This window comes from Aeromonas sp. S18(2024) (assembly GCF_041402525.1).
Lineage (GTDB): Bacteria > Pseudomonadota > Gammaproteobacteria > Enterobacterales > Aeromonadaceae > Aeromonas > Aeromonas enteropelogenes.
This window is the reverse complement of sequence record NZ_JBGLQV010000002.1, coordinates 55,825-112,795: the sequence shown is the minus strand read 5'-3', so window position 1 is coordinate 112,795 and position 56,971 is coordinate 55,825. Positions and strand designations below refer to the sequence as shown.

Here is a 56,971-nt window from a genome sequence, read left to right as displayed (position 1 = left end):
TGCCAGAAAGTCCCGTCGATCCCGACTTCTTCCTGCACGGCGATGGCTGGTTGCGACAGTGGCAACCGGTGGCATTGAGTGGCAGCGCCGTGACGCTGCAGCTCATCAGCGACAACGGCCCTTTTCACTACCAGGCAGAGCTCGACTATCGGCTGGAAGGGGCCAGCCTGGTGGCGCGCATCACGTTGACTCATCTGGGGGAGAGCCCCTGCCTCTATGGCGCCGGTTTCCACCCCTTCTTCTGGCGAGATGCCCTGACCCAGGTACGTTTTCTGGCGAGCGGTGTCTGGCAGGAGGGGGCGGATCATCTGCCGACAAGCTGGAGCGGCACGCTGGCTCCCCACCTCGATTTTCGCCGTTGGCGACGCCCGCAGGGGTGGCTAAACCACTGTTATGGCGGCTGGTGTGGCCGGGCCGAGCTGGCACATCCCGCTCGCAGGCTGCGGCTGACATTGACCAGCGACAGTGCCTTCCTGATGCTCTATCAGCCCGACGAGGTGAGCGGATTCGTCTGTCTGGAGCCCCAGAGCCATGCCGCCAATGCCCACCACATGGCGGGCCATCCCGGTTTGCGGTTGCTGGCACCAGGTGATCGGCTGGCGCTCGTCATGACGTTGACGGTGACCGACGGGGCTTGATGCCCCCGTGGCCTCTAGGGGGCGTCAGCCGGTACCAGCAGCACGTCGATCCCGGCATGGCGCAAGCCGTTGAGCAGTTCGGCGGGCAGGGCGTCATCCGTGATCAGGGTGTGGATGCGATGAGTGTCGATGATCCTGTGCAGGCTCAGGCGCCGGAACTTGCTGGAGTCGGTGACCACTATGATCCGTTCGGCCACCTGGCACATGCAGCGGTTGAGGCGGGCCTCATCCTCGTGGTGGGTGCTGATGCCCCGTTCCAGATCGATGCCATCCACCCCGAGAAACAGCAGGTCGAAGTGATAGTTCTGCAGGGACTGCTCGGCCTGGGCGCCATAAAACGAGAGCGATTTGCGGCGCAGATGCCCCCCCGTCATCAGTAATTCGACCCCTTCGGCCTCCAGCAGGGCATTGGCCACGTTCATGCCGTTGGTCATCACCAGAATGTCGTGATGGGCGCGCAGATGGCGTGCCACCTCGAGGGTAGTGGTACCCGAGTCGAGCACGAGACGACAGCCGGGGTGGACGAGCGTCGCGGCCAGCGCCCCAATGCGCTGCTTGACCGGTGTGTTGAGTACGCTCTTGTCGGCGATGGTGCGTTCGGGCACCGCCTGCGCCTGATTGGGCTCGCAGAGCAGGGCGCCGCCATAGGCGCGCACCGCCACTCCCTGGCGTTCCAGAAAGGCCAGATCGTTGCGAATGGTGACGGTAGACACCTGGTAGTGATTGGCCAGATCGTTGACCTGTACGCTGCCATTGGCGCGCAGTTGCTGAATGATTTTTTCCCGCCGCTCGCTGGTACCGAGCACGCTCTTTTCGGTTGTCTGCATAAGCTCTTCTGCCGGAGTGTCGTGGTGAGCCCACCACTTTCGTTATTTTTCGTTTTTCATATTAATGCCCAGCGGCCATTGCAAAGCAAGCTTTCGCTCATCGCACCTAGCCTGGTCGCGCTCCTTTCCCCTCTCTTAGTCTTTCAATACCTTTCCATTTGTGATCCTATTCATGATTTGAACAAGCTTTCATTTCGTTAAATGCGTCTGAAGTCTATGGTTTGGAAAGAAATCGAAAGTAATCTTGATGATTAAATAGTCAATGGTGGTGCAATGAAATCGGTGCAGGGGTTGATCGAAAGACATAAGCAGGGGGAGCCGGTCGGCATCTATGCCGTCTGCTCCGCCCACCCGCTGGTGCTGGAGGCGGCCATGCGCCTGGCCGCCACAGGGAATGAGTTGTTGCTGATAGAGGCGACCTCCAACCAGGTCGACCAATACGGCGGTTACACCGGCATGACGCCCGCCGATTTTCGTGACCATCTGTATCGGCTGGCCAAGGTGTGCGATTTCCCGGTGCACCGCCTCATGTTGGGGGGCGATCATCTGGGGCCCAATCGCTGGCAAGGGGAACCGGCCGACCAGGCCATGGCTCATGCCGATGACTTGATCGCCAGCTATGTCGCCGCCGGTTTCAAGAAAATTCATCTCGATTGCAGCATGCCCTGCCAGGGAGATGCCGTGCCCCTGAGCGATGAGCTGGTCGCCGAGCGGGCCGCTCGTCTGGCACGGGTGGCCGAAGATACCTGCCAGGCCCGGTTCGGGCGCAGCGATCTGGTCTACGTGATCGGTACCGAAGTGCCGGTGCCGGGGGGCGCCCATGACGATCTGGTTGAGCTGGCCGTCACCACGCCACAGGCGGCTCGTCACACCCTGGAGGCACACCGCCAGGCGTTTGCCCACGCTGGGCTGAATACGGTCTGGCCACGGGTCATTGGCCTGGTGGTGCAGCCCGGTGTCGAGTTCGATCACACCCGTGTCATCGATTATCGGCCCGAGCAGGCGGCGCCCCTCAGCCGGATGATCGAAACCTATCCCGACATGGTGTTCGAGGCCCACTCCACCGATTACCAGACCCCGACGGCTTGTCGCCAGCTGGTGCGCGACCACTTTGCCATTCTCAAGGTCGGCCCGGCCCTGACCTTTGCCCTGCGCGAGGCGTTGTTTGCCCTTGTTGCCATTGAAGAGGAGCTGGTCCCCACCTATGCCTGCTCGGGCCTGCGTCAGGTGATGGAAGAGGCGATGCTGGATCACCCCGATTACTGGCGCCATCACTACCATGGCAGTGCCAGGGAGTGCCGTCTGGCTCGTGGTTACAGCTATTCGGATCGCATTCGCTACTACTGGCCGGACAGCCGGGTCGACGCCAGCTACGCCAGACTGCTCGCCAATCTGGCCGCCGAGCCCATCCCCTTGCCCCTGCTCAGCCAGCATATGCCCCTGCAGTATCGCAAGGTGCGCCAGGGCACGCTGTCGGCCAATCCCCACGACCTCATTCTCGATCAGGTGCAAGAGGTGTTGCGGCACTACGAGTTCGCCTGTCATCCCCGATTAGACCCAGTTGTATAAGGAGTTGCAGAGATGATCCTTGGTTATTCAGCTGAGACATTGCGTCTCGCCAATGGCCTGGCCACCGCCAGCGAGATCCACCAGCAGCCCGCCACCTGGCGGGAGACCCTCACCATGGTCGAGGCGTGTCGCCATCTGCTGGATCCTTTTCTCGCCCCCTTGCTCTGCCATGACCATCTGAGGGTGATCCTGACCGGTGCCGGTACCTCCGCCTTTGCCGGGCGCGCCCTGGCCCCTTATCTCGCGGCTCGCCTGAATAAGCGGGTCGAGGCGATAGCAACCACCGACATAGTCACCGATCCGGCTGAATATCTGGCGCAGGATTGTCCGACCCTGCTCATCTCCTTCGCCCGTTCAGGGGACAGTCCGGAGAGCGTGGCCGCAGTCGAGCTGGCCAGCCAGTTGCTCAGTGACTGCCATCACCTGGTGCTCACCTGCAATAGCGAGGGGGAGCTCTATCGACGCTGCCAGCAGGAGGCCAACTCCCTGGCACTGTTGATGCCGCCCCAGACCCATGACCGCAGTTTTGCCATGACCAGCAGTCTGACCTGCATGATGCTGAGCTGCCTGGCCGTCTTCCTGCCAGCACAATTCAACCCGAGGGGCTGTGTCGAGCTGGTGTGCGCCAGCGAGGCTATCCTGGCCCAGGCGGCACAGCGCCTCCCCGATTGGAATGACCCCATGGCCGAGCGCGTCATCTATCTTGGCAGCGGCAGCCTGCAGGGGGTTGCCCAGGAGGCCGCCCTTAAGCTGCTGGAGCTGACCGGCGGCCTCTTGATCGGCATGCATGACTCGCCCACCGGATTTCGTCACGGTCCCAAGTCCGTGGTCAACGAGCAAACCCTGGTCGTGTTGTTTGTCTCCAACGACCCCTATACCCGTCAATACGATCTCGATCTGTTGCGCGAGCTGCGCGCCGATGGCAAGGCGGCCCGGGTCGTCGCCATCGCCGATCGGCCCGACTCCCGTATCGAGGAGGGGGAGCATATCTACCTGCCTCGTACCCTGGCGCAGGACGATGCCCAGCTGGCCTTCTGTTACCTGCTCTATGCCCAGTTCTATGCCTTTCATACCGCCTTGTGCCTGGGCATCAGCCCGGACAATCCCTGCCCGACGGGGCAGGTCAACCGGGTGGTGCAAGGGGTCAACATCTATCCGTACAAACGCCTGGATGAGAGGGCGATGTTCGCAAGAGGCGAGGAGGGGGGCCTGTTATGCCTGTGAGCCTGTTTTGCACTCGAAATTGCAAACGTTTGCAACCGGTTCGGGCCCTGTGTCCGTCATCACCAGAACAGGAGTGAGTCCCATGTTGGGCATCATCATCAGCGGTCACGGCGGGTTCGCCAGCGGTTTGGCAGAGGCGATGGAGCAGATCCTGGGGGAACAACCCTGCGTGGTGGCTATCGATTTTCCCGAATCCTCCACCACCGCCCGGCTGGAGCGGCAATTTGCCCAAGCCATCCCGACGGTGGATCAGGGGGACGGGGTCGTGTTTCTCACCGACTTGCTGGGGGGAACCCCCTTTCGGGTGGCCTCCTTGCTGGCCATGAGGGTGCCCGGGCGAGAGGTGATCACCGGCACCAACCTGCAGTTGCTGCTGGAGATGCTGCTGGAGCGCGATGACCTGAGTGCCAGCGAGTTTCGCATCGAGGCCCTTGCCTGCGGTCATCGGGGACTCACCTCCCTGGCCGACGAGATGAACAAGGAGCGGCAAGCACAGGCTGGTTTAGTGGAGGGGGGGATTTAAATGGCTTCACGGATCCGTGCCCGTTACCTGCTGACCGAGCAGGGGTGGCTGGCACATCAGCAACTGACTTTCGAGGCGGGGTGCATCACCGCCATCGACCCCTTCACGGGAGGCGAGCCGGAATGGGATGTCGAGCTGTTGGTGCCCGCCCTTATCGATGGCCATGTTCACGGCGGCGCCGGGGTGGACGTGATGGATGAGGAGGCCGGCGCCCTGGCCCATCTCTCCCTTGCCAAGGCGGCCGAAGGGGTCGGCGCCTTTCTGGCCACCACTGTGACCGCTCCATTGCAGCAGATCGAGCAGACCCTGACTAGGATCGCCGACGGCGTGGCCAGCGGGATGCCGGGGGCACAGCTGCTTGGCAGCTATCTGGAAGGGCCCTACTTCACCCCCGAGCACAAGGGGGCCCACGATCAGGCCCTGTTCCGCGAGCTGGATATCCCGGAGCTGGAGAGGCTGCAACAGCTTGCTCGCGGCACCCTGCGGGTGGTCGCCCTGGCGCCGGAGAAACCCCGGGCGCTGGAGGCCATCCGCCACCTTGTTGCCAACGATGTGCGGGTCATGCTGGGTCACTCGGCCGCCGACCATGACACCACCATGACTGCGCTCTCGGCCGGCGCCACCGGGTTGGTGCACTGCTTCAACGGCATGCGCGGCCTGCACCACAGGGAACCCGGCATGGTTGGCGCAGGCCTGATCCATCCCCATGCCTGGCTGGAGCTCATCGCTGACGGCCACCATCTGCATTCCGGCGTGCTCAGGCTCTGTCACTGCTGCGCCGGCGAGCGCCTGCTGCTCATCACGGATGCCATGCGCGCCGCCGGCATGCCGGATGGTCACTACCTGCTGGGCAACCACAGGGTGGAGATGAAAGGGGGAGTGGTACGTACTGAAGCCGGCGGCCTGGCCGGCAGCACCCTGACCCTGCTTGGTGCGGTACGCAACATGGTACAGCTTGCGGACGTACCGCTTGCCGATGCCATCCACATGGCCTCGCTAGCGCCGGCCCGCATGCTGGGGATTGCGGATCGCCTCGGTTCCCTCTCGGTCGGCAAGCAGGCCAACCTGCTCGCCCTTGGCAATGAGCTCGCTCAACAACACATCTGGGTGGCGGGCAGGGAGATAGATCCAGCCTGTTTCAGCCCCCTCTTCTCTGAGTCTCGCGTCAGCCATGGCGCACAGGAGTCACCATGTATCTGATCTCTTCCCATGAAATGCTCAAGGATGCCCAGCGCCGGGGTTATGCCGTTCCCGCCTTCAATATCCATAACCTGGAAACCGTGCAGGTCGTGGCCCGCACGGCGGCGCGCATGGGCTCCCCTGTCATCCTGGCGGGTACGCCGGGCACCTGTCGTCACGCCGGCGTGGAGTACCTCGTCTCCATCTGCCAGGCCGCGGCGCAGCAGTACCGCATTCCGCTGGTATTGCACCTGGATCACCATGAGGACGAGCAGGACATTCGCCGCAAGGTCGAGGCGGGCATTCACTCGGCGATGATCGATGCCTCTCACTGCCCGTTCGAGGAGAACATCGCCAAAGTGCGCAGCGTGGTGACCTTCTGTCACCGGATGGGGGCCAGTGTCGAGGCCGAACTGGGCCAGCTTGGCGGCCAGGAGGATGACCTCGTGGTCGATGCCGGCCACGCCCACCTGACCGACCCGCTGAAGGCGGCCGAATTTGTCCTGCGTACCGGCATCGACTCGCTGGCCGTCGCCATCGGGACTGCCCATGGTCTCTACAAGGAGGAGCCTCGTCTTGATTTCGCCCGCCTCGCCGCCATTCGCCAGCAGGTGGATATCCCTTTGGTGCTGCACGGCGCCTCCGGCGTGCCGGAGGCCGATGTGAGGCGCTGCATCGGACTTGGGATCTGCAAGGTCAATGTCGCGACCGAACTCAAGATCGCCTTTGCCGATGCCATGAAGGCCTTTCTCGGCAGTCACCCCGATGCCAGTGATCCACGCCAGTATCTGGTGCCAGCGATGGCTGCCATGGAAGAGGTTGTCGCCGCGAAGATATGCATGTGCATGAGCGACGGCAAATTATAAAAACAACTCATCTCAATTACGTGAAGGGAGGAAATGCCACTATGCCAAATATTGTCTACACCCGAATTGATGAACGAGGATTGCACGGCCAGGTGACCGTGGGCCATGGGCCACACTCGGGCTGCAATTTAATTCTGTTTGCCAATGATGCGGTGGCCAATGATCCGGCACAGCAAGCACTGGCAAATATGTCGGCAGGTGAATTTGATACCCGTTTCTTTACTTTGCAAAAAACCATTGACGTTATTCATAAGGCCGCCGGCCACCAGAAGATATTTATTCTGGTGCGTACCCCTCAGGATGCATTGACGCTGGTGAAGGGGGGTGTACCCATTACCAAAATCAATATAGGAAATATGCACTACAAGGAGGGAAAGGAGCAGGTTCATGCCACTGTGTCGTTGGATGATGATGACAAACATGCATTTCGGGAGCTGCTTGAATTAGGGATCCCCTGCACGATTCAGCGTAATCCATCAGACACTCCAATCGATATTGGACAATATGTGAAGGTGTAGATATGGATATGATAACTGTATTGGCCATCGCCATCTGGTGCGGTTTGGCGGGCCTTGATTACTATGGTTCCGGACTGATGATTGGGCGGCCCATTGTCACAGGGTCCGTGGTCGGCCTCTTGATGGGCGATCTCAAAACCGGTCTCGAGATCGGCGCCACGCTGGAATTGGCCTGGCTTGGGCTGGTGCCGCTGGCCGGCGCCCAGCCGCCCAATGTCACCATCGGCTCGGCGGTCGGGGTCGTGTTTGGTGTCCAGTCAGGATTGTCTTCCAGTGCGGTCGTCGGGGTGGTGATCCCCTTTGCCATCTTGATGCAGCAGTTGACCGTCATTCAATTCACAACCTTTGCGACCTTGATGGCCAGGGTCGATAAAATGGCCGCAGAGTGCGATATAAAAGGGATCGAGCGAATAAATTATCTGGGAATGGCGGCCTATTTCTTTACCTTCTTCATCTGCGCATTCATTCCAACCTATTATGGGGACGTTGTTGCCAAAACGATCGTCGAGCAGGTTCCCAAGGGTATTATCGAAGGATTAAGCATTGCCGGTGCCATGATGCCTGCGCTCGGTTTTGCCATGCTGTTGAAAATGATGTTGAAAGAAAAGAGATATATTCCATTTTTCATCATCGGTTTTATTTGCGTCACCTTCCTGGAACTGCCGGTGATTGCCATTGCGCTGCTCGGTTTGTCGGTTGCCATTATCGATTATTTCAACCAGGCCGAACGCAAACAAAGCATGACCCGACCTGAGGATAAACAGATGGATGAGGGAATTTGACATGTCACAGCAAGCCAATGAAATCAAAAACGATGATGAATATCTCGAACAGGGCAATGAAATCGTTCTGGATAAAAAATTGATGCGGCAATCCTGGCTGCGGATGCTGTGGGTGCAGGCTTCATTCAATTATCAACGCATGCAATCATCCGGATTTCTTTATGCCATGTTGCCGGCATTGCAGCGGATCCATAAAAACAAACATGATCTGTCATTATCACTCCGGTTGCACAATGAATTTTTCAATACTTCCCCCTGGCTGGTTAGTTTTATGCAAGGGGTTATTCTGGCCATGGAAAAAGGCAAGCAACCCATAGAAACCATTCGAACCTTCAAAGTGGCCGCCATGGGGCCATTGGGCGGTATTGGTGATGCCATGTGCCAGTTGACCATGTTGCCTATTACGGCCTCCATCGCAGCATCATTGGCCCTGGATAAAGTCTATATAGCACCGCTTATTTTTCTGGTGCTGTTCAATATGGTGAGATTCTCGATATGGGTGCCTCTTTTCAATTATGGCTATAAGTTGGGGCTCAATGCATTGAGCACCTTGAAACAACAGAGTGAAGCCTTTAGTCGCGGTGCCACCATTCTTGGCCTGATGGTGGTGGGGGCGCTGACGGCCTCATTCGTCCGGGTTCAACTGGACGTCAAGATCCCGCTGGGCGAGACGGCGTTGAGTCTTCAGGAAGGACTGTTAGACAAGATAATGCCCAATATCTTGCCGCTCGTTGTCGTCGCCTGCTGTTACCAGTTGATTATGCGTGGCTTGTCGCCTGTGAAAATCATGCTTGGCATGATCGCCGGTTCGATCATTTTTCATTACGCCGGAATACTTTGAGCCAGTGAGGGAAAGAGAATAATGATTAGCTATCTAGAGGAATGCAAAATCATCATCGAGCAAGTGATGAAGAGTGAAGAAAACAATATATTGCATGGAGCAAACCTGATGACCCGCACCGTTGCACAGGATGGTGTGATCCATGTATCTGGCGGTCATTGCCATATCTATGCCATGGAGACTTTTTATCGGGCTGGCGGTCTGGTGCCCATCAACCCGCTATTACCCCATATTTTTGCGACGGCGCCGCGTACCCAGGCTTATTCCGATCACATATATGAGGTGGAGGGGATCGGTTCCACTATTTTTGCGGATCAATGCGTCTCGACGAATGACTGCATCATATTGGCGTCGATAGCGGGCCGCACCATCCCCGTGGTGGATATAGCATTGGCCGCCAAAAAACGGGGCTTGCCGGTGATTGCATTGCAGTCACTGGCATTTAGCAGGCAGACAACACCGAAACACTCTTCCGGTCTCTTCCTGAGCGATATCGCCGATGTGACGATCGATCTGCATATTCCTTACGGGGATGCCGTTATCGAGCTGGAGGGCTTGTCTGAAAAATGTTGCCCTGTCTCGTCCGTGATCGGTTTCACCGTCATCCAGGCGCTGGTGACGCAGACAGTATGCAATCTGGCCGAATCCGGCCTGACCCCTCTCGTGTGGGTGAGTTCCAATCTCGACAGGGGCGATGAGATAAACAAAGAACATATTTTGTCCATGAAAGGACGGGTCAGCTGCCTGTGAGGGAGGGAATACTATGTACAAAAAATATGTGGCCGGATTGCTGCAGCATATGGATGTCGTGAAGGAGCAGCAGGCAATAATAGAGACGTGTGCCAAGGCGATGGCGCAGACCATCATCCAGGATGGCATGATCCATGTCACCGGCTGTGGCCATTCACAGATGTTTGCCCATGAGATGTATTACCGTGCGGGTGGTCTCGTGCAGGTGAATGCGATTTTGCCACCGGTATTGGCATTAGCCCCTTATGCCCCCATGAGCACCTTTGCCGAACGGCAGCATGGCTTGGCCGCCGTCGTGCTGGATGCCGAAAAAGAGTTGCGGGCGGGGGACATTCTGATCGTGGTATCGACTTCGGGCCGCAACCCTGTGCCCGTCGAGTTTGCCATGGAAGGGAAGAAGCGAGGCTTGACCGTGATCGGGCTGACGTCTCTTGCCTTTACCCGTTCGGTCAGCTCCCGGCATCAGAGTGGTAAAAAACTGGCGGACGTGTGCGATTACCTGCTGGATATGGGCGGTGTGCCGGGAGATGCCATCGTGCCCGTTCCCCATCATGATTTTGCCACCGGTTCAATCTCTTCCATTATTGGTTTTACGATCCTGAACAGCCTGGTTTGTGAATGTGTCAAACAGATACTCTGGCTGGATCAAAAACCACTGCTATGGCGCTCGGTCAATGCCGCAGAGGCCGCCGAGACGAACCGCGTCAATCTGGATAAATATAAAAACAGAGTGACCTGCATGTAAATCATTGACGATGTTGCCGGTATTTTTACGGCAGCATCGATTTATATTGTCACATGAGGTTTGCCATGAAAAAACACACGCGATTTATGATAAGTGGAATAATAGGTCTCGGTTGTTTCTCCTTTCAATATGTCTGGGCTGCGGTGACAGCTGAACATACGTCTCCCGAGCAGGTGTTTCTGGTCAATGATTCACCGGGTTTCTCATTTATTGATGAAACCGGGAAATACCTGTATCACGATACCCTCTCGCAATATAACAAATACAATCCCAATAATGCCGATCATGCCTGGCGGTTTTTCAGCGCCAAAAACTACCAGGGGGCAAGCGACAATATAAAAGACAAGCTGGGGGATTATGAAAAGATAAAACAGATCTACGACCAGGCAACGGTACAGAACACGGTTCCGTTATGTACCAATACTCCCTTGATGAAGCGTATAAAACCTCGTGGCAGTGGCTATGACTATATCAATTACTGCGGTTTGATGGATGTCTGGGTCGATCCGGATAGCGGGGACTGGTATGGCTTGCTGCATGACGAAATTTTTGGTCTGACTCCCAGGTATGATGCCATCGAGTTGGTCAAATCCACGGATAAAGGATTGAATTGGGCCGTCACCGATGTCATCCAGACCTCCCAATATGGCATGGCGGATTCGCGAGACGAAGCGCTGGGGCAAACTTACAATTACGGTGGTGGTGACCCTCGTCTGTTCGTGGATTATGCCTCCGGTTATTTTTATCTCTTCTATACCAGTCGGGTCATGAATCTGTCCGGCTGGTCCGGGTTCAGCTCCTTCATGCAGGAGCATGTCATGAGGGCCCCGATCTCGGGGAAAATGTCGCCAGAGTCGTGGCGAAAATATCATGACGGAAAGTGGGAAGCATTCTCTGCGGATGACTATTCCCTGGGTAATGCCGGTGCCGCCAGCAATATAGTGTCAGTGGAGTTGTCCCCCAAGGGGTATTTCACTCCGGAATATGACCCTGCCACCATGAGCGGCACCGCATCCGAGCTGGCCGGGCAGGGCAAACTGGTCAATTCGCCATTAAGAGTGATCAATGTGGCGTGGAATAGTTATCTGAAAAAATATGTGGCAACCCCCGAGCCATCGTCAGGGCCGAAAAATGAGGGCAAAGCGCCGTTGGCGCTTTACGTGACCGATAGCCTGTCGAGCCAGAAGTGGGAGAAGTTGCTGACTTTGGATAACTATGTCACCCGCTCCTGGTATCGCTTCATGATGGATCCGCAGGTTCAGACAAGGTCCAATTTCATCGTGGGAAAAACCTTCCGGACCTATTGCTATGTTGAGTGCCAGAAATATGGTGGTGAATATATCGATGTGACCCTCCAGCGCTCACAAGAAGAGATCTCGCCCATACTGGAAAATACTCTGCTTAAAAACCGTGACGGCGAGGTATTGACCGCAGATGACAAGTTCAACCTGGCGGTGGAAAAAGAACCGGGCCAGGGTGATATGTCCTGGGGATTACAGGATAGGCAGGATGGTTATTATTCTGTAGTAGCCTATCCAACCGGGAATGCGGCGCAAAAACGATATTTGGGGGTGATCGGCAGCGGGGTGGTCAACGATTTGAGAAAGTGGGGGGCCGAAGTCGGGTTGCTTGATAATCCTTGTCAGAATGCCACCGCCGATGAGTGCTTGAGCGCGCAGTGGATCAAGGTGCCGACTGTGATTAGCCGTGACGATGGCAGTGAGCGTCGCGATGGCAACTATCGCCTGGTCAATCGCTTCAGTGGCTTGACGCTCAATCTCGATGCGAGTCAGGCTCAGGATAGCCAGGCCACCTTGTCGCCCTTCCGTTCCTGGGATTGTACCGGGGCGACTTGCAAGGACAGAAACAGGGTCTCCTCACAGATACTGCAATGATCCTTTGGTCGTGCGGCATTGGCACGCTCTCCCGGATCCTCGTCAAAGCGCCTTGAGAAGAGGCTGAAGGAAGAGAGACTGAAGGGACAGGGACTTAAGGTGCAGAGACATAAGAAAAAATAAGCCGCGCTGAAAAGAACAGAGCCACCCGTCGGGTGGCTCTGTTGCTATGGGGCCGTACATAGGGGGCGAACCGGGGTTGCCGCAGGCCATCAGGCCATCTCGGCTTCTGCCTCCCGGGCGTTGGCCGGGGTAGCCAGCTTGTCGATGCGCACCGCCGCGACCTTGAACTCGGGGATCTTGGCGTGGGGATCGGTGGCATTGATGGTGAGCCGGTTGGCCGGCGCCTCGGCAAAGTGGAACGGAATGAATACCACTCCGGGCTGCATCCGCTTGGTGACGAAGGCGGGCAGCTCGATATGGCCGCGGCGGCTGGTGACCTTCACCCGCTCGCTGTTGCCAATCCCGAGGCGCTCGGCATCCGCCACGCTCATCATCACCCTGGGGCCGGCGAGCTTGTCGAGCCCCCTGGTTTTGCGCGTCATGGTGCCGGTGTGGAACTGCTCCAGCAGGCGCCCCGTGGTGAGCACTATCGGATAGGTTTCATCCGGCAGCTCGGCGGCATAGCGGAACGGCGTGGCCACCATCTCCCCCTTGCCCCGGGTGAACTGCTTGCCGTGGAGCAGGCGAGTCCCCTCGGGAGCCTGGTCATGGCAGGGCCACTGCAATCCGGCCTGACCCACCTTGTCCCAGTGGATGCCGGCGTACTGGGGCGTCACTCGGCAGATCTCCTCGGTGATCTCGGCCACATTCTGGTAGTGCCAGTCGCCCCCCATGGCATTGGCGAGCTGCTGGATGATCCACCAGTCTTCCCGCGCCTGCCCCGGCGCCTCGATGGCGGGGGAGAGGCGCTGCACCCGCCGCTCCGTGTTGGTGAAGTGGCCGCTCTTCTCGGCAAAGGAGCAGGAGGGGAGCACCACATCGGCGAGCTGGGCGGTTTCCGAGAGGAAGATATCCTGCACCACCAGGAATTCGAGGCGCTTTAGCCCCTCGATGACGTGATGCTGATCCGGATCGCTCAATACCGGGTTCTCTCCCATCACATAGAGCCCCTTGATGGTACCGGCGCAGGCGGCATCTATGGTCTCGGTGAGGGTGAGGCCGGGCTTGGCGGGTAGCCAGGGGGCTTGCCAGGCAGCCACGAAGCGGGCGTGCACGTCCGGGTCAGCCACCTTCTGATAGCCGGGGAAGTTGTTGGGCAGGGCCCCCATGTCGCAGGCCCCCTGTACGTTGGACTGGCCCCGCAGCGGGTTGATGCCACCCCCCTCGATGCCGATGTTGCCGCACAGCAGTTGCAGGTTGGCGATGGCCCGCACGTTGTCGTGACCCGTGGTGTGCTGGGTGATCCCCATGGAGTAGTAGATGGCGGTGCGCTCGGCGGTGCCGATGAGCCGCGCCAGCTCAATCACCTGTTCGGTGGGGACGCCGGTGATGAGGGCCACCTTGTCCGGGGCATAGGCGGGGGAGAGCACCTCGGCCTTGAGCGCCTCAAACCCTTCCACCCGCTCGGCAATATAGCTCTTGTCGTGCCAGTCGTGCCGGATGATCTGCTGCATGATGCCGTTGAGCAGCATCACGTCGGTGCCGGGGCGGTGGGCCAGGTAGAGGCTGGCATGATCGGCCATCTCGATCCGTTTCGGATCCGCTACCACCAGCCGTGCCTTGCCCTCGCGTACCACCCGCTTGATGTGGGAGCCGATGATGGGGTGGGCCGCCGAGGTGTCGGAGCCGATGATGAAGATGAGATCCGAGTGATCGATGCTCGGGATGTCGTTGGTCATGGCGCCGCTGCCCAAGGATGCCTCCAACCCGGTGACGGTAGAGGCGTGGCACAGGCGGGCGCAGTGATCCACGTTGTTGGTGGCCAGCTCCCGGCGCATGAATTTCTGGAACAGGTAGTTGTCTTCGTTGGTGGTCTTGGCCGAGGAGAACCCTGCCAGCGCATCGCTGCCATGCTCTGCCTTGATGGCACCAAAGCGCTCGGCCACCAGGGCGATCGCCTCCTGCCAGCTGGCGGGGACCAGCTGGCCATCCTTGCGGATCAGCGGCGTGGTGAGGCGCTCCTCGCTCTGGATAAAGTCAAAGCCAAAGCGCCCCTTGACGCAGAGCAGCCCCTGGTTGACCGGGGAGTGGCGGTTGCCCTCCACATAGCGGATGCGCTGCCGCGCCTCATCCACATAGAGGGTGACGCCGCAGCCCACCCCGCAGTAGGTGCAGATGGTGTTGACCGGGGTGAGCAACTCGGTGCGCCCCTGGGACTTGTCGCGGGCATCCACCATGGCGCCGGTGGGGCAGACCTGGACACAGGCGCCGCACTGCACGCAGTGGGAGTCCCCCATCGCCAGTCCCGCCTCGAACTGTGGCCGGGTCGAGAGGGTGCCGTCGGCCTGTCTGGCAAATTTCAGGATGCCCTGTACCGCCTGCTCGTTGCACGCCTGCACGCACTGGCCACAGCCGATGCAGCGGTTGGCATCGAACACGATGAATTCGCTGCTGTTGTCCACCGCAAACTTCTGGCAGTCATGGGTATCGAGGGCGGTCTGGTCGACCTTGTATTCGGTGGCATAGTCGCGCAGGGCGCAATCGGTATTGGCCTGGCAGCCGCACTCCAGGCAGCGGGCCGCCTCGGCCCGGGCCGCGGCATCGCTAAAGCCCTGCTCCACCTCGGCAAAGCTGCCGCTGCGCTCGGCCAGATGGGGCATGACGGCGCGGGCGACCTTTTTCAAGTGGGCGAACTGGGCGGGGTCCACCTGCTTGAGGGACGGGGCCTTGCTGGCGTTGAAGGGGCGTACCGGATCCACCATGGTGCCGTGCAGGAAGTGGTCGATGGCCAGCGCCGCCTTGCGCCCGTCGGCGACCGCCTCGATGGCGGTGGCCGGCCCCCGGCGCAGATCGCCGATAGCAAACAGATTGGCGTGACCGCTGTGCATGGTCTCGGGGTGGGCGTCCAGGGTATTCCAGCGGGTGAGGGGCAGGGTCAGCGACTCCCCTTCCATAAAGCTCAGGTCCGGCCGCTGGGAGACGGCGGCGATGACGGTATCAAACTCCTCGACGATAAATTCGCCGGTGGGCTCGGGGCGGCGGCGGCCGGAAGCATCCGGTTCGCCGAGGGCCATCTTCTCGAGCCGCACCTGACAGACGCGGCCCGCTTCATCGGCCAGGTTCTCCACCGGATTGGTCAGCATCAAAAAGCGCACCCCTTCGTGCTCCGCCTCGTCAATCTCGTACGCCTCGGCAGGCATCTCGGCGCGGGTGCGACGATAGATGAGGGTGGTCTCGGCGCCGAGGCGCACCGAAGTACGGGCGCAGTCGATGGCGGTATTGCCGCCACCGATCACCGCAACCCGTTTGCCGGTGGTGAGGCGCTGCTCCAGCATCCGATCCTTGAGGTAGTCCACCCCGAGATAGCAGCCTTCAAGAGTGCTGCCGGGGTACTCCATGGGCACAGCCTGGGAGGCGCCGACTGCCAGACAGACGGCGTCGTAGTCACGGCACAGAGCCGAGAGGCTGAGCTCCTGCCCCAGGCGCTGGCTGGTGTGGATCCGCATGCCGCTCTCGCACATCAATGCGATCTCCTGATCGAGGATCGCCTTGGGCAGCCGGTACTCGGGGATGCCGTAACGCAGCCAGCCTCCGGCCTCGGGCATCGCCTCGAAGAGATCCACGTCGAACCCCTCATAGCCCAGGTAGTAACCGCAGGTGAGCCCCCCCGGGCCGCTGCCGATGATGGCGACCCGCTTGCCCTTGGCGGGCTTTTTCGGGGGCTGATAGGGGGTCATCCCGGCCAGATCCAGATCGGCGGCATGGCGCTTGAGTTGGCGAATGGCCAGCGGCTCATCTACCAGGGAACGGCGGCATTCGGCCTCGCAGAAGGCCGGACAGACCCGGCCGATGGAGAGCGGCATGGGCAGTGTCTGCTTGATGACGGCGGTGGCCGCCTCGTGATCTCCCATGGCGATATGGTGCAGATAGGACTGGATATCCACCCCGGCCGGGCAGGCCCGCTGGCAGGGGGCCTCGCAATCGGCGTAGTGATCCGAGAGGATGCGGCCAAGCGCCTGCTGGCGGTGGTCCGTCAGGGCCTGCGATTGGGTGGTGACCACCATCCCCTCGCTCGGGCGGGTTTCGCAGGCGCGCCGGATGCCGACACCGGCGATCTCGACCACGCAGAGATCGCACGGGGTCTTGGGGGCACGGTCGTTGTCGCCGCACAGGGAGGGGATGTCGATATGGTGCTGTTTTGCTATCTGAAGCAGGGTCAGGGTTGGATCAACCGTCAGCTGAGCCCCATCGAGAGTGAGAGTGAGCATGGCGTCATAAACTCGGGTCAAGGCGCAGAAAATGCTGCATCTGGCGGAGCCAGCAGGAGAAGCGATCGAACAATCGCTGGATATAACCCCACATTACCAAAGGTCATCCACAACTTTATTTGATTTCGGACAGGTTATTGCGCCATAGGGGAAAACGCTTTCAAGGCTGGCTCTGAGCCTGGGTCAGCGGGCGAGCCGTTAAAGATAATTCCTTTAATAGCAGTATGTTAGTAAGTCATTGCGGCTTGTGAACGACGGGCCTGTTGGCAAGGAATGACGCCAAAAAAGATGGGGTGTGGGCCATCTGGCTCTTTTTCTACAACTGTTTTTGCAATGAGGAAGGGATGGCCCGGGCGGCTGGTATCAGCACAAAAGGTTGCCATGGTGCCATATTGCCACATGAAAGGGCCGCGGTTGATACCGCGGCCGTCATGATGTCAGGGGGGGGACCGCCTGCAACAGAAGGCTAGAGCGCCGCCAGATAGAGTGCGCGGATCTGTTCGGGATCTGCGGCGCGCGGATTGCCGGGGGCACAGGGGTCGGCCATCGCCTTGTCAATCCAGCGGTCGATGTCGGTGCTGGTGATGCCAAGGGCCGAGAAGCCGGCGGGGATGCCCACCCGTGCCGAGAGGGTACGGATTGCCTCGATGGCGGCCTGGCTCGCCTGTTCCTCATCCATGGTGGTGGTGTCCACGCCGAGGGCGCGGGCGATGGCGGCAAAGCGGCTCACGCACACCGGTCGGTTGTAGTCGCAGATGACGGGCAGCAGGATGGCGTTGCAGACCCCGTGGGGCAGGTCGTGGGTCGCCCCCGGTTGGTGCGCCAGCGCATGTACCAGACCCAGTCCCGCGCTGTTGAACGCCATGCCGGCCAGATACTGGCCATAGGCCATCATCTCGCGCCCTTGCAGATCCTGTCCCTGTTCCACCGCGTGAGTCAGCCAGCGGCCGATGATCTCGATGGCCGCCAGCGCCGAGTGATCGGTAAGCGGATGAGCCCCTTTGGTCACGTAGGCTTCGATGGCGTGGGTCAGGGCATCCATGCCGGTGGCGGCGGTCACTGCCGGTGGAATGCCGAGCATCAGGGTCGGGTCATCCACCGCGATATCGACCAGGATGGCGGGATCGATGATTACCTCCTTCACCTGGCGGTCGGTGTCGGTGATCACCGCATTGCTGGTCACCTCGGCGGCAGTGCCGGCGGTGGTGTTGATGGCGGCGAGAAAGGCACCGCGTTTGGCCACCTTGCCCACCCCGCTGTAGGCGGTGACGGGGCCCGGGTTGGCGGTGAGGATGCTGATCCCCTTGGCTGCGTCGATGGCGCTGCCGCCCCCGAGGGCGATGATGCAGTCACTGTCGCTGCGCACGAAGGCGCGATGGCCTGCCTCGACGATCGCCACAGTCGGGTTGGGCGTCACCTCGCCAAACAGGCAGTGATCGAGCCCGCGGGCGGTGAGCCCCTCCACCACAGGTTGATGCAACCCGAGGCGCAGCAGATCCCGGTCGGTCACCAGCAGCGCCCGCTTGAAACCCTCTTGCGCCACCCGATCCAGCATGTCACCGATGGCACCCGCGCCGTGAAAACTCAGTCTGGGCATGGCCAGCATAAAGCTCATGATTGTCTCCTTGAACATTTCGAATGTATCCATGAACGGGTCTGCCCGTTCATCGGGACACTCGGGCGGGGTCTGGCCCCGCCGCATCAGGGTCAACTCGGGGTGACCCCTTTTTTAAGCAGGATGTTGCCGTACTTGGCGCACTCGCCGGTGAGCAGGATGGCGTAGGCCTCCTTCGCCCGCTCATAGAAGGCGAAGCGATCGATGCGCGTCACGTCGACCCCCGGGTTGTGCCCGGCCAGGGCAGCCAGGTAGCGCTGCTCCACGGCCGGATCCAGCTCGTCTCCCGCCACCGCCGCCATCATCACCAGGGGCGGGGCGTAGGCGTCGAGTTCAAACAGCGGGCTGATGGCAGCCAGCAGGGCATCGACCGGGATGCCGTCGGCCCTCAGTACCCGCCGGCCGAGCTGGTGGGCCGGGAAGTGGGCATCGGCAAGGATCAGCTCGTCGCCGTGGCCCATCTCGGCCATCACCTTGAGCAGGTCTGGGCTGATGAGGGGTGAAATTCCCTTGAGCATGGGGTTCTCCTTAGCGGGTGTGCAGCGGGCGGCCGGCAAACTCGGTCGCGTTAAAGAGCTCGGCATCGCTGCGTTCGCTGCGGGCATCGGGCATGCCGAGGGCCTGGCGAATGCGGATGAAGTCGCGCATCGAGGCGGCATCGACCCGGGTGATGGGGCGTGCCAGCTCGGTGGCCAGCAGCAGGATGCGGCAGTAGGCGTCGACGTTCTCGAGCTTCCAGTAGGCATCCTCCACGTGATCTCCCCAGACGATGACGCCGTGGTTCTCCATGAAGATGCACTGGTGATCGACCGAGGCCTCTCCCACGTTGTGGGCGTTCTCCTGGCTCCCTGGTGTGGCATAGGCGGCCAGCCCTACCTCGCCGAAGAAGATATCCGGCTCTGGCATGATGCCGGAGGGGGGCACAGAGCCGGTGATCAGGAAGGCGTTGGCATGGGCCGGGTGGGCGTGCACGCAGGAGCGGGCACCGCTTTGGCGCATGATGGCGAGGTGAGTCTTGATCTCGCTGGTGGAGGGGCGGATGCCGGCCTTCTGGCGCCCGTCCATGTCTACCAGGCAGAGATCCTCGGGACGCATGAAGCCCTTGCTGATGAGGGTCGGGGTGCAGAGCACCAGGTTGTCGCCGACGCGCACCGAGATGTTGCCGCCGTTGCCATCCACGTACTCTTTTTGCCACAGGCGGCGCCCGATATCGCAGATGCGCTGTTTGAGCTGCTCCATGGGGGCGCTGTAGAAAAAGGCGTGTACCTGCTCCGGGGTGACGGGGTCCTTGCCCTCTTCCCAGTGATAGACGAAGTCGGGGAGAGGCGGGTTGATGGTCCAGTCTGCGGCAGTACGAATATCACAGTTCATGAGTGCAATTCCTTGTAGAGAGTCTGGTAAGCCCCGGCATCGGCCGAAGGCTGGAAAGGGGTATAGCGTCTGGTGAGGGCGGCATGGGCGGCCGCCAGGGTGGGGTGCAGCCGGGCACCTGTCATGGCATAGAGGGCGGCGCCGAGCACAGTGGTCTCCGCCTCGTCGATGGCGAGCACGGGCAAGCCCAGCACATCGGCCTTGATCTGGTTCCACAGGGCATTGCGCGAGCCGCCGCCCACCACCAGTAACTGCTGCGCCTGGAAGTGGCCAATCTGCTCGAGCCGGGTCAGTTGCCCCTTGAGGTGAAAGGCCAGCGCCTCCAGGGCGGCGCGATAGAGATGGCCGCGACGGGTCGAGAGGGAGAGGCCGGTAAAGGCCCCCTGGCCATGCCCCACGCCATTGGCCAGCAGATTGGGTGCCATGCGCACGCCGTCACAGCCGACCGGCACGGCGCGCGCCTCATCGATCATCGCCTCGTAATCACCGCCCTCGGGCCAGCCAAGAGTGCGAACCCATTCCAGCACGCCGGAGGCGAGCCACTGCAAGCCGGGATTGAACTGGCCGCGGTCGGCATCCAGCTCGCAGGTCGAGTCTGCCACCCGGGCCAGGGCGTCGCTGTCTACCTGCGGGGTGCGCACCATCAGGATCTCCCAGGTGCCAGACGAAAGGACCGGTTGATCCGGGCCCGCGCCGGAGCCTGCCAGGGCGAACTGGGTGTCATGGCCGGCGCTCACCACCGGGATGCCGGCAGGCAGGCCGAGCCGCTCGGCGAAGTCGGGCAGCAAGGAACCGATCACTTCGCCAGCTGCCACCATGGACGGGAAGAGATGCTCGGACAGGCCGACAGCATCCAGGATGGTGCGGCTGAAACACTCCTGCTGCAGACTGAGCAGCTGGCTGGTGCCGGCCATGGTGCGGTCGGTCGTCATCTTGCCGGTCAGACGGTGATTGATGAGCGACGAGATGAAGAGCCAGGCGTGGGCGCGCTCGACCAGCTCGGGGTGCTGCTCGCGCAGCCAGATCAGCTTGTAGAGGGTATTGAAGCCAAATTGCCCCACCCCGGAGAGGCGCTGCAACTGCTCGGGATCCAGATAACGACGGATCTGCTCCATCACCGCCACGGTACGCGGGCACTTCCAGCTGATAATGGGGTAGAGCAGCTCGCCGTCCTCATCCACCAGGGCACCATCGACGCCGAAGGTGGTGACGGTGACGGCCCGGATCTCGCACCCGGCCAGCGCCGGTTGCAACTCGCGGCAGCAGTGGGTGAAGCGTGCCAGGATCGCCTCCAGTGACCACTGGTGCCACTCCGGATGTTCCCGTGCAGGCTCGGTTGCATTGGCCACGGCCGCCTTGGCCACCACTGCACCTGCGGTGTTGACGGCAATGGCCCGGACATTGGTGGCCCCACAATCGAGCACGATGACAACATCTTGCCTCATGACAACTCCTTACAACGAGGGAAGAGAGCAGGGCCTTGCGGCCCTGCCGGTACTTAGCGGTAGAGCGGGCCGTAGTTGGCGCAGGCGCGATAGTCCTGCCCTTCGCTGTCCATGCCGTGGGCGCCCCAGGCGGAGGGACGGAACACCTTCTCTTCCGGCACGTTGTGCATGCAGACCGGGATGCGCAGCATGGCCGCCAGAGTGAGCAGTTCGCTGCCCACATGGCCGACTGTCAGCACGCCGTGGTTGGCGCCCCAGTTGGCCATGACCGAGTAGACATCGCGGAAGGCTCCCTGCCCGGTGAGGCGAGGGGCAAACCAGGTGGTCGGCCAGGTGGCGTCGGTGCGCTGATCCAGCACGTCGTGGACTTGTTGCGGCAGTGCCACGCTGTGGCCCTCGGCGATCTGCAGGACCGGGCCTATTCCCTTGACGATGTTGATGCGGCTCATGGTGAAGGGGATGCCGCCCTCGGTCAGGTAGTGAGTGGACAAGCCACCGCCATGGAAGTACTCCTCGATGGCCGGACACCATTCGGTGGCGGCAAGACAAGCCTTCACGTCGTCCTCGGTCACTTCCCAGTGGGGCTTGATGGTCGGCTTGCCGTTGGCGTCGCGCTGACGACCGGTGCCGTCGAGGGCGGCGGAGCCCGAGTTGATCATGTGGATGATGCCGTGCTCGGCGAGCCCGGTCAGACGGTGGCCGGTGACCCGCTCGACCGAATCGGGGGACCAGTAGGTGCGCACGTCGCAGAAGATCTGGGCGGTGCCGGTCAGGCCGTAACCCAGCAGCATGCTCATGGCATTGAGGCTGTCATTCTCGGTGCCCATGATGATGGGGGCGCGGGGGCCGTTCCAGTCGAACGAGCTGTTGAGCAGGGTTTCGGCGGTGTCACCGTTGGGGTATTGATTGGTCCAGTGCAACTGCCCCTGGAAGCCGCCGACGATGGCGTTGTACCCCAGGGCCTCGGCACCGAATCCGAGTTCGGCCAGGCGCGGGTTGCCCTGCATCATGTCGCGCATGCAGATGGTCATCAGCAGGCTCTCGCGCAGCATGGCATGCTTCTGCTCCGGGTTGCGGCGACGCTCGGGAGGGTTTTTGTCGACGCCTTCATTGAAGTACTTGTCGGCCCAGGCCAGTGCAATATCCAGCTCGGCCGGATCATAGATGCCTTTTTCCATGCGACGGCGCAGCTCTGTCATGTCCACCGCCTGCACCCGCATGCCGAAGAACTCCTCGAAGAAGGTGTGATCGACGATGGAGCCGGCGATCCCCATGGAAACCCCGCCGAGGGAGAGGTAACTCTTGCCGCGCAGGGTGGCGACCACAAGACCGGCGCGGGCGAAACTCAGCAGCTTCTCCTGCACGTCGGCCGGAATGCCATCGCTGTCTGCATCCTGCACATCCTTGCCGTAGATGGAGAAGGCGGGCAGCCCTTTCTGGTTATGGGCCGCCAGGGCCGCTGCTAGGTAGACGGCGCCCGGGCGCTCGGTGCCGTTGAAGCCCCAGATGGCTTTGGGACGCAGCGGATCCATGTCGATAGTCTCGCTGCCAAAACACCAGCAGGGGGTGACCGTGATGGAGAGACCGACGTTGCAGGATTTGAATTTTTCCTCGCAGGCTGCGGACTCGGTCATGCCGCCGATGGTGGTGTCGGCGATGACGCATTCCACCGGCTCGCCGCTCGGATGGCGCAGGTGTTGGCTGAGAAACGCAGCGGTCGCTTGCGCCATCTTCATGGTCTGCTCTTCCAGGGATTCACGGACCCCCATGCGACGACCATCGATGGTGGGACGGATGCCGATGGTGGGGAGTGCGCCGATTAACTTGTTCATGTCTTGCTCCTTATGCCTTGTGGCCTTTGAAACCGAAGTGAATGAGGTAGATAAATCCGATAAGCGGGATGATGAATGCCATGCGAATGCCGGCCATGTCCGAGATCTGGCCCATCAGGGCGGTCAGCACGGCGCCGCCGAGGATGGCCATGATGAGACAGCTGCCGCCGAACTGGGTGTCCTTGCCAAGGCCGTGTACCGAGAGGCCGAAGATGGTCGGGAACATCAGGGACATACAGGCGGAGACGGCGACCAGGGCGTATACGCCAGCCATGCCGCCGGCAAACATCACCCACAGCAGGCAGAACGACGCTCCCATGGCCAGCAACCCGAGCAGTTTGGCGGGGGAGATGTAGGTCATCAGGGCGGTGCAGATGAAGCGGCAGGCCGAGAAGATCACGATGGAGGCGAGCAGGTAGGTGGATGCATCAGCCTCGTTGCCGCCCACTTCCGTCATCACGTAGCGAATGGTGTAGGACCAGCAGCCAATCTGGGCGCCGACATAGAAGAACTGGCCCAGCACGCCGCGCACAAAGTAGCCCCTGGCCAGCAGGCGGGCGAAGCTGCCCTTGAGGTCCAGCCCCGTGCTGTTGGTATCGTGCGCCACCGGCATGCGGGTAAAGGCGATGGCCAACCACACCGCGACGATGACCAGGGCCACCATCAGATAAGGTCCCATGACCGCGGCCAGCTCGCCAGCCTGGATCTGGCCGAGTTCGTCGGAGGACATCAGTGCCCGTTCGGCATCGGTGGCCGGATTAAGCTGCGAGAGAATGTAGAACTTGCCGATCAGCACGCCGGTGATGGAGCCGATGGGGTTAAACGATTGCGCGAGGTTCAAACGACGGGTGGCGGTTTCCTGCGGGCCCATCGCAATGATGTAGGGGTTGGCGCTGGTCTCCAGAATAGAGAGACCACCGGCCAGCACGAACAGAGAGGCGAGGAAGGGGCCATAGGTCATGATCTGGCTGGCCGGATAAAACATCAGTGCACCGGTGCAAAAGAGCCCGAGCCCGAGCAATACCCCCGCCTTGTAGCTGAACCGCTTGATAAAGAGAGCAGCGGGCAGGGCCAAACAAAAATAGGCACCATAAAAGGCAGTCTGAACCAGACCCGATTGCATATCCGTCAAGGTGAATACCTTTTTGAATTGAGCAATCAGGACATCCGTCATATTATTTGCAAGCCCCCACAGGGCAAAGCAACTGGTCAGCAGAATAAAGGGGATCAATATACTTCTGGGAACTACCTGACTGGATATTCCCGTGCTTTCGGGCACAATATCATCGCGGCTGTTTTCGCAAACAGCGGCATTGGATGTATTAGCCATAATGTAAACTCCATTTATTTTATATTGAGTAGGGTACAGTGTGTTATTTTTTGTATCTGCTTAATTGCCTTATATTGTTTTCATCTTTTTCTGTCAGAATTACATCAACATCGTTGAATTGACAGATCCTGACAATTCCGGAGCGGTTCTCTTTCCGGGTATCAGCCAGCAATACCTTCTGCCTGGCTGAGGCCAGCATCACCTTCTTGGTCGATGCGTTTATCTCATTGTTTTCCCAGACGCCATTGCCTTTGCTGTAGGCAGCGCAGGAGAAGAAAAGAGTATCCACCCGGTACTGGCTGATGTTGCCACTGGCAATGGTGCCAACGAAGGCAGCATATTTCTCAGAGTATTCACCACCGATGGCGATGGTCTTGATGTTCTTCTTGACTGCCAGGCTCAGCACATTTCGAAATGAGTTGGTGATTACCGTCATGGATATATCTGGTAGTACTTCAGCCAGGTACCAACACGTTGAACTGGCATCGAGCATGATAATATCGCCGGGGTTAATCAGGGCCAGCGCCTTATAGGCGATCAGCTTCTTTTCAATGGAACTCTCGTGCTTGCGTTTATTGAATGCCAGCCCGGCATCGGCATTATCCAGAGAGATGGCACCGCCATGCACTCTTTTTACAGAGCCATTGGATTCCAATTCCTGCAGATCACGACGTATTGTTTCCAGCGATACTGAAAAACGCTCGGAGAGTTCCTTGACGGTGACTGAACCGGCTTGAACAATATATTTTTCAATATCGATAACGCGAGGTGACAACATAATTGGCTCTGCTTTGTTGGAATGAGCCGATTATAGGGGGAGGTGACTCGTAATATGTGTGATCTGACGCAGGATTTACCGAGTGAAAAACGGATGTAAAACAATCAAAACGGGCATAACACCACATGGGTGGTGTATATAACTAGTTGAAGTATATGTATTTGGTTGAAATCAAGGCTTGCCCGTTTCGGCATTGATTATCCGAAATCGGGCAGTATTCAAATACAAAAAATTGAATTGGCTCACAGAGAAAAGAGAGTCTTAAAAATGGGGGGCATGTATTCAAGATGAAGCAGTAAATAGAGATCCTGAAAGGATGTCATGTATTGGCATCATTGGAATCCTTTTTGTCATTCGTTAGATTGTCTGAAATTCGTACGTGTTGACGTGTTGACGTAACCCGCCATCAAAAATGAAAAACCGGGAACGGGTGAAAAAACGGGGGAGATGGCAGGACAAACACAGGTGTGGTGAGGCTGGCGGCACGAGATGACAAAGCCGGGCTGTTCACCGAAATATGACAAAGCGCCGTGCCTGGCTGATGGCGATGCGCTGAAAATGAAAAATGGCGTGATGAGTGGTACTGCACGTCTAAACGTTAGTATCCAGAGCGGCTTGCGCTGTTGGTGAACATTTTTGTGGCTGGGCTGTGCGTGGAGTCTCGGCACGGTTGAATAGACTGCTCGATAACCAACAAAAAGGGCCTCTTCCGAAGAAGAGGCCCTTTCCAAACGTTTGGTGGAGCTGGGGGGATTTGAACCCCCGTCCAAAATTACTACATCCTTGGCACTACATGCTTAGTCACTCTTTACATTCGCCAACCCGCTGCGGAGAGACACGCCACGAATTGACTAGCTCGATTGGTTTTAATGCTTCCGCCCCGAGCAGGACTTCCACACGATCCTGTGAAGGATGACCTTCCGATTCCCTAGGACACAGGCAAGCTAGGGTAGAAGGGCTCTGCGCAGGTTATTAAGCTGCCAGTGCGTAGTTTTCGTCGTTTGCGACTATTTTTTTGCGGTTTATTAACGAGGCCTACCGCACCTCGGCATGCACCTTGGGTTTCGTGAATCTTGTCGAATCCAGAATCAGCCCCAAGTTGTTAAGAGGGATTGTACGCAAAAATGCTGCCATGGCAAGGCGTTGATGGCCATTCCCGCGGGGAGCCGCTCTGTTTGCCGATTTATTGCGCGCAAGCAGGGCGGGAGAGGGTAAGAGGCAGGCCAGAAAAGAAAAAGTCCGGGCTTGGAGCCCGGACCTTGCAGCATCAATCGGATTAGCCGCGATTTTTGTTCTTCATGATGCGGGCTTTTTCCCGATCCCATTCGCGGGCCTTGGTATCTTCGCGCTTGTCGTGCTCTTTCTTGCCTTTTACCAGACCGATCTCGACCTTGACCCAGCACTGTTTCCAGTAGAGGGCGAGCGGCACTATGGTGTAGCCCTGACGGGCGATCAGGCTCTCGAGCTTGTCGAGTTCACGCCGGCTCAGCAGCAGCTTGCGGGTACGGGTCGGGTCACACACCACGTGGCTGGAGGCAGCCTGCAGTGGCAGGAAGCTGGAGCCGAACAGGTAGGCCTCGCCATCGCGGAAGATGACATAGGCTTCGCTGATGTTGGCCTTGCCCGCCCGCAGGGATTTGACTTCCCACCCTTGCAGAGACAGACCCGCTTCGATCTTCTCTTCGATGAAGTATTCGTGGCGCGCGGTTCTGTTGAGTGCAATGGTGCTGGACCCGGCTTTGTTTTTACTGTTTTTTTTGCTCATGACGGGCGATTTCCGGCAATGACTAGGAGGCTCGTATTATACGTAGGCGAGGGCGGCTGTAAAACGCGCAGCGGCTCGAGTGGCGGCTTAATGAGCAGTTTGGCCGAGGTTTTACCTCCACAAGCCGGAACATGATGATAAAATCGCGGCGATTGGATGAGGAAAAGCCATGCCCCGTATTACTCGCAGTGCCCTGGTGATGTTCAGTGCAGAACAGATGTTCAAGTTGGTTAACGATGTGGATGCCTATCCGCAATTTTTGCCCGGTTGCGTCGGCAGTCGCGTGCACGAGGCCGGCGATGACTACATGATGGCCTCGGTGGATGTGGCCAAGGCGGGCATTGCCAAGACTTTTACCACCCGCAATCAGCTGGACATGAACCGCCAGATCAGGATGGAGCTGGTGGATGGCCCGTTTCGCAAGCTGGCGGGCTGGTGGACCTTCACTCCGCTGGATGTGGATGCCTGCAAGGTGGAGTTCGATCTCGATTTCGAATTTACCTCCAAGCTGATCGAGGTGGCCTTCGGTCAGGTGTTCCGCGATCTGGTGAGTTCCATGGTCGCCGCCTTCTCCAACCGGGCGAAGGAGGTTTACGGTGTCTGAGCAGCTCACCATAGAGGTGGTCTACGCCTTGCCGCAGCAGCAGACGGTGATTGAGTTGAGGGTTGCGCCAGAGACCTGCGTGCTGGACGCCATCGAGCAGTCCGGTATCGTGCAAAAGCACCCGGAGATCGATCTGGCAGTCAACAAGTTCGGTATCTACAGCCGTCCGGTCAAGGGGAGTGATCCCCTGCAGGACGGGGATCGTATCGAGATCTATCGACCGCTCATCGCCGATCCGCGCGAGATGCGCAAGAAACGGGCCGAGAAGGCCAAAGAGGAAGGTCGGGCCGATGCGGTGACCGGCGGTCGCCCCAACACCAATCGCAAGCGGGGCGATGGCGAGTCGCACTAGTGAGTCGCTCCGGGAGCCATTGCGATGCATTCGTCAAAAAGGCGCCTTGGGCGCCTTTTTTGATCCTGCGATATAGCCTTTTACCGTGCTGGTCAGCGCGCCGCCGCTGGCTGTGTGCTTTGACGGGAGAGCACCCAGGCGGCCAGCAGATCGACCCCGCTTTGCATCACCCGCTCATCGAAATCGAAGGCATTGTGATGGTGCGGCGCCGCGAGATCGGCTCCGAGCACCAGGTAGGCGGCTTCGCCTCCCTGTTTTTGTACCCGCTCCATCAGGAAACCTGCATCCTCGCTGGCGCCGAAGCGGCGAGTCTGGATGGTGGCGAGCCCCTGCTGGCGGGCCAGGGCGGTCAGTTCGACCTGCAGGGTGGGGCTGTTGTCCAGCGCAATGGCCTCGCCCTGTTTGATGATCTGGTAGGTGACCCCGTGGGCCATGGCCACCCCTTCGACGATGCGTTGCACCTGGCCGAACATGTAGTCGTTGAGAGCGCTGTCGGCGCCGCGGGTCTCGCCGCGCAGTTCGGCATGATCGGGGATCACGTTGCGGCCGCTGCCGCCGTTGAGCTGGCCGATATTGATGCGGGTCATGCCATCCCGGTGGCGGGGAATGGCGAGCATGGCGCTGGTGGCCATGCAGGCGGCGGCCAGTGCGTTGCAACCGGCGTTGGGCTCAAGACCTGCGTGGGCCGCCGTACCCATGAAGTGCACATCGAACTTGGTGGAGCAGAGAAACTCGGTGGGGTTGATCACCAGCTCACCGCTGCTCGCGTGGATACCGATATGCAGGGAGAGCAGGGCATCTACGTCATCGAGCGCCCCGCCGGCGGCCAGCGCCTTGCCGCCGCGACACCCCTCTTCGGCAGGCTGGAAGAAGAGCTTGATGCGTCCCCCCAACTGCTCTTTCATCGCCATCAGCCGGCTGGCCAGCCCCATGCCAATGGCGGTGTGGCCATCGTGGGCGCAGGCGTGCATCCACCCCTTGTTGTGGGAGGCAAACCCTTCCCGCTGCGGTTGATGCTGCTCGTCGCCGGACTCTTCCACTTCCACCGCATCGATGTCGAAGCGAAAGGCGAGCGTCGGGCCGGGGCGGCCGGTGTCCAGTTCCCCCATCAGACCGGTAAAGTCACCGATGCGATCCAGCCAGTCGGGATGCGCCCCCTGGCGGCGGGCGCGGGCCTTCTCGGCCGCCACGTCCAGATCCCGCCCCATCACCAGATTGCTGGCCAGCAGCTTGTCACCGAGCACGATGTGATAGCCGAGCCCGCTCAGGTGGTGGGCAATCAGGCTGGTGGTGCGAAACTCTTTCCAGGCGGCTTCCGGCAGGCGGTGCAGATCGCGGCGCCACTGGATCAGGTGCTCAAGGCTCATCTCGGCTTCCTTGTGTGTTTGAACTGCCGGCTATTGTGCCTTTTTTTGTGATCAAGAACAGGGGGGAGGCGGCTGGCGCTTTGTCGCCACCGTACAGAATAAAAAACGCCTCCCGGTGGGAGGCGTTATTGGCAGAGCGGCGACTCAGGCCGCGTGATGGTAGGCGGAGGCTTCAAACAGCTGCTTGTTGGCCACCAGATCGATGGGGTCGAAATCATCGACGTTGATGGTGCGCAGGCGGCTCACTTCGGCGCGGCGCAGCAGGTCGGCCTCGCTCTGGTTCAGCACGCCGGCAGCCAGTCCGATGTCGGCTACCTTGTCCAGCGCCAGGAAGGGACGCTTGATGCCATCGGCCTTGCACACCTTGTCAAACAGCGGTTCGGCGGCCAGCACGTCATCGAGTGCCTGCTCCAGTAGGCCGAAGGGGTTGCCCTCTTCGCGGGTGAGATACTGACCCTGAGCCAGTCGACTGCGAGTTTCGCTCGGCGTTTGCAGCAGGCGGGCTACCTGGTTGTCCAGCTTGTCGCTCGGGCGCTTCATGTCGCGACCCAGCGGCAGCACGATGACGCGCAGAGCCAATCCAATCCAGCGGTTCGGGAAGTTGCGTAGCAGTTCATCGATCGCCTCCTGTGCCTTGAACAGGGCATCTTGCAGCGCCCAGTGCAGCAGCGGCAGGTCGGCCTGTTGGCGTCCTTCGTCCTGATAGCGCTTGAGGGCGCTGGAGGCCAGATAGAGCTGGCTCAGCACGTCGCCGAGACGGGCGGAGACCCGCTCCTTGCGCTTGAGCTCGCCCCCCAGGGTGCCCATTGCCATGTCAGACAGAAACGCCAGGTTGGCGGAGAGGCGGGAGAGCTGCTGATAGTAGCGCTTGGTCTGATCCCCATAGGGGGATGCGGCGAAGCGGGCACCGGTGAGACCCAGCCAGAAGCTGCGCACCAGGTTGCTGATGGCAAAGCCGACGTGGCTGAACACCGCCTTGTCGAAGTCTTTCAGGGCCTGCTCCTGATCCGGGTGGCTGGCTGCCAGCATTTCGGGCAGCACGTAGGGGTGGCAGCGGATGGCGCCCTGGCCGTAGATGATCATGCTGCGGGTCAGGATATTGGCTCCCTCGACGGTTACCGCGATAGGCGCTCCCTGATAGCCGCGGGCCAGATAGTTGTTGGGACCCATGCAGATGGCTTTGCCGCCGTGAATGTCCATGGCATCGATGATGCACTTCTGGGCACGGTCGGTGAGGTGGTACTTGACGATGGCAGAGATGACCGAGGGCTTCTCGCCGAGGTCGATGCCGGTCACGGTCAGGTTGGCCGCGGCGCCCATGATATAGGCGTTGCCGCCGATGCGGGCCAGCGGTTCTTCAATGCCTTCCATCTTGCCGATGGGCAGCTTGAACTGGCGACGGATGCGGCTGTAGGCGCCACTCGCCAGGGCCAGCATCTTGACGCCGCCGGTGCTGTTGGAGGGTAGGGTGATGCCGCGACCGACCGAGAGGCACTCCACCAGCATGCGCCAACCCTGTCCGGCCATGGCCGGGCCGCCGATGATGAAATCGAGGGGGACGAAGACGTCCTTGCCCTGGGTCGGGCCGTTCTGGAACGGCACGTTGAGCGGGAAGTGGCGACGGCCGATGCCGACTCCCTTGATGTGGGTCGGGATCAGGGCGCAGGTGATGCCGAGCTCCTCTTCCTCCCCCAGCAGATGCTCCGGGTCACGCAGCTTGAAGGCGAGCCCCAGCACGGTGGCGATGGGGGCAAGCGTAATGTAGCGCTTGTTCCAGGTCAGGCGCATGCCGAGCACCTCTTCCCCTTCCCACTCGCCCTTAGCGATGATGCCAAAATCGGGGATGGAACCCGCATCCGAACCCGCTTCCGGGCTGGTCAGGGCGAAGCAGGGGATCTCCTTGCCGACCGCCAGACGAGGCAGGTAGTAATCCTTCTGCTCATCGGTGCCATAGTGTTGCAGCAGTTCGCCCGGGCCCAGGGAGTTGGGCACGCCGACGGTGGAGGCGAGCACGGCGCTGGCGCCGCACAGCTTTTGCAGCACGCAGGACTGGGCGTAGGCGGAGAACTCCAGGCCACCGTACTTCTTCTTGATGATCATGGCGAAGAACTTGTTGTCCTTCAGGTATTGCCACACCTCGGGAGAGAGATCGGCCCGCTCGTGGGTTACCTCCCAGTCGCTGACCATGCGGCACACTTCTTCCACCGGACCGTCCAGGAAGGCCTGCTCTTCTGCCGACAGGGTGCTGACCGGGATGGCGTGCAGCTTCTTCCAGTCCGGATTGCCGGCAAACAGGTCGGCTTCCCACCAGGTAGTGCCCGCTTCGATGGCTTCTTTTTCAGTGCGGGACATCTCTGGCATGATGGATTTGTAGAGCTTGAACAGCGGCTTGGTCAGCTGGTTTCGGCGAAATTCCACCAGGTTGAGGGGGATGGCAACCACGGCAAACAGGGCCCATACCAGCAAGGGCACATGACCGTAGAGGGCCCCGATGATAAGGGCGGCGAAGGTTACCAGGGTCGAGATGAACAGGGATGCCCGGCGATAGGCCAGGGCTCCGATAACCAGGATCACCCCGAGCAGAGTGAGGGTCGTCGTCATTGCTTGCTCCTTGCGTGATAGGTTGCCAATGTGGCGTAACTGATCCAGAGGTCTGACCTGTTTGGTCTGGCCCTTGTTGTAATTCATACGCACAAAGTTATCAAGTTGTTTACAAGCTCATTACCTTGCGACTGTGATCCCCGTAACGTGGCAGGCCAGCCTGTGGCGCGACCTGCCGAGGGAGGGGGCGACGACGGGATTGCCTTGTGCGAGAATAGCGGCGACTTACACGCACACTAAAAAAGTGGAAGAGACATCATGTACCAAGAATTGATCCGCAATGAACTGACCGAAGCCGCCAGCGTGCTGCAAGCCTTCCTGGCCGATGAGCAGAATCTGAAGAATATCGAGGCGGCCGCCAAGCTGCTGGCTGACTCCTTCAAAGAGGAAGGCAAGGTACTCTCCTGTGGCAACGGTGGCTCCCACTGCGACGCCATGCACTTTGCCGAGGAGCTGACCGGCCGTTATCGCGAGAACCGTCCGGGTTATGCCGGCATCGCCATCTCGGATCCTAGCCACCTCTCCTGCGTCTCCAACGATTTTGGCTATGACTTCGTCTTCTCCCGCTACGTTGAGGCTGTCGGCCGCCGTGGTGACGTGCTGCTCGGTATTTCTACCAGCGGTAACTCAGGCAACATCCTGAAGGCCATCGAGGCGGCCCGTGCCAAGGGCATGAAGGTGATAGCCCTGACCGGCAAGGATGGCGGCAAGATGGCGGGTCTGGCCGATGTGGAGATCCGCGTTCCGCACTTTGGTTATGCCGACCGCATTCAGGAAGTGCACATCAAGGTGATCCACATCCTGATCCAGCTGGTCGAAAAAGAGATGGCCAAGTAAGTGGCATCGACGCCGGGCAGGAGTGTGCCTGTCCGGCATCGCCAATCTGGACAAGCGGCTTGATGCAAAGAAAGGTATGCTTTTCTGCCAAGTCAGCCAGATGAACAAGTAGTCAAGGAAGGAGTGGTCCAGATATGTGCGAACTGCTCGGCATGAGCGCCAATGTGCCGACCGATATCTGCTTCAGTTTTACCGGCCTGATGCTGCGTGGTGGCAAGACGGGTCCCCACAAGGATGGCTGGGGGATCACCTTCTATGAGGGGAAGGGGTTTCGTACCTTCAAGGATCCCGAGCCCAGTGCCCACTCTCCCATCGCCAGGCTGGTACAGGCGCTGCCCATCAAGAGCTGCGCCGTGGTCAGTCATATCCGCCAGGCCAACCGGGGCTGCGTGTCGCTGGAAAATACCCACCCGTTTACCCGCGAGCTGTGGGGGCGGTACTGGACCTTTGCCCACAACGGTCAGCTGACCGGCTACAAGAGGCTGGCCACCGGGCGGCACAGGCCGGTGGGGGATACCGACAGCGAACACGCCTTCTGCTGGCTGCTCGACAGGCTGGAGCAGAAGTATCCCAGGCGACCGGCCAACTTCCCCGCCATGTTTCGCTACCTCGCTACCCTGTGTGACGAGCTGCGGGCCTTCGGGGTGTTCAACATGCTGCTCTCGGACGGGGAGTATGTGATGACCTTTTGCTCCAACAACCTGCACTGGTTGACCCGGCGTGCCCCCTTTGGTGAAGCGAGTCTGCTGGATGAAGAGGTGGTGATCGATTTTCATAGCGAGACGACCCCCAATGACGTGGTGACCATCATCACGACTCGTCCGCTGACTGGGAATGAACACTGGGTCAAGATGGAACCTGGTGAGTTCAACTTGTTCCGGCTGGGTGAGCGTATCGCCAGCAATCACGACGAGATCGGCCAATAAAAAAATACCAGGGTAGATACCTACCCTGGTTCTTCGCAGCAGCCATAAAGGGCAAAAGGGATGAGAGGTGTTGCTGAGCATCATCACTCTGATGATGCTCAGTGTTACTTGAATGTTAATTTGTTGCAATGATGTTATTTTGTATTGCTGTCAAAGCGTGTTGATATTTTGAATCCGATCACGTTTTTCGTCTTTTGGGCTGGGTGTTGAAGCAGTTTGCCGGTCTCAGGTGAGCTGTCCGGGCGTCCGTGGCCCGAAAACTATCTATAGTATGGTCTGTTTGAATACCATTTTGAGAGGCCTCGCATGGAGTGGGTGGATCGCAAGGTGTTGCAACAGCTGGCTGACGATATCGGTCAGGAGATGTTGCCAGTCGTGATAACCGTGTTTATCGAAGAGGTAGGGGAGCAGCTAAGCCAGCTCAGGCCACTGTATGAACAACAGGATTGGGAGGCGCTGGCCAGGGTGGCACACAGCATGAAATCCTCCTGCGGCAGCTATGGTGCCCTGACGAGCTATCAGCAGGTGATGGCGCTGGAGCTTGCGTGCAAGCAGGCCGATGGTGACGAGGCTGCGCGTCAGCTCCAGCAACTCGAACACTCTCTGCCGCAGGTGTTGGCCTTTCTGGCCGATTACCACTGAAAACCGGCCACTGCCACACGGCAGTGGCGGCGTCTTAACGCTGGTTGAGCAGGTGTCCTATGGTCTTGTCCAGCGCCAGCTTGAGTTTCAGCCGGTCATGGCGATGGGGCAATGCCGTCTCGCCCAGATCGGCTTCGATCAGGCGACCTTGCCATGTTCCCCCTTCCCCTGCGCCAAAGGGCGCCAGAATGGCATCAATTCGGCCATGTCCGATCCTGGATTCCAGCCAGCGGCACTGGCTGGCCAGATCCAGCTGGCCGGCAGGCCCTTTTTCCGCGACCAGGTTGCAAATAAACACCACCATGGCATTGCTTTCGTTGATGGCCTGGGCGATCTCCGCCAGCAGCAGCGGCGGCATGATGGAGGTGAGAAAACTGCCTGGGCCCAGAATGATCATGTCAGCCTGCTGCAGCGCCTGTACCGCTTCGCGGGTGGCCTGCACTTCCGGCATCAGGCTCAAGGAGAGGGGAGGAGTGGCCAGCTGATCGATGGAGACCTCTCCCAGGATCTGGTTGCCGCACTCCATATGGGCACAGAGATCGGTGGGTAATTCGGACATGGGTAACAATTGTGATTCAATTTTGAGCATGTCACTGATGAGCTTGATAGCATCCAGAGGGCGGACACAAAGGTTGTCCAGTGCCAGCAGCATCAGGTTACCAAGATTGTGCCCAGCCAGTTCGCCACGGCCGGCGAAGCGGTACTCAAACAACAGGCTGCCGATACTGGGGTCGGTGACCAGCTGGTTCAGGCAGTTGCGCAGATCCCCCCAGGCGATGCAATCCTGGCTCTTGCGCAGGCGGCCGGTTGAGCCGCCATCATCCGTGGTGGTGACGATACCGGTCAGCCGCTGACCAAGGAAGGAGAGGGCGGAGAGCACCCGGCCCATACCGTGGCCACCACCGATGGCAACGACCCGATCGAAGTCATTGATGTTTTTTTGCCACATGAGGGCATCCTGTCACTGGGGTTGATAGAAGGTTATGTTAGCAAGGAATATGAGCTAATTACTTGATAAGGGTATGACTTTTGCTTGCGACATGAATCCGATAACGCAAGGAGATGGTGTTGAACTTTCTGACCGTTCACTCTCTTGAGGAAAATTCCCTGCTGGCGGCTCAAGATATCTGCGCGCGGCTTCATCACCATGCCATGCAGGCGCCTTCCCTGTTGCTGGTCTATTTTACTCAGGCCCATGATGCTGCGGTACTGCGCGAGCAGCTTGGGCGTCAATTCCCGACGACCCCCTTGCTGGGGTGCAGCTCCTGCGGTGGCGTGATGACCGAAATGGGACACCATGTCAGGCAGGAGCATGGCGTGGCAGTGGCTGCTTTTTATGATGAGAAGGGGGCTTACGGCGTTGCCGGCGCCGAGGGGGAGCTTGTGGATGTGCGTCTGTTGTTGCGCCGGGCTATGCTCGAGTGTGGCCGCCCGGGCGAACTGCCCCAGCTTGTTCTGGTTCATGCCAGCCCGGGCCAGGAGGAGGAGGTGCTGGCCTCTATCGAAGCTGAGTTTGGTCACTCGGTGCCTGTGGTCGGTGGCTCGGCGGCGGACAACAAGGTGAGTGGCGACTGGCAGCTCTGTTGGAGTGAAGGGCAGAGCAAGCAGGGGGTGGCGCTGGCGGTGCTCTATCCTGACTGCCAGCTGGCCTTCCAGTTTCACTCCGGTTATGTACCCGCCGAAAGCCACGGCGCCATCACCTCCTGTGATGGGCGCGAGGTGTTGACGATCGAGCATGAGCCTGCCGCAGAGGTGTATGCCCGCTGGTGTGGCCGGCAGCAATCCTGGCCAGTGGGCCCCATCCTGCACGAGAGCACCCTGACCCCTCTGGCCCGTCAGGTGGGTACCCTGGATGGCGTCCCCTACTACAAACTCTCCCATCCCGAAGCCGTGACGGAGCGAGGTGGGCTACGTCTTTTCACCGACGTGACCGTGGGCGAGCGCCTGTGGTTGATGTACAGCAGCCAGGAAGGGCTGTTGCAGCGCAGCCTCAGTGCCATCCGGATCGATCCCGAGTACGGTGTCGATGCCAGATTGCAACCCGTCGGGGCGCTGATCATCTTCTGTGCTGGTTGCCGTCTGGCGCTGGGTGATATGCTGTATCAGTTTGTGGAGCAGAGCCAGGCCCGGCTTGGCAAGATCCCCTTCATTACTCCCTTTACCTTCGGGGAGCAGGGGCGGCTGCCCCATGGTGAACTGGCTCATGGCAACCTGATGGTATCGAGCGTGATCTTTCTGACCAATGACACAGGACAGGCGACAAGATGATGGAGAGCGGTGAACTGGAGGCGCTGGGCGAAAAGTTGCAAACCGCTCTGGTCGATCTTACCCGTTGCCGTGAACGTGAAGCCAGGTACCGTGACGAGTCCCACACTCTGCTCAAAGGGGTAGAGACCTTGGCAGATGCCAAGACCCTAGAACGGGTACTGGAGAGTCTGATCGAGGTACTGAGACCCTTCATCGGTTTTGAACACGCGGATGTGGTGGCCTGGGAGGGAGAACAGGGTATTACCCACCTGAGCAGCGAGACGTGAGAGCAGGGGCGCTTCTGGTCAATGACGCCGGCGTTTGCCAGGGCCATCGCCGGCGAAACCCTGGTGATCTACGATCCCTCCCTGCTGCCCGAGCTGGCGCCTCTGGCCTGTGAACCTGGCTGGGCCAGCTTGCTCTTGACCGGATTGCAGGCCCCGGGTTTTACCGCCATCCTCATCTGTCGCCATTCCCAGGCAGGCACCTTCGATCTTACCAGCAAGGCCGCGATGCAACGCTGTCGTCCGCTCATCGCCCAGGCGCTGGTCAATATCACCTACCGTGCCCGTTTGCAGGAGCAGGTCGCCGCCAAAACCGAGGCATTGCAGGCCAGTGAGCGTCGTTTTCGCAGCTTTGCCGCCATGGCTTCCGACTGGTTCTGGGAAACCGATGCCGAGCATCGCCTCAGTTTTGCCTCCGAACCGGGTTACATGGAGGAGTTCATTACCCCTTCCTCCCAACCAACCCTGCATGACTATCTCTACAACAAGCAGAGTCCGGAATCCCAGGGCTATCTGCGGCTGCTTGAGCAGCGGGCGCCACTACGGGCGGCACGGGTTTTGGTGGCCTTGCAGGACAGAGCCTGCTGGATGGAGGTGAACGCGGAACCCAACATGGATCAGAACGGCTACTTCCTCGGCTATCGCGGGACGGCACGGGATATCAGCAATCAGATCAAGCGGGAAGAGGAGCTGGCCAGGGCTCGTGATGAGGCGGAAGCCGCCAACCGGGCCAAATCCCAGTTCCTGGCCATGATGACCCACGAGATCCGTTCTCCCATGAATGCGGTGCTGGGCATGCTCGATCTGTTGCTGCATGCCGAATTGTCTAGCGATCAGCAGGCGCTGCTGCGCCATGCCACCCATTCTGCCCGTCTGCTGCAAACCATCATCGACGATGTGCTCGATTTCTCGAAAATCGAGTCCCAGACCTTGTTGCTGCAGTGCGAAAGTCTGCAACCTGTCGGGTTGTGTCAATCGATCATCGAACCCCTGCTGCCCCGGGCTAAGGCTAGTGGCATCGAACTGTTGTGCCAGGTAGATGAGGCGGTGCCACAGACGTTGCAGGGGGATCCGATGCGATTGTCGCAAGTGATCGGCAACCTGCTGGACAATGCCCTCAAGTTTACCGAGCAGGGTCGGATCGTTTTGCGGCTGGAGTGGCATGACGAGATGTTGAGGGTGTCCGTGACCGATACCGGGCTTGGTATTGCTGCGACCGATCAGACCCTGCTGTTCAAACCCTTCTCTCAGGTCGACAACTCGGCGACGCGCCGCTTCTCCGGCGCTGGGCTCGGGCTTGCCATCAGCAAACGTCTGGTGGCATTGATGGGAGGGGAGATATGGCTGGAGAGCGAGCCTGGCAAGGGGAGTTGTTTCTGGTTCGATCTCCCCGGCATGGCCCAGCCCTGTCATTGTCAACCGGTACGGGAAGAGAGTGCCCAGACCTTGCTGCCACTGGATGTGTTGGTGGTGGAAGACAGCCCGGTCAACCAGCTGGTGGTCTCCCTGATGTTGCAAAAACTGGTCAGCAAGGTGCGCCTGGCCGCCAATGGCCTGGATGCTCTGACACTGGTGGAAGAGCAGCTGCCGGATCTGATCTTGATGGATATGCGCATGCCCGAGATGGATGGGCTGGAAGCCACCAGGCGACTGCGTGCGCAAGGGGTGACCATCCCCATAGTCGCGCTGACGGCCAATGCGATGGCGGAGGACAAGGCGAGCTGCCTGGCGCAGGGGATGGATGATTTTCTGGCCAAGCCGATCACCCTGGCGAGGCTGCGGGAGTGCCTGGCGCGTCATTTCAGCCAGCGATTGCCGGAGCGCGGATAAAAAAAATGGTCAACTTGTTAGGTTGACCAGTTCTTCAGCAAATACTGAAGAGAGCACGGGATAAATCGGGTTGTATTAAACTGTATGAAAAATCTGTGCCAACTTTTAATGACTCTTTTTGTGTTCAATTCGGCCGATTAGCGCAACGGCTCTCTCTTTTTCGTCTCCCTGTCTTTTGCAAAATGCGAATAATGAATTTTCATTGTCGGAATAATTGCATTTTGCAAAGGTTTTTTATCACTGCGAAATCAGGCGATGCAGAAATTGACGAGCCGCTTCGCTGTTTTGTTTGGCAATCAGCATCTGCTTTTCATAAATCGGCATCGGCAGGATCTCGAGCCAGCGCTGGCAAAGCCAGGAGGCATCTTCAAACCGTTTCTCGGGATAGAGTTCATCCAGTTCCGGATACTGCTCGAAGACCTCCCGCAGGCGATTCACCAGCAACTTGTCGTTGAAGTCCGAATGGATGCTGGGCCAGTTGGGCAGCATTTCTACTTTTGCCCGACGCAAACCGCTCGGATCCGTCTCCATCTCATGGATGCAGAAGCGTTCCAGACCGAGTACGGTGACGCCCAGCAATCCGTCGTTCAGGGTGTAGAAATCGGTGACCTTGACCCGGGTGCCGACAGGCAGGATCCGGCCGGATTGTCCCGAGGTGGTCGACTCTTCCATCACGATGCCGAAGCCCTGATCGTTGATGAACGATTCCTTGAGCATCTGCAGATGATGGGACTCGAACAGACGCAGAGGCAGCTTGCCGCCCGGAAGTATGTGGGAAGGCAGGGGGAACAGGGCCAAAGGTTGAATTTTCATGTTCCATCCTCCATTGAGTAGTTGCTGGATAAGACAATGCAGCGACTGTGCCAGAGAATTAAAAAAGCCACCGGAAGGTGGCTTTTAGAGGGAAGGGAAGGCGCTTAGTTGCGCTGCTCCAGATACATGACGGCCGCTTCTACGCGGCTTTGCGCCTCGAGTTTCTTCAGCAGGCTCTTCACATGCACCTTGACCGTGCCTTCAGAGATATGGAGGACGGAAGCTACCTGTTTGTTGGAGAGTCCCTTTGCAATTTCGCGCAGGATTTGCATTTCGCGACGCGTGAGGCTTTCGAGTTTCTGCTGCAGGTGATCCAGCTCGTAGATGTTCTCGAGGTAGGGACGCAGCGGCTCGCTCAGGATCTGCTTGCCGGTCATCACGTCGGCCAGCTGGGCCAGCAGCAGGTCGGGTTCGGTATCCTTGAGCAGGTAACCATCGGCGCCGGCCTTGAGCAGGGCCACCACGTCTTGGCGGGCATCGGAGACGGTCAGAATAACTACCCGCGAGGTGATCTCCTCGGCACGCAACGCCTTGAGGGTGTCGAGGCCGGATAGCCCTTTCATGTTGAGATCAAGCAGGATCAGATCCGGTTCGGATTCTTTGGCAAGGGCCACGGCATCGGTACCATTGGAAGCTTCGCCGGTGACATCCATGTTCTCTTCCAGAGCCAGCAACTGCACAATCCCTTTGCGCATGAGGGGATGGTCATCTACGACCAGAACACTGTATTTCATCACGTCCATCAAGCGTCTCTCGTTAGACTGGTGGGAAAAGTCAGATGCACCCGGGTGCCTTGTGGCTGCAGTTCACTGATGGTCAGCAGGCCATGCAGCTTGCTGGCGCGCTCGTTCATAATGCTCAAACCGTAGTGGTTGATCGCTGAGCTGGCGAGACCAATACCGACACCGTCATCTGAAATTTGAACCTCAATATTACCATCTGCGAGGGTCTGACAGCTAACATCAATCACTTGTGCATGGGCATGTTTGATGGCATTGAGCACTGCCTCACGGATCAGCTGCAGGATATGAATATGTTGGCCAGCCTCCAGATCCGTGTCGGACAGACCATAATGAAGCCGGATCTCTGCCGTGGTCTGGGGCTGCAGTTGTTCCAGCATGACCCGGATGGCTTCACCCAGATTGGCATCTCCTATGGTCAGGCGGAAGGTGCCGAGCAGTTCGCGCAGTTGGGTATAGGCGTTGCTGAGCCCTTCGTCGATCTGCTGCATCGCCTCCAGTGCTTTCTCCTGCTGGCCCTTGGCATGGGAGCGCTTGAGCAGGGTGGACTGGATCTTGAGGTAGGAGAGGGCCTGGGCCAGCGAGTCGTGCAGTTCGCGGGCGATGACGGCGCGCTCTTCCATCAATAGCAATCTTTGCTGTTGCAGCAGGGTCTGATCCTTGTGCAGCACCTGGGCCAGCAACATGGTGAAGTTCTTGATGAGGCGTTCGTCGATGGGATGCTGACTGATGATATCGAGCCGGCCAAACTCCTGCTCATCCATCTGCAGATAGAAGCTGGCTACCGCGTCGAGATCCCCGGGCCAGCCGGTGCGACCGGAAAGGTAAACCGGCATGACGTTGTTCTCGAAACGGGTCAGGCGGATGTAATCGATATGCTGGTGGGCCGCGGCGCGATCCAGCAGCTTGATAAGCGTGCGGGTACTGAGCGGGGCCGTGTGCAGCTTCTGGGCAGTGCTGTAGAGAAACGAGAGGGTGTCGTTGGCCTGCTGCAGCTTGGCCGTTTTCTCCTCGACCTTGTTCTCCAGCTCCCGATAGAGCTTGCCAAGCTCGTCCGCCATGGTGCCAAAGGCCCGTGACAGCTCGCCCAGTTCATTGTCGCGATGGGCTGGCAGGATCAGATCAAACTCCTGGCGCTGGATCTGGCGGGCGCAATAAACCAGCTGATTGAGGGGGGCCACTACCTGTTGGCGGGTAAAGCGCACCGTGAACCAGGCGATGGTAATGATGGAGAGCAACCCCAACCCTTCGGCTAGTGCCAGCATGCGTACCTTGAACTCCACGTGGTATTGCATCTGGTTGACGAAATTGTCGATGGCCGCCACAAATTTTTCGGTGTTGTCGGTATATCGTCTGGGAGTCCGATCTTCGATATGTTGGCGCATCTCATCCCACTGGCTGACCACCTCGCCATAGGTGCGGCGCAGGGAGGCCGGAGTGATCCAGCGCTGGGTCTCCTGCAACTCCCTGGCATGGAGCGTCTCTTCGAACTGGTTGAGGCGTCCCAGTACGCTCTCACCCTGCTCGATTTCGTAGGCCATTCGGTAGGCCTGCATCCGCAGGGAGCCGGACAGGTTGATCGCCTTGGCGTCGGGTACCGAATAGAACAGGGTGACCATGGCGACCAGCGCGATCAGACTGGCCATGAAGAGGATCAAAATCATGGATCGGCCGATGGCACTGCTGACCGAGCGGACCCTGAACCGTTTTTGCATGATGCCAAAAGTCTCCGGAATGTGTGGATTACCTCTTTAGTTGCGTGGGAGTGTACTCCAACTTGTGTTAGTATCGAAAAACTAGATGAACTCCGAGCGGTTTTGCCTAAGTCCTTGAGATAGGGGGAAACCAGCCGTCAGCCGATGTTCGAGCTGTAAGGGTCAGGAAAGAAATGCCCTGGCCTCCCGTATTTGGAAAGGTGTTTATGTCGCCACTTGAAGATGGTTTTTCCCGTCGTTTTTACTATTTGCGCCTGTCGATCACCGACGTGTGCAATTTCCGTTGTACCTATTGCCTGCCGGACGGCTATCGTCCGGAAGGGCGCAAATCCTTTCTCTCGGTAGACGAGATCCGCCGTGTGGTGAGCGGCTTTGCCGCCATGGGTACCCGCAAGGTACGCCTGACCGGGGGGGAGCCCTCCCTGCGTCGCGACTTCACTTCGATCATTGAAGCCGTGGCAAGCACCCCGGGCATCGAGAAAGTGGCCATGACCACCAACGGTTATCGTCTCAAGGAGCGGGCCCGCGAGTGGTTTGATGCCGGGCTTTCCGCTCTCAATGTCAGTGTCGACAGCCTGGATCCCCGCCAGTTTCACCAGATCACCGGCGAAAACAAGTTGGCAGAAGTCATGGAGGGGATCGAAGCCGCCCTAGCCGCCGGTTTCAAATCGGTCAAGATCAATGCTGTGCTGCTCAAGGGGCTCAACGACTACCAACTGGATGCCTTTCTGGCCTGGATCAAGCACAAGCCCATCGAGCTGCGTTTCATCGAGCTGATGCAGACCGGTGAGATGGATACCCTGTTCCAGAACCATCATGTCAGCGGTGAGCAGATCAAACAGCGCCTGCTGGAAAGTGGCTGGGTTCAGCAACTGCGCGGCAAGGACGACGGTCCGGCCCAGGTCTTCATGCACCCGGAGTCACAAGGGGGCGTCGGTCTCATCATGCCTTACAGCAAGGATTTCTGTGCTGGTTGCAACCGGCTGCGGGTCTCCTCGGTGGGCAAGTTGCACCTCTGTCTGTTTGGCGACAATGGTGTCGAGCTGCGGGATCTGCTCGGTGCAGACAGCCAGCAGGAGGCGTTGCAACAACGCATTCGCTCGGCGCTAAGTGGCAAGGCGGCGACTCATCGGCTGCATGAAGGGAATGCCGGTGCGACGCCTCATCTGGCATCGATAGGCGGTTAAACCGCTCGCACACCTGACCATCACTACCTACCAAGTGGCTTTTCCCAATGGGGTACAAAATGTGCGCCCATCGAACATTATTGCGCCAAGGGTTTGATCCAGCGCAAGAATCCCCCCTGTTTATCTCCCTGGTGGTATATCCCTGAACTTGTCAGGGCCGCAATATACGCCCAATCTTATAATTGGTATTGCAGATGTCCGTCATCGGACTCGCCCGTGCGCTATTGATCACCAGTGCGCTATCTATCACCAGGAAGGAGTCGATATGCCAGAGGGTGTCAACCTGTCACGTCGGGGTCTGTTTCGTGGTCGTTTGACGTCGAAAGAGCCAGGCGTCCAGTTACCCTGGTCACTCCCCTGGCCCGACTTCGTGGCCGATTGTACTCGCTGTGGCGACTGCCTGACGGCCTGTCCAGAGCAGATCCTGGTCAAGGGGGATGGCGGCTTTCCCATGGTGGAGTTCCGGCACGGTGAATGTACCTTCTGTGGTGATTGTGTTGCGGCCTGCAAGGCGCCGATTTTTCGTCCGACCACGGAGGCGCCCTGGCAATACATAGCCCATATTGAAGCCAACTGTCTGGCCAGTGCCCAGGTGTTTTGCCAGCGCTGCCAGGACAGTTGTGAAACCCGCGCCATTCGCTTTTCCCCCATGCTGGGTCGGGTGCCGACCCCCAGCATCGACGCCGCCTCGTGCACCGGTTGTGGTGCCTGTGTGATGGACTGCCCGGTAGGCAGCATCCGGGTTGGCGCTCCAGGGTCGGAGAACCCAATATGAATCAGGATGTTTGTGAAGCAGGAGCCACAATGACCCAAGAGTTCCACGTATCGAGCCTGGTGGTGCTGACCCAACCCATGTTGCGTCACCGGCTCGCTGAACAGATCGCGGCTTTGGAAGGAGCCGAGGTCCACGCTGTCAGTGAAGAGGGCAAGCTGGTCGTCACCCTGGAAGGTGAGAGCCAGCAACCCATCATGGCGGCTATTGATGCTATTCAGGCGATGCCGGGAGTGTTGTCCGCCGCCCTGATTTACCACCAGTTCGATGAACTCGATAAGCAATGCGAGGATATGTCATGAAGCTGAGTCGACGCGACTTTATGAAGGCCAATGCGGTGGCGGCTGCCGCTGCCGTGGCTGGTGTCAGTGCCCCCGCCATGGCGGCCAATCTGATCACCAGTACCGATAAAACCGCCATCAAATGGGACAAGGCCCCCTGCCGCTTCTGCGGTACCGGCTGCTCCGTGTTGGTGGGTTCCCAGGATGGGCGTGTCGTGGCGACCCAGGGTGACCCCGATGCACCGGTCAACCGTGGCCTCAACTGCATCAAGGGCTACTTCCTCTCCAAGATCATGTATGGCGAGGATCGCCTCACCCAGCCCCTGCTGCGGATGAAGAACGGCCAGTTCGACAAAGATGGCGATTTCGCCCCCATCAGCTGGGATCAAGCCTTCGACATCATGGCCGAGAAGTTCAAGGCCACCCTGAAAGAGAAGGGCCCGACTGCGGTCGGTATGTTCGGTTCCGGCCAGTGGACCGTGTGGGAAGGCTATGCCGCCGCCAAGCTGTTCAAGGCGGGTTTTCGCTCCAACAACATTGACCCCAACGCCCGCCACTGCATGGCATCCGCGGTCGTCGGTTTCATGCGTACCTTCGGCATGGATGAGCCCATGGGCTGCTACGACGATATCGAGCAGGCCGACGCCTTCGTGCTGTGGGGCTCCAATATGGCCGAGATGCACCCCATCCTCTGGTCCCGTATCTCCGATCGCCGTCTCTCCACCCCGGAAGTGCAGGTGCACGTACTCTCCACCTTCGAGCACCGCAGCTTCGAACTGGCGGACAACGGCATGGTGTTCACGCCCCAGACCGATCTGGCGATCCTCAACTATGTCGCCAACTACATCATCCAGAACGACAAGGTGAACTGGGACTTCGTCAACAAGCACACAGTGTTCAAGAAGGGGGTGACCGATATCGGCTACGGTCTGCGCCCGACCGATCCGCTGCAGCAGAAGGCCAAGAACCCGGATAGCGGCGACGCGACCCCGATGACCTTTGAGGAGTTTGCCAAGTTCGTCGCCGATTACGATGTCGACTCCGTCTCCAAGCTCTCCGGCGTCTCCAAGGACAAGCTGGAAAAACTGGCCCAACTCTATGCCGACCCGAGCAAGAAAGTGGTCTCCTACTGGACCATGGGTTTCAACCAGCACACTCGTGGCGTCTGGGCCAACAACCTCTGCTACAACATTCACCTGCTCACCGGCAAAATCTCCGAGCCGGGCAATGGTCCCTTCTCCCTGACCGGTCAGCCCTCTGCCTGCGGTACCGCCCGTGAAGTGGGCACCTTCGCCCACCGTCTGCCAGCGGACATGGTGGTGACCGATCCCAAGCACCGCGCCATCGCCGAAAAAGTCTGGAAACTGCCGGAAGGCACTATTCCCGACAAGGTGGGCTACCACGCCGTGCTGCAGGATCGCATGCTCAAAGACGGCAAGCTCAACGCCTACTGGGTGATGTGCAACAACAACATGCAGGCCGGTCCCAACATGAATCAGGAGCGCCTGCCCGGTTACCGGGATCCGCGCAACTTCATCGTGGTGTCCGATCCCTATCCTACCGTGACCGCCCAGGCGGCCGACCTCATCCTGCCAACTGCCATGTGGGTGGAGAAAGAGGGGGCCTATGGCAACGCCGAACGTCGTACCCAGTTCTGGCACCAGCAGGTCAAGTCGCCGGAAGGGGCCAAATCCGATCTGTGGCAGCTGATGGAGTTCTCCAAGCGCTTCACCGTGGATGAGGTGTGGCCGGCCGAGCTCATTGCCAAGATGCCTGAACTCAAGGGCAAAACCCTGTTCGACGTGCTTTATGCCAACGGTCAGGTCAACAAGTTCCCGAAAGAGCAGAGTCAGGGGGATCTTAACGACGAGGCCGAACACTTTGGCTTCTATGTGCAGAAGGGGTTGTTCGAGGAGTACGCCATCTTCGGTCGTGGCCATGGTCACGATCTGGCACCGTTCGAGCAGTATCACGAAGCGCGCGGCCTGCGCTGGCCTGTGGTGGATGGCAAGGAGACCCTGTGGCGCTATCGCGAAGGGTTTGACCCTTACGTGAAAGCGGGGGAGGGAGTACGTTTCTATGGCAAACCCGACGGCAAGGCGGTGATCTTCGCGCTGCCGTTCGAGCCTGCCGCCGAGTCGCCGGATAAAGAATACGATCTGTGGCTCTCCACCGGCCGCGTGCTGGAACACTGGCACACCGGCACCATGACCCGCCGTGTCCCCGAGCTCTATCGTGCCTTCCCGGATGCGGTGCTGTTCATGCACCCGGAAGATGCCAAAGCCCGTGGCGTGCGCCGTGGTGAAGAGGTGATCGTCACCTCCCGCCGTGGCGAGGTGAAGACCCGTGTCGAGACCCGTGGTCGCAACCGTCCGCCCAAAGGCCTGGTGTTCATGCCCTTCTTCGACGCGAGCCAGCTGGTCAACAAGCTGACCCTGGACGCCACCGATCCGCTCTCCAAAGAGACGGATTACAAGAAGTGCGCCGTCAAGGTGATGAAGGCCTAAGGCGGGGAGCGAGAGATGAGTCGTAGTCGTCGCCAGTTTCTGGCCGACATGGCCAAGGGGGCCTGTGGTATGGGCCTGCTTGGTGTGGGGCTGGGCGGCATGGCCCGCCAGCAGGTGGAGGCTGTGCCGGCCCAGGCACTGCGTCCGCCTGCGGCCCTCGATGAAGCTGAGTTTCTCGGTGCCTGTGTGCGCTGCGGGCTCTGCGTCGAGGCCTGCCCCTACGATACCCTCAAGCTTGCCCGGCTGTTTGAGCCCGTCACCACGGGAACGCCCTATTTCAAGGCGCGCAGCGTCCCCTGCGAGATGTGTGACGACATCCCCTGCGTGGTGGCCTGCCCGACCGGGGCGCTGGATCAGGCCATGACCGACATCGATCAGGCGCGGATGGGGGTGGCGGTACTCATCGACCATGAGACCTGCCTCAACTATCTGGGGCTGCGCTGCGATGTCTGTTACCGGGTCTGTCCGCTCATCGACAAGGCGATCACCCTGGATCTACAACATAACCAGCGTACCGGCAAGCACGCCATGTTTCTGCCCACGGTGCACAGCGATGTCTGCACCGGCTGTGGCAAGTGCGAGCATGCCTGCGTGCTGGAAGAGGCTGCCATCAAGGTGGTGCCCCGTGCCCTTGCCAAGGGGGAGCTGGGCCATCACTACCGGCTTGGCTGGGAAGAGAAACAGAAGGCGGGCAAGTCGCTCATCGGTGAGCGACTGACCCTGCCAACTCGCAAACCGGAGGGACTATGAGCCGTTATCCGGGACAAGAGGCACGGGCGCGTCTCGGCTGGTGGCGGTCACACCGCTTCCTGCTGCTGCGTCGCTTGAGCCAGTTCAGTGTGTTGGGGCTGTTTCTGCTGGGACCGCTGGCCGGCGTGTGGATCTTGAAGGGCAACCTCTCCAGCTCATTGCTGCTGGAGACGGTTCCCTTGACGGATCCCCTCACCCTGCTTCAGTCGGTGGCTGCGGGCCACTGGCCCATCACCACCCTGTGGCTGGGAGCGGCCATCGTACTGCTGGGGTACTGGCTGGTCGGGGGGCGGGTGTTCTGCTCCTGGGTCTGTCCGGTCAACCTCATCACGGATGCCGCCGCCTGGCTGCGAGCCCGGCTCGGTCTCAAGGGCAATGGCCAGTTCAGCCGCAATACCCGCTACTGGCTGCTGGCCATGGTACTGGTGGCGCCGGCCATCGCCGGCGTACTGGTGTGGGAGCTGGTCAACCCGGTATCCCTTGCCCTGCGTGGCCTGCTGTTCGGCATGGGGGCGGGGTGGATGCTGCTGGCGGTGTTGTTTCTGTTCGATCTGTTCGTGGTGGAGCGCGGCTGGTGTGGTCACCTCTGCCCGGTCGGGGCCTTCTACGCCCTGGTGAACCGGGTCGGTTTTATCAAGATTGCAGCCTCGGGGCGCGAGCGTTGCAGCAACTGCATGGATTGTTATGCGGTCTGTCCCGAGCGCCCCATCCTGCGCGGGCCGGTTCATGGCGCCAAGCGCGGTCACGGGCCCCTGATAGTGGCTCAGGAATGTACCAACTGCGGCCGTTGCATCGATGTCTGCGCGGAGCATGTTTTTGAAATCAAAGTAGGTTTTGCCGTCAAGGCAGAAAAAACATTGGAGAATAACTAATGAAAAAGCTGATTGGAGCAATGCTGGCCTGCCTGATGGCGGGTTCCTTGATGGCTGCCACCTCCGAGATCACCAACAGCACCGGGGGGATCAAGTCTGAGCGGGGGTCTACCGATCTGGTGACCGAGGCGGCGCCAGCCCCCTTGAAGAACTTTCGCAAGGATGGCGACAGCTATGATCGCCAATATATCCATCAGCCGCCGCTGATCCCCCACGATATCCGCAACTACGAGGTGGATAACAAGGTCAACAAGTGCCTGGCGTGCCACAGCTTCAAGAATGCCACCAGGATGAAGGCGCCCAAGATTAGCCCGACTCACTTCGAGACCCGTGATGGCAGCACGTTGGGCGAAGTTTCCCCGCGTCGCTACTTCTGCCTGCAGTGCCACGTACCGCAAGCCGATGCCAAGCCGCTGGTGGAGAATACCTTCAAGCCGGTTGAAGCCCTGAACTGAGGAGCCCATAGATGAAATTACCCGGTTTTTTGCAGCGACTGTGGACCACCTTCAAGTCTCCCTCGAAGGCCGCCCTCTGGGTGCTGCTGATGATGGGTTTCTTTGGCGGGGTCATCTTCTGGGGCGGCTTCAACACCGCCATGGAAGCTTCCAACACCGAAGCCTTCTGTACCAGTTGCCACGAGATGCGCGATAACGTCTACGTGGAGTACCGTGACACCATCCACTATGCCAACCGTTCCGGCGTGCGCGCCAGCTGCCCGGATTGCCACGTGCCCCATGAGTGGACCTACAAGATCATTCGCAAGGTGCAGGCGTCCAAAGAACTGTGGGGCAAGCTCACCGGCAAGGTGGACACCCGCGAGAAGTTCGAGTCGCACCGGCGCGAGATGGCCGAGCGGGAGTGGAAACGGATGAAGGACACGGATTCGAGAGAGTGCCGTAACTGTCACAACTTCGAATACATGGACTTCTCCCTGCAAGGGCAGCGCGCTGCCAAGATGCACTCGACCAACCTGGCCAGTGGCGAGAATACCTGTATCGACTGTCACAAGGGGATAGCGCACCAGCTCCCGGACATGACAGGGGTGAAGGGTTTCTAACCCACAAGACGCAGGCCGGATTTATCCGGCCTGCGTCTTTTTTTGCCAACCGGTGGGGTAAAGGGCGGTTTTGTGAACCCTTTAGACCCATATCCAGTGAAACCTTTGATAGAATCAGCCCACCGTGCAGGATCCCGAGTGAACAAATGCTGGTGACTGAACCTGGTTGTTCCCGTCAACATGCCAGGGGGACTGCCCCGGGCTCCTTGCCCTTTTCTCATATTTCTCACGGTTTATAGCTAACAGGAGCTGCCCGATGGGACAGAAACATAACGAATTTATTCCCCTCAAGATCGCCGTGCTGACGGTCTCCAACAGCCGCACCGCCGACGAAGACAGCTCGGGTGACTACCTGGTTTCGGCGCTGAGCGAGGCGGGGCATCAGCTTGCCGATCGGACGCTGCTTGCCGACGATCTCTATCAGATCCGCTCCCGGGTCAGCCAGTGGATTGCCGATGAAGGCATCCAGGTGGTACTGGTCAATGGCGGCACCGGTTTTAACGATCAGAACCGGGTGCCTGAAGCGGTCGGCGTGCTGTTCGACCGCACCGTCAAAGGTTTTGGCGAGTTGTTTCGCCAGCTCTCGTTTGCCGAGATCAAGGGCTCTGCCATGCAGAGCCGCGCCCTCGCCGGGTTGGCCAATCGCACCCTGATCTGCTGCCTGCCCGGTTCGACCGGTGCCTGCCGCCTGGGGTGGGAGAAGCTTATCCGCGATCAGCTCGATGCCCGCACCAAGCCGTGCAATTTTGTCTCCCATCTTTGAACACCTGCATGAAAGGGATAGTGATGAACCTGACCCATCTCAACCAAAGCGGCGAAGCCCACATGGTGGACGTGACCGACAAGCAGGTCACCGAGCGTGAGGCGCGCGCCGAGGCGTTTGTTGCCATGGCCCCCGAGACCCTGGCCCTGATCCTGAGCGGACAGCACCACAAGGGGGATGTGTTCGCCACCGCCCGCATCGCCGGCATCATGGCGGCCAAGAAGACCTCGGATCTGATCCCTCTTTGCCACCCCTTGGCGCTCACCAAGGTAGAGGTAGAGATTGCTCCGCTGCCCGAGCAGAACCGGGTGCATATCCGCACCCTGTGCAAACTCGCCGGCAAGACGGGGGTAGAGATGGAAGCGCTTACCGCCGCGTCGGTAGCGGCCCTCACCATTTACGACATGTGCAAGGCGGTACAAAAAGACATGGTGATCGAACAGGTACGCCTGGTTGAGAAACGGGGGGGCAAATCCGGCCACTTCCAGGTCGGTGACAACAGAGGAGAGCAGGCATGATCAAGGTACTGTTTTTTGCCCAGGTCAGGGAGCTGGTGGCGTGCGACGAGCTGACCCTGCCCTGCGACTATGCCACTGCCGAGGCGCTGCGTGCCGCCCTGTGCGAGCGCGGTGACAAGTGGGCGCTGGCGCTGGAGGAGGGCAAGCTGCTGGTTGCGGTCAACCAGACTCTGGTGCCCCTTGCCACCGAACTTCACGATGGTGATGAAGTGGCCTTCTTCCCTCCCGTGACCGGAGGTTAAGGATGCGCGAGATAATGACAGTGGATCGCATCACTGGGCTGTGCGGTGGCGACGAAGTGGCCTTCTTCCCTCTCCTTCCCGTAACGACCGGAGGCTGACATGAGCCAGACAAGCACCACGGATCGCATCCTGGTCCAGCAGGCCGATTTTTCGCTGGCCGATGAGTATGCCCGCCTCGCCACTCGTGCCGACACCGGCGCCATCGTCACCTTCGTGGGCAAGGTGCGTGATTTCAATCAGGGGGAGGAGGTCAAGGGGCTGGCCCTCGAGCACTATCCCGGCATGACCGAGAAGGCGCTGATCGAGATCGTGGCCGAAGCGCGCAGCCGCTGGCCCTTGCAGGAGTGCACCCTCATCCACCGCATCGGCGAGCTGATGCTGGGCGATCAAATCGTGTTGGTGGCGGTGAGCAGTGCCCATCGCGAGGCGGCCTTCGATGCCTGTCACTTCATCATGGATTTTCTGAAAACGCGCGCCCCCTTCTGGAAAAAAGAGCTGACCGCTGACGGGGTCAAGCGCTGGGTCGACGCGAAAGAGAGCGACAATGCGGCCGCCGCCCGCTGGCAGCAGCCCGGGTCGCAACGAGAGGAGTAGGTTCGCCGAGAACCATGGCTCCTATTTCCGGGCCGGGCCATGCCAGACCCGCATCAGGAGGAAAGAAATGAAACCGCTGTTATCTGTATTGGTGTTGGGAGTCTGTGCCGGTGCGCTGCACAGTGCTGAGGTGCAGGCCGACGAAGTGAAGGTGGCCGTGGCGGCCAACTTCAAGGGAACGCTGGAGCGTATTGGCCAGGAGTTCACCACCAAGACCGGCCACCAGGTGACCATCTCTTCGGCTGCAACCGGCGTGCTCTACACCCAGATAAGCCATGGCGCACCGTTCGATCTCTTCCTCTCTGCTGACGTGGCTACCCCGCAGAAGCTGGAGAAAGAGGGCAAGGGCAGCGAGCGCTTCACCTATGCCATTGGTCAACTGGGGCTGTGGAAGAAAGGGGGCCCCGCACCGGATGAGGCTCAGCTTCGCGCCTGGCAGGGCAACCTGGCTATCGCCAACCCGCGTACCGCTCCCTATGGCGCCGCCGCCATGGCGACCCTCGAGAGTCTCAAGATCGATCCCAAGCAGTACCGTGTGCTGACCGGGGCCAACATCAGCCAGACCTGGCAGTTTGTCGACACCGGCAATGCGGAGATGGGTTTTGTCGCCTGGGCCAACCTGGTTGAAGCGGGCAAAACCGGCGAAGCCTGGGCTGTGCCACAGAACCTCTATCCTGCCATCGAGCAGCAGGGGCTGGTGCTCAAAAAAGGTGAGGCCGTGGACGCTCTGGTCGCCTGGCTCAAGGGGCCGGGTCAGAACACCATCAAGGAGGCGGGTTATGCCCTGCCTTGATATTCATGACGAGTGTCATTCATGAGTGAAGGGGATCTGCAGGCGGTCTGGTTGACCCTGAAACTGGCGGCCAGTACCACGGGCATCCTGCTCTTGCTGTCGCCGCCGTTGGCCTGGTGGCTGTCGCGCAGCCAGAACCGGTTGCGCCCCCTGGTGGAAGCACTGGTGGCCCTGCCGCTGGTGCTGCCGCCGACCGTGCTCGGTTTCTATCTGCTACTCGCCTTCTCCCCCGAATACGGGCTGGGGGCATGGTGGCGCCACACCTTCGGGGCACCACTTGCCTTCAGCTTCACCGGCCTGTTGTTTGCGTCGATCCTCTACTCGCTCCCTTTCGTGGTGCAGCCGCTCACCTCCGCCTTCGTCAACATGGGCAACAAGGAGCTGGAGGCTGCTGCCACCTTGGGGCTGGGACCCTGGGAGCGCTTCTTCCAGATCATCTTGCCGATGACGCTGCCCAGCTTCGTGATGGCGGCGGCGCTCGGCTTTGCCCACACCCTGGGGGAGTTCGGCGTGGTGTTGATGATAGGGGGCAACATACCCGGTGAAACTCAGGTGCTCTCCATCGCCCTGTTCGACCATGTGGAGGCGATGGACTACCAGAACGCCCACTATCTGGCGGGCGGGCTGATGGGCTTCTCTCTGGTGATGCTGGTATTGGTGTACGGGGTGCTGCAGCGCCGTCAGCGGAGACTGTTTGGATGAGCCTGCAATTCAAGGCGCGCCGTGCCTTCGGCCCCTTTACCCTCGACTGCGAACTCGCTCTCGAGCTGGGGGGGATCCTCGGCCTGTTCGGTCCTTCCGGTTGTGGCAAGAGTACCTTGCTGCGGATCATCGCCGGGCTGGATCGCCAGCCGTGCGACCGCTTGCACTGGCGAGGACACGAACTGGCTCCCCTGCTGCCCGAGATGCGTCGTATCGGCCTGGTGTTTCAGGACTCGCGACTCTTTCCCCACATGACGGTGCTGGGCAACTTGCAACTGGCGGCGCGCAAGGGGCGTGGCCGCTGGCAGCCGCAGGTGCTGGCCGAGCGGCTCGGGTTTGCCGAGCTGCTTAGCCAGCCGGCCCATGCGCTTTCCGGTGGCCAGCGCCAGCGGGTGGCGCTCGGGCGGGCGCTCTTGGCCGAGCCCGATCTGCTGCTGCTCGACGAGCCCTTCTCGGCGCTGGATCGGCGCAGCCGCATCCATCAGGCCCATGTGCTCAAGAGGCTGCAGCGAGAGAGCGGCATCCCGATGATCTTCGTCAGCCATGCCATGGAGGAGGTGAGCCTCTTGTGTGATCAGCTGGTGTTGCTGGAAGGGGGCAGGGTGGAGGCACAGGGCCGGCCGAGCGAGATCTTCGCCCGCACCGATCTGTCGCTCGCCAGTCGCGACGATGCCGGCGTCATGCTCGATGCCACCCTGGCCCACTACGATGACGACGAGCAGATGGCGACCCTGCAACTGGGGGAGCAGACCCTGAGGGTCACCATGTCTCATGCGCCGGACGAGGTTGGCCCGTTGCAGATCAAGGTGGCGGGACGGGACGTGGTGATCGCCACCGCCCCCATCGAGTACTCCAGTCTCTCCAACTGTCTGGTTACCCGCCTGCTGGCTCTGCGCGAAGTGCGCCCCGGCCAGACCCTGTTGCAGTTGGCGCTGGGGGAGCAGATACTGCTGGCCCGGATCACCAGCCGCTCGGCAAACCGGCTGGCGCTGGAACCGGAGCAGCGGATATACGCTTATATCAAGGCGGTCAGTTTGGTCAGTGAAGGCTGACGGTCTGGTTGGTGGTCTGCACTGTGTGATGCCAAGGGTGTGATGACAACGGACAGGCATCAGGGGATGAGTCGAGAGGCAACAGACGGATGCGTCGCAATCAGGTAATCAAATTCAACGGCCTGGCCCTGCGCAGTGCGGGGGAGGGGCCCTTGTTGCTGCTGCTGCATGGGCTGGGCTCCTCCAGCCTTGACTGGCAGGCGCAGATGGAGCGTTTTTCCGAACGCTATCGAGTCGTGGCCATCGATCTGCGCGGTCACGGCCAGAGCATGCAGGAGGGGCCGTTTGACGTGCCCACCCTGGCGGCCGATGTGGTGGCGTGGCTCGATGCACAGCCTGGGTCGGCCTGGGTGGTGGGGCTCTCCCTGGGCGCCATGGTGGCGCTGGAGCTGGCGCTGCAACGGCCCGACAAGGTGAACGGCCTGGTGCTGGTCAACGGTTTTAGCGAGTTTTTGCTGGAGACGCCGAAAGAGCAGGAGCGCTATGCCCAGCGCCTCAAGTGGTTGCGCTGGTTCGGCATGCGGCCACTGGCCTGGTGGCTGGGACGGGAGCTCTTTCCCGGCCCGGATCTGGCCCAGGTGCGCCACACCTTCCGGCTGCGCTTTGTGCGCAACCGCAAGAAGGTTTACAAGGCGCTGCTGGAGGCCTTGCCCGGCTGGTCGGTACGATCCCGACTCGGCCAGATCCGGCAGCCGGTTGCCATCATCTCCACCAGTCACGACTATCTGCCGCTGGCCAGACGGGTTGAGCAGTTCGCTGCCCTGCCCAATGCCACCATTCACACCCCCAATGGTCATCATGCCTGGCCGGCGGAAGATCCTTCCGGGTTCAATCAATTGCTTCACCGGATTCTAGAAATTCATTAAACTTGTCGCTTTTTTTAGCCGTGTATGTCTTGGCCCGCTTCCCTTGCCACTGGCAAAAGGCAACGGAAGCGGGCTCAATTTGCTTTTAAAACAGGTATTTCCTCATGTCTGAAGTAATGAAAATGGCCATCGATGATGGTTCGACCAACGTCAAGGTGAGCTGGATTGAGAACAAGGTGCTCAAGACCATCATCTCTCCCAACTCTTTTCGCAAGGATTGGAAGAGTGCCGCATTGCGCAAGGACAAGAAGATCTACAACTACGAAATAGGCAACACCAAGTACACCTATGACGCCACCTCCGACAAGTCGCTGGCAACGACTCACGTGGAGTACCAGTACGACGATCTGAACCTGCTTTCCGTGCACCATGCCCTGCTGCAGACCGGCGTGACCCCCTGTGACGTGGCCATCACGGTAACCCTGCCCATCACCGAGTTCTACAACCCGGATGACTGCCAGCGCAACGAAGAGAAGATCGAGAAGAAGCGCCGCAACCTGATGCGTGACATCAGCCTCAACAAGGGCGAGCTGTTCAAGATCGTCAGCGTCGAGGTGATGCCGGAGAGCCTGCCTGCCGCCCTGTCTCGCCTGATTGGCTCGGGCTGCAACGAGTTCACCAAGACCCTGGTGATCGACTGCGGTGGCACCACCCTGGATATGGGGATCATCGTCGGTGAGTTCGACGACGTCTCCGATGTCTACGGTAACAACGAGATCGGCGTCTCCATGGTGACCGACGCGACCCGCAAGGCGCTGGCGGCGGCGGACAGCGACTCCAGCTATCTGGTGGCCAACGAGTTCATCAAGCGTCGCCACGACATGAGCTTTGTGCGCGATGTGGTGAACGACGAGAGCCAGATCCCGCGCATCCTCGAGAAGATGCAGAACAAGATTGACGAGCTGGGCTCCCAGGTTGCCCACGAGGCGAAGAAGTTTGCCAAGAACCCGAACCGGGTCTATCTGGTCGGTGGTGGTGCTTCCCTTATCTATGATGCGATCAAGGCGGCTTATCCGACCCTGGGCGAGCGGGTTGAACTGCTGGACGATGCCCAGGCCGCCTTGGCCCGCGAGATCTGCCTCTACACCACCGAAGAGGACGAGGTCTATCGCGAGGCGTCTGTGATGGCCGAGGTCGCCGATGAGTAGTCAACTCAAGCGCATGACCTTCTCCATCTACATGGATCCGGGTGCGCTGGAGTCTGATCGCTACGCGGTCGGGGTGCTGCAAAACTGGTATCAGCGGGCACGCAAGATCCAGGATGGCAGCGAGGAGTTCGACTTCTCCAAGAGTCGGTTCCACAAGGATATCTATCTCTCCGGCATGTTCATGTATGTGCTGGCCCCCAATCTGTGCAAGGCCATCGCCAATGCCCTGGGGCCGGAGCAGGTGAGCATGACCACCTTGCGCCATGCCTTCGCCAGCTGTGGCTTCTCGCTGGGAGCGGAGGATACGCCATCCTCCGATACCCTGATCGACGAGATAGTGGCCAGATTGGTCCCCCGGCTGGAACAGGGGGACAACCGGGCGCTGGCGGATGAGATAGTCCAGCGTCTTGGCCAGCAGGCTGCGGCGCCGGTGCCGGACAACCTGGTGGACGAGATAGTGAGCCGGTTGGGTGAACAGCAGCCCACCGAACTGTGGGATGAGTTGCGCCAGGGGTTGCCGGCCCCTCTGGATCATGATCAGCTGGCCGAGGCCATCGCGGGCAAGTTGCCGGCCGTGGGGACGGAATCAGATCTGGCTCCCCTCGCCAGCAGCATCCAGCTGCTCTCGCGCCAGCTTGAGGAGCAATCCAGGCTTATTCGCGAGCAACACAGGCTGATCCAGCGCCTGGCCAGTGCGCCTGCTCGCCAGAGCACTGCCACCGAAGCCCCTGAGCCTCTGGTGGAAGATCTTTCGAGCCAGGTGGCCAGCATGAAGAAGGTCAAGGCGAAGGGGATCTTCTGATCCCCCATCGTCATGATGAAGGCCAACAAAAAGCCGACCCTATGGGTCGGCTTTTTGTTGGTGCAAAGAGTGGCTGGGAAACTCACTCGTGCGAGCAGACCGGGCAGTCTGGCCGTTTGGGTAGCTTCATCTCGCGAAAGCTGCCGCCCAGGCCATCGATCATCAGCAGGCGGCCGCTGTAGCTCTTGCCCATACCGGCCAGCAGCTTGATGGCTTCGAGAGCCTGCAGGCTGCCCACCAGACC

General features: G+C 59.8%; 53 protein-coding genes, 1 other RNA gene, 1 pseudogene and 1 riboswitch (2 of these 56 running past the window's edge). Of the genes and pseudogenes, 37 read left to right on the top strand and 18 right to left on the bottom strand.

Translation table 11 applies throughout. The annotated features are described in order from the left end of the window. Positions 1 to 638, top strand: partial view of an aldose 1-epimerase gene (locus ACB034_RS03725; RefSeq protein ID WP_371172119.1) — the 3' portion only. Its footprint begins 220 nt before the window's first position; only the last 638 of its 858 coding nucleotides appear in the window; its start codon lies beyond the left edge, outside the window; its stop codon occupies positions 636 to 638. 14 nt (positions 639 to 652) lie between these two features. Here ACB034_RS03725 and ACB034_RS03720 read toward each other — a convergent pair whose 3' ends face one another. Continuing rightward, positions 653 to 1,465 carry a DeoR family transcriptional regulator gene (locus tag ACB034_RS03720; RefSeq protein ID WP_042027597.1) on the bottom strand — a complete coding sequence of 271 codons (813 nt, stop codon included), beginning with the start codon at positions 1,463 to 1,465 and terminating at the stop codon, positions 653 to 655. A gap of 273 nt (positions 1,466 to 1,738) precedes the next feature. Here ACB034_RS03720 and kbaZ point away from each other — a divergent pair, with 273 nt between their 5' ends. The 11 genes from kbaZ to ACB034_RS03665 all read left to right on the top strand — a co-directional run bounded on the left by kbaZ (position 1,739) and on the right by ACB034_RS03665 (position 12,357). Next, the gene (gene kbaZ, locus ACB034_RS03715) at positions 1,739 to 3,034 is read left to right on the top strand and encodes a tagatose-bisphosphate aldolase subunit KbaZ (RefSeq protein WP_371172118.1); all 1,296 of its coding nucleotides are present in this window, start codon (positions 1,739 to 1,741) and stop codon (positions 3,032 to 3,034) included. Between the two features lie 12 nt (positions 3,035 to 3,046). Next, positions 3,047 to 4,258, top strand: a complete 1,212-nt coding sequence (locus ACB034_RS03710) for an SIS domain-containing protein (protein ID WP_371172117.1) — start codon at positions 3,047 to 3,049, stop codon at positions 4,256 to 4,258. Positions 4,259 to 4,340: 82 nt separating this feature from the next. Continuing rightward, positions 4,341 to 4,781, top strand: a complete 441-nt coding sequence (gene agaF / locus ACB034_RS03705) for a PTS galactosamine/N-acetylgalactosamine transporter subunit IIA (RefSeq protein WP_268855783.1) — start codon at positions 4,341 to 4,343, stop codon at positions 4,779 to 4,781. Beyond that, a complete protein-coding gene (nagA, locus tag ACB034_RS03700; RefSeq protein ID WP_371172116.1) occupies positions 4,782 to 5,981 on the top strand; it encodes an N-acetylglucosamine-6-phosphate deacetylase in 1,200 nt (399 codons plus the stop codon). Next, entirely contained in the window at positions 5,972 to 6,826 is an 855-nt protein-coding gene (locus ACB034_RS03695; RefSeq protein WP_224210025.1) for a tagatose bisphosphate family class II aldolase, read from the top strand. Before nagA ends, ACB034_RS03695 begins: the two co-directional genes overlap by 10 nt. Positions 6,827 to 6,867: 41 nt before the next feature. After that, the gene (agaV, locus tag ACB034_RS03690; protein ID WP_026456121.1) at positions 6,868 to 7,344 is read left to right on the top strand and encodes a PTS N-acetylgalactosamine transporter subunit IIB; all 477 of its coding nucleotides are present in this window, start codon (positions 6,868 to 6,870) and stop codon (positions 7,342 to 7,344) included. A 2-nt stretch (positions 7,345 to 7,346) separates the two neighbouring features. Beyond that, a complete protein-coding gene (agaW, locus tag ACB034_RS03685) occupies positions 7,347 to 8,126 on the top strand; it encodes a PTS N-acetylgalactosamine transporter subunit IIC (protein ID WP_371172115.1) in 780 nt (259 codons plus the stop codon). Between the two features lies 1 nt (position 8,127). After that, positions 8,128 to 8,967: a PTS system mannose/fructose/sorbose family transporter subunit IID gene (locus ACB034_RS03680; RefSeq protein WP_224210022.1), complete on the top strand. Its 840-nt coding sequence runs from the start codon at positions 8,128 to 8,130 to the stop codon at positions 8,965 to 8,967. Between the two features lie 21 nt (positions 8,968 to 8,988). Further along, positions 8,989 to 9,717, top strand: a complete 729-nt coding sequence (locus tag ACB034_RS03675; protein WP_026456119.1) for a sugar isomerase domain-containing protein — start codon at positions 8,989 to 8,991, stop codon at positions 9,715 to 9,717. 13 nt (positions 9,718 to 9,730) lie between these two features. Next, positions 9,731 to 10,462: a sugar isomerase domain-containing protein gene (locus tag ACB034_RS03670; RefSeq protein WP_371172114.1), complete on the top strand. Its 732-nt coding sequence runs from the start codon at positions 9,731 to 9,733 to the stop codon at positions 10,460 to 10,462. 65 nt (positions 10,463 to 10,527) lie between these two features. Continuing rightward, the gene (locus tag ACB034_RS03665) at positions 10,528 to 12,357 is read left to right on the top strand and encodes an RICIN domain-containing protein (protein ID WP_371172113.1); all 1,830 of its coding nucleotides are present in this window, start codon (positions 10,528 to 10,530) and stop codon (positions 12,355 to 12,357) included. Between the two features lie 212 nt (positions 12,358 to 12,569). Here the strand turns inward: ACB034_RS03665 and fdhF are convergent, their stop codons facing one another. The 10 genes from fdhF to smpB all read right to left on the bottom strand — a co-directional run bounded on the left by fdhF (position 12,570) and on the right by smpB (position 26,863). Continuing rightward, the gene (fdhF, locus tag ACB034_RS03660) at positions 12,570 to 16,727 is read right to left on the bottom strand and encodes a formate dehydrogenase subunit alpha (protein WP_371172112.1); all 4,158 of its coding nucleotides are present in this window, start codon (positions 16,725 to 16,727) and stop codon (positions 12,570 to 12,572) included. Positions 16,728 to 17,193: 466 nt separating this feature from the next. Further along, a complete protein-coding gene (locus tag ACB034_RS03655; protein ID WP_371172111.1) occupies positions 17,194 to 18,342 on the bottom strand; it encodes an iron-containing alcohol dehydrogenase in 1,149 nt (382 codons plus the stop codon). Between the two features lie 92 nt (positions 18,343 to 18,434). Beyond that, positions 18,435 to 18,860 carry an L-fucose mutarotase gene (gene fucU, locus ACB034_RS03650; RefSeq protein WP_371172110.1) on the bottom strand — a complete coding sequence of 142 codons (426 nt, stop codon included), beginning with the start codon at positions 18,858 to 18,860 and terminating at the stop codon, positions 18,435 to 18,437. A gap of 10 nt (positions 18,861 to 18,870) precedes the next feature. Next, positions 18,871 to 19,713, bottom strand: a complete 843-nt coding sequence (locus ACB034_RS03645; protein WP_371172109.1) for a class II aldolase/adducin family protein — start codon at positions 19,711 to 19,713, stop codon at positions 18,871 to 18,873. Next, entirely contained in the window at positions 19,710 to 21,158 is a 1,449-nt protein-coding gene (gene fucK, locus ACB034_RS03640) for an L-fuculokinase (RefSeq protein WP_371172108.1), read from the bottom strand. The genes ACB034_RS03645 and fucK overlap by 4 nt, the downstream gene beginning before the upstream one ends. A 53-nt stretch (positions 21,159 to 21,211) precedes the next feature. Continuing rightward, a complete protein-coding gene (locus tag ACB034_RS03635; RefSeq protein ID WP_371172107.1) occupies positions 21,212 to 22,990 on the bottom strand; it encodes an L-fucose isomerase in 1,779 nt (592 codons plus the stop codon). 10 nt (positions 22,991 to 23,000) lie between these two features. Continuing rightward, entirely contained in the window at positions 23,001 to 24,269 is a 1,269-nt protein-coding gene (fucP, locus tag ACB034_RS03630; RefSeq protein ID WP_371172359.1) for an L-fucose:H+ symporter permease, read from the bottom strand. Between the two features lie 94 nt (positions 24,270 to 24,363). Next, positions 24,364 to 25,098, bottom strand: coding sequence for a DeoR/GlpR family DNA-binding transcription regulator (locus ACB034_RS03625; protein WP_371172106.1), 735 nt, complete (start codon positions 25,096 to 25,098; stop codon positions 24,364 to 24,366). Positions 25,099 to 25,834: 736 nt separating this feature from the next. Further along, positions 25,835 to 26,194: a transfer-messenger RNA gene (ssrA, locus tag ACB034_RS03620) on the bottom strand. A gap of 180 nt (positions 26,195 to 26,374) precedes the next feature. Then, on the bottom strand, positions 26,375 to 26,863 hold the full coding sequence (gene smpB / locus ACB034_RS03615; protein WP_026455809.1) for an SsrA-binding protein SmpB: 489 nt from the start codon (positions 26,861 to 26,863) through the stop codon (positions 26,375 to 26,377). Between the two features lie 169 nt (positions 26,864 to 27,032). Between smpB and ACB034_RS03610 the strand changes: the two genes are divergently transcribed. Beyond that, positions 27,033 to 27,467, top strand: coding sequence for an SRPBCC family protein (locus ACB034_RS03610; protein ID WP_026455810.1), 435 nt, complete (start codon positions 27,033 to 27,035; stop codon positions 27,465 to 27,467). Beyond that, positions 27,460 to 27,819 (top strand): RnfH family protein, encoded by a 360-nt coding sequence (locus ACB034_RS03605; RefSeq protein WP_026455811.1) that lies wholly within the window; start codon positions 27,460 to 27,462, stop codon positions 27,817 to 27,819. Before ACB034_RS03610 ends, ACB034_RS03605 begins: the two co-directional genes overlap by 8 nt. A gap of 92 nt (positions 27,820 to 27,911) precedes the next feature. Here ACB034_RS03605 and ACB034_RS03600 read toward each other — a convergent pair whose 3' ends face one another. Then, positions 27,912 to 29,186 carry an amidohydrolase gene (locus ACB034_RS03600; protein WP_371172105.1) on the bottom strand — a complete coding sequence of 425 codons (1,275 nt, stop codon included), beginning with the start codon at positions 29,184 to 29,186 and terminating at the stop codon, positions 27,912 to 27,914. 144 nt (positions 29,187 to 29,330) lie between these two features. Beyond that, positions 29,331 to 31,787 carry an acyl-CoA dehydrogenase FadE gene (fadE, locus tag ACB034_RS03595; RefSeq protein WP_371172104.1) on the bottom strand — a complete coding sequence of 819 codons (2,457 nt, stop codon included), beginning with the start codon at positions 31,785 to 31,787 and terminating at the stop codon, positions 29,331 to 29,333. A gap of 258 nt (positions 31,788 to 32,045) precedes the next feature. Here fadE and lpcA point away from each other — a divergent pair, with 258 nt between their 5' ends. From lpcA to ACB034_RS03580, 3 genes are all read left to right on the top strand, one after another. Beyond that, a complete protein-coding gene (gene lpcA / locus ACB034_RS03590) occupies positions 32,046 to 32,624 on the top strand; it encodes a D-sedoheptulose 7-phosphate isomerase (protein ID WP_026455813.1) in 579 nt (192 codons plus the stop codon). 134 nt (positions 32,625 to 32,758) lie between these two features. Further along, on the top strand, positions 32,759 to 33,550 hold the full coding sequence (locus ACB034_RS03585) for a class II glutamine amidotransferase (RefSeq protein WP_026455814.1): 792 nt from the start codon (positions 32,759 to 32,761) through the stop codon (positions 33,548 to 33,550). A gap of 306 nt (positions 33,551 to 33,856) precedes the next feature. Then, positions 33,857 to 34,192, top strand: a complete 336-nt coding sequence (locus ACB034_RS03580) for an Hpt domain-containing protein (protein WP_026455815.1) — start codon at positions 33,857 to 33,859, stop codon at positions 34,190 to 34,192. Positions 34,193 to 34,226: 34 nt separating this feature from the next. Here ACB034_RS03580 and yvcK read toward each other — a convergent pair whose 3' ends face one another. Beyond that, entirely contained in the window at positions 34,227 to 35,141 is a 915-nt protein-coding gene (gene yvcK / locus ACB034_RS03575; protein WP_061475788.1) for a uridine diphosphate-N-acetylglucosamine-binding protein YvcK, read from the bottom strand. 113 nt (positions 35,142 to 35,254) lie between these two features. On the opposite strand from yvcK, the gene ACB034_RS03570 reads away from it, so the two are divergent. Continuing rightward, positions 35,255 to 36,460 carry an FIST signal transduction protein gene (locus tag ACB034_RS03570; RefSeq protein ID WP_371172103.1) on the top strand — a complete coding sequence of 402 codons (1,206 nt, stop codon included), beginning with the start codon at positions 35,255 to 35,257 and terminating at the stop codon, positions 36,458 to 36,460. Continuing rightward, positions 36,457 to 38,553: pseudogene (locus tag ACB034_RS03565) on the top strand (ATP-binding protein). Before ACB034_RS03570 ends, ACB034_RS03565 begins: the two are co-directional and overlap by 4 nt. A 237-nt stretch (positions 38,554 to 38,790) precedes the next feature. On the opposite strand, the gene ACB034_RS03560 reads toward ACB034_RS03565, so the two are convergent. From ACB034_RS03560 to narQ, 3 genes are all read right to left on the bottom strand, one after another. Continuing rightward, complete coding sequence (locus ACB034_RS03560; RefSeq protein ID WP_026455820.1) at positions 38,791 to 39,366, bottom strand: LON peptidase substrate-binding domain-containing protein; 576 nt, start codon at positions 39,364 to 39,366, stop codon at positions 38,791 to 38,793. Positions 39,367 to 39,470: 104 nt separating this feature from the next. Continuing rightward, positions 39,471 to 40,109, bottom strand: coding sequence for a two-component system response regulator NarL (narL, locus tag ACB034_RS03555; RefSeq protein WP_026455821.1), 639 nt, complete (start codon positions 40,107 to 40,109; stop codon positions 39,471 to 39,473). Beyond that, positions 40,109 to 41,821: a nitrate/nitrite two-component system sensor histidine kinase NarQ gene (narQ, locus tag ACB034_RS03550; RefSeq protein ID WP_042027478.1), complete on the bottom strand. Its 1,713-nt coding sequence runs from the start codon at positions 41,819 to 41,821 to the stop codon at positions 40,109 to 40,111. The genes narL and narQ overlap by 1 nt, the downstream gene beginning before the upstream one ends. Before the next feature lie 78 nt (positions 41,822 to 41,899). Then, positions 41,900 to 42,040: riboswitch (molybdenum cofactor riboswitch) on the top strand. Here narQ and moaA point away from each other — a divergent pair. The 18 genes from moaA (at position 42,028) to ACB034_RS03460 (ending at position 56,727) form a co-directional block, all read left to right on the top strand. Then, on the top strand, positions 42,028 to 43,008 hold the full coding sequence (gene moaA, locus ACB034_RS03545) for a GTP 3',8-cyclase MoaA (protein ID WP_042027477.1): 981 nt from the start codon (positions 42,028 to 42,030) through the stop codon (positions 43,006 to 43,008). (Overlaps the previous riboswitch by 13 nt.) 265 nt (positions 43,009 to 43,273) lie before the next feature. Beyond that, entirely contained in the window at positions 43,274 to 43,783 is a 510-nt protein-coding gene (gene napF, locus ACB034_RS03540) for a ferredoxin-type protein NapF (RefSeq protein WP_042027476.1), read from the top strand. A 29-nt stretch (positions 43,784 to 43,812) separates the two neighbouring features. Next, complete coding sequence (locus ACB034_RS03535; RefSeq protein WP_026455825.1) at positions 43,813 to 44,082, top strand: chaperone NapD; 270 nt, start codon at positions 43,813 to 43,815, stop codon at positions 44,080 to 44,082. Beyond that, positions 44,079 to 46,568, top strand: a complete 2,490-nt coding sequence (napA, locus tag ACB034_RS03530; RefSeq protein WP_371172102.1) for a nitrate reductase catalytic subunit NapA — start codon at positions 44,079 to 44,081, stop codon at positions 46,566 to 46,568. The genes ACB034_RS03535 and napA overlap by 4 nt, the downstream gene beginning before the upstream one ends. Positions 46,569 to 46,583: 15 nt before the next feature. Further along, positions 46,584 to 47,318, top strand: a complete 735-nt coding sequence (napG, locus tag ACB034_RS03525) for a ferredoxin-type protein NapG (RefSeq protein ID WP_026455826.1) — start codon at positions 46,584 to 46,586, stop codon at positions 47,316 to 47,318. Beyond that, a complete protein-coding gene (napH, locus tag ACB034_RS03520) occupies positions 47,315 to 48,190 on the top strand; it encodes a quinol dehydrogenase ferredoxin subunit NapH (protein ID WP_042027474.1) in 876 nt (291 codons plus the stop codon). The genes napG and napH overlap by 4 nt, the downstream gene beginning before the upstream one ends. Further along, complete coding sequence (locus tag ACB034_RS03515; RefSeq protein ID WP_042027472.1) at positions 48,190 to 48,645, top strand: nitrate reductase cytochrome c-type subunit; 456 nt, start codon at positions 48,190 to 48,192, stop codon at positions 48,643 to 48,645. The genes napH and ACB034_RS03515 overlap by 1 nt, the downstream gene beginning before the upstream one ends. Before the next feature lie 11 nt (positions 48,646 to 48,656). Next, on the top strand, positions 48,657 to 49,247 hold the full coding sequence (locus ACB034_RS03510) for a cytochrome c3 family protein (RefSeq protein WP_042027471.1): 591 nt from the start codon (positions 48,657 to 48,659) through the stop codon (positions 49,245 to 49,247). Positions 49,248 to 49,503: 256 nt separating this feature from the next. Beyond that, positions 49,504 to 50,010 carry a molybdenum cofactor biosynthesis protein B gene (gene moaB / locus ACB034_RS03505; RefSeq protein WP_124240426.1) on the top strand — a complete coding sequence of 169 codons (507 nt, stop codon included), beginning with the start codon at positions 49,504 to 49,506 and terminating at the stop codon, positions 50,008 to 50,010. 23 nt (positions 50,011 to 50,033) lie between these two features. Further along, positions 50,034 to 50,528, top strand: coding sequence for a cyclic pyranopterin monophosphate synthase MoaC (moaC, locus tag ACB034_RS03500; RefSeq protein ID WP_124240427.1), 495 nt, complete (start codon positions 50,034 to 50,036; stop codon positions 50,526 to 50,528). Next, positions 50,525 to 50,770, top strand: a complete 246-nt coding sequence (gene moaD / locus ACB034_RS03495; protein ID WP_061475784.1) for a molybdopterin synthase sulfur carrier subunit — start codon at positions 50,525 to 50,527, stop codon at positions 50,768 to 50,770. The genes moaC and moaD overlap by 4 nt, the downstream gene beginning before the upstream one ends. A 99-nt stretch (positions 50,771 to 50,869) precedes the next feature. Continuing rightward, positions 50,870 to 51,364: a molybdopterin synthase catalytic subunit MoaE gene (moaE, locus tag ACB034_RS03490; protein ID WP_042027465.1), complete on the top strand. Its 495-nt coding sequence runs from the start codon at positions 50,870 to 50,872 to the stop codon at positions 51,362 to 51,364. A gap of 67 nt (positions 51,365 to 51,431) precedes the next feature. Continuing rightward, positions 51,432 to 52,157 carry a molybdate ABC transporter substrate-binding protein gene (gene modA / locus ACB034_RS03485; RefSeq protein WP_371172101.1) on the top strand — a complete coding sequence of 242 codons (726 nt, stop codon included), beginning with the start codon at positions 51,432 to 51,434 and terminating at the stop codon, positions 52,155 to 52,157. A 21-nt stretch (positions 52,158 to 52,178) separates the two neighbouring features. Beyond that, complete coding sequence (gene modB, locus ACB034_RS03480) at positions 52,179 to 52,859, top strand: molybdate ABC transporter permease subunit (protein WP_042028172.1); 681 nt, start codon at positions 52,179 to 52,181, stop codon at positions 52,857 to 52,859. After that, positions 52,856 to 53,911 (top strand): molybdenum ABC transporter ATP-binding protein, encoded by a 1,056-nt coding sequence (gene modC, locus ACB034_RS03475; protein ID WP_371172100.1) that lies wholly within the window; start codon positions 52,856 to 52,858, stop codon positions 53,909 to 53,911. Before modB ends, modC begins: the two co-directional genes overlap by 4 nt. A gap of 89 nt (positions 53,912 to 54,000) precedes the next feature. Then, complete coding sequence (locus ACB034_RS03470; protein ID WP_371172099.1) at positions 54,001 to 54,777, top strand: alpha/beta fold hydrolase; 777 nt, start codon at positions 54,001 to 54,003, stop codon at positions 54,775 to 54,777. Between the two features lie 104 nt (positions 54,778 to 54,881). Then, positions 54,882 to 55,925: a plasmid segregation protein ParM domain-containing protein gene (gene parM / locus ACB034_RS03465; RefSeq protein ID WP_371172098.1), complete on the top strand. Its 1,044-nt coding sequence runs from the start codon at positions 54,882 to 54,884 to the stop codon at positions 55,923 to 55,925. Beyond that, on the top strand, positions 55,918 to 56,727 hold the full coding sequence (locus tag ACB034_RS03460) for a hypothetical protein (protein ID WP_371172097.1): 810 nt from the start codon (positions 55,918 to 55,920) through the stop codon (positions 56,725 to 56,727). Before parM ends, ACB034_RS03460 begins: the two co-directional genes overlap by 8 nt. A gap of 82 nt (positions 56,728 to 56,809) precedes the next feature. Here the strand turns inward: ACB034_RS03460 and moeB are convergent, their stop codons facing one another. Continuing rightward, a protein-coding gene (gene moeB, locus ACB034_RS03455) for a molybdopterin-synthase adenylyltransferase MoeB (RefSeq protein WP_342012853.1) crosses the window boundary here: on the bottom strand, positions 56,810 to 56,971 show its 3' end. It continues 594 nt past the right edge of the window; the window shows 162 of its 756 coding nt (coding positions 595-756); its start codon lies beyond the right edge, outside the window; the stop codon is at positions 56,810 to 56,812.

Coding starts and splice junctions, on each gene's coding strand:
- ACB034_RS03720 (WP_042027597.1), bottom strand. CDS start 1,465: ATGCAGACAACCGAAAAGAGCGTGCTCGGTACCAGCGAGCGGCGGGAA.
- kbaZ (WP_371172118.1), top strand. CDS start 1,739: ATGAAATCGGTGCAGGGGTTGATCGAAAGACATAAGCAGGGGGAGCCG.
- ACB034_RS03710 (WP_371172117.1), top strand. CDS start 3,047: ATGATCCTTGGTTATTCAGCTGAGACATTGCGTCTCGCCAATGGCCTG.
- agaF (WP_268855783.1), top strand. CDS start 4,341: ATGTTGGGCATCATCATCAGCGGTCACGGCGGGTTCGCCAGCGGTTTG.
- nagA (WP_371172116.1), top strand. CDS start 4,782: ATGGCTTCACGGATCCGTGCCCGTTACCTGCTGACCGAGCAGGGGTGG.
- ACB034_RS03695 (WP_224210025.1), top strand. CDS start 5,972: ATGTATCTGATCTCTTCCCATGAAATGCTCAAGGATGCCCAGCGCCGG.
- agaV (WP_026456121.1), top strand. CDS start 6,868: ATGCCAAATATTGTCTACACCCGAATTGATGAACGAGGATTGCACGGC.
- agaW (WP_371172115.1), top strand. CDS start 7,347: ATGGATATGATAACTGTATTGGCCATCGCCATCTGGTGCGGTTTGGCG.
- ACB034_RS03680 (WP_224210022.1), top strand. CDS start 8,128: ATGTCACAGCAAGCCAATGAAATCAAAAACGATGATGAATATCTCGAA.
- ACB034_RS03675 (WP_026456119.1), top strand. CDS start 8,989: ATGATTAGCTATCTAGAGGAATGCAAAATCATCATCGAGCAAGTGATG.
- ACB034_RS03670 (WP_371172114.1), top strand. CDS start 9,731: ATGTACAAAAAATATGTGGCCGGATTGCTGCAGCATATGGATGTCGTG.
- ACB034_RS03665 (WP_371172113.1), top strand. CDS start 10,528: ATGAAAAAACACACGCGATTTATGATAAGTGGAATAATAGGTCTCGGT.
- fdhF (WP_371172112.1), bottom strand. CDS start 16,727: ATGCTCACTCTCACTCTCGATGGGGCTCAGCTGACGGTTGATCCAACC.
- ACB034_RS03655 (WP_371172111.1), bottom strand. CDS start 18,342: ATGAGCTTTATGCTGGCCATGCCCAGACTGAGTTTTCACGGCGCGGGT.
- fucU (WP_371172110.1), bottom strand. CDS start 18,860: ATGCTCAAGGGAATTTCACCCCTCATCAGCCCAGACCTGCTCAAGGTG.
- ACB034_RS03645 (WP_371172109.1), bottom strand. CDS start 19,713: ATGAACTGTGATATTCGTACTGCCGCAGACTGGACCATCAACCCGCCT.
- fucK (WP_371172108.1), bottom strand. CDS start 21,158: ATGAGGCAAGATGTTGTCATCGTGCTCGATTGTGGGGCCACCAATGTC.
- ACB034_RS03635 (WP_371172107.1), bottom strand. CDS start 22,990: ATGAACAAGTTAATCGGCGCACTCCCCACCATCGGCATCCGTCCCACC.
- ACB034_RS03625 (WP_371172106.1), bottom strand. CDS start 25,098: ATGTTGTCACCTCGCGTTATCGATATTGAAAAATATATTGTTCAAGCC.
- smpB (WP_026455809.1), bottom strand. CDS start 26,863: ATGAGCAAAAAAAACAGTAAAAACAAAGCCGGGTCCAGCACCATTGCA.
- ACB034_RS03610 (WP_026455810.1), top strand. CDS start 27,033: ATGCCCCGTATTACTCGCAGTGCCCTGGTGATGTTCAGTGCAGAACAG.
- ACB034_RS03600 (WP_371172105.1), bottom strand. CDS start 29,186: ATGAGCCTTGAGCACCTGATCCAGTGGCGCCGCGATCTGCACCGCCTG.
- fadE (WP_371172104.1), bottom strand. CDS start 31,787: ATGACGACGACCCTCACTCTGCTCGGGGTGATCCTGGTTATCGGAGCC.
- lpcA (WP_026455813.1), top strand. CDS start 32,046: ATGTACCAAGAATTGATCCGCAATGAACTGACCGAAGCCGCCAGCGTG.
- ACB034_RS03585 (WP_026455814.1), top strand. CDS start 32,759: ATGTGCGAACTGCTCGGCATGAGCGCCAATGTGCCGACCGATATCTGC.
- ACB034_RS03580 (WP_026455815.1), top strand. CDS start 33,857: ATGGAGTGGGTGGATCGCAAGGTGTTGCAACAGCTGGCTGACGATATC.
- yvcK (WP_061475788.1), bottom strand. CDS start 35,141: ATGTGGCAAAAAAACATCAATGACTTCGATCGGGTCGTTGCCATCGGT.
- ACB034_RS03570 (WP_371172103.1), top strand. CDS start 35,255: ATGGTGTTGAACTTTCTGACCGTTCACTCTCTTGAGGAAAATTCCCTG.
- ACB034_RS03560 (WP_026455820.1), bottom strand. CDS start 39,366: ATGAAAATTCAACCTTTGGCCCTGTTCCCCCTGCCTTCCCACATACTT.
- narL (WP_026455821.1), bottom strand. CDS start 40,109: ATGGACGTGATGAAATACAGTGTTCTGGTCGTAGATGACCATCCCCTC.
- narQ (WP_042027478.1), bottom strand. CDS start 41,821: ATGCAAAAACGGTTCAGGGTCCGCTCGGTCAGCAGTGCCATCGGCCGA.
- moaA (WP_042027477.1), top strand. CDS start 42,028: ATGTCGCCACTTGAAGATGGTTTTTCCCGTCGTTTTTACTATTTGCGC.
- napF (WP_042027476.1), top strand. CDS start 43,274: ATGCCAGAGGGTGTCAACCTGTCACGTCGGGGTCTGTTTCGTGGTCGT.
- ACB034_RS03535 (WP_026455825.1), top strand. CDS start 43,813: ATGACCCAAGAGTTCCACGTATCGAGCCTGGTGGTGCTGACCCAACCC.
- napA (WP_371172102.1), top strand. CDS start 44,079: ATGAAGCTGAGTCGACGCGACTTTATGAAGGCCAATGCGGTGGCGGCT.
- napG (WP_026455826.1), top strand. CDS start 46,584: ATGAGTCGTAGTCGTCGCCAGTTTCTGGCCGACATGGCCAAGGGGGCC.
- napH (WP_042027474.1), top strand. CDS start 47,315: ATGAGCCGTTATCCGGGACAAGAGGCACGGGCGCGTCTCGGCTGGTGG.
- ACB034_RS03515 (WP_042027472.1), top strand. CDS start 48,190: ATGAAAAAGCTGATTGGAGCAATGCTGGCCTGCCTGATGGCGGGTTCC.
- ACB034_RS03510 (WP_042027471.1), top strand. CDS start 48,657: ATGAAATTACCCGGTTTTTTGCAGCGACTGTGGACCACCTTCAAGTCT.
- moaB (WP_124240426.1), top strand. CDS start 49,504: ATGGGACAGAAACATAACGAATTTATTCCCCTCAAGATCGCCGTGCTG.
- moaC (WP_124240427.1), top strand. CDS start 50,034: ATGAACCTGACCCATCTCAACCAAAGCGGCGAAGCCCACATGGTGGAC.
- moaD (WP_061475784.1), top strand. CDS start 50,525: ATGATCAAGGTACTGTTTTTTGCCCAGGTCAGGGAGCTGGTGGCGTGC.
- moaE (WP_042027465.1), top strand. CDS start 50,870: ATGAGCCAGACAAGCACCACGGATCGCATCCTGGTCCAGCAGGCCGAT.
- modA (WP_371172101.1), top strand. CDS start 51,432: ATGAAACCGCTGTTATCTGTATTGGTGTTGGGAGTCTGTGCCGGTGCG.
- modB (WP_042028172.1), top strand. CDS start 52,179: ATGAGTGAAGGGGATCTGCAGGCGGTCTGGTTGACCCTGAAACTGGCG.
- modC (WP_371172100.1), top strand. CDS start 52,856: ATGAGCCTGCAATTCAAGGCGCGCCGTGCCTTCGGCCCCTTTACCCTC.
- ACB034_RS03470 (WP_371172099.1), top strand. CDS start 54,001: ATGCGTCGCAATCAGGTAATCAAATTCAACGGCCTGGCCCTGCGCAGT.
- parM (WP_371172098.1), top strand. CDS start 54,882: ATGTCTGAAGTAATGAAAATGGCCATCGATGATGGTTCGACCAACGTC.
- ACB034_RS03460 (WP_371172097.1), top strand. CDS start 55,918: ATGAGTAGTCAACTCAAGCGCATGACCTTCTCCATCTACATGGATCCG.